Source organism: Salinivibrio sp. MA351 (assembly GCF_001996065.1).
Taxonomy (GTDB): Bacteria; Pseudomonadota; Gammaproteobacteria; order Enterobacterales; family Vibrionaceae; genus Salinivibrio; species Salinivibrio costicola.
The window spans coordinates 1-57,671 of the sequence record NZ_MUFG01000015.1; the positions used below are offsets into that span (position 1 = coordinate 1).

Below are 57,671 nucleotides of genomic sequence, written 5' to 3' on the forward strand. Positions count from 1 at the left end.
GCTAATCCTAACTGGGCCCATCCCAACGCGATAGCTTACATGTAGAGGCCACCTTTGGTCCYRRCTCTAAYGAAYYAAGACATTATGCGGTATTAGCCGTCGTTTCCAACGGTTATCCCCCTCGTCAGGGCAGGTTCCCAGCCGTTACTCACCCGTCCGCCGCTCGACGTCCAGTAAATCCACCGAAGCTTCAATACYGCCGTTTCCGCTCGACTTGCATGTGTTAGGCCTGCCGCCAGCGTTCAATCTGAGCCATGATCAAACTCTTCAATTAAAGTTTTGGTGTTTGCTTTTCCWAAGAAAAGACAAACGGCTCGATAAATACTGTTTTGTTCRTCTCTTGCGAGACAAACGAATTGACTGTGCCGAACAACGTAAACGTTGTTTCGTATTGGTCACTCAGTTCATCGAATAAATCTTTTTGTCTATTCTCAACGAGTGCCCACACAGATTGCATAGGTCAAATTGTTAAAGAGCGCCGCTCATCGTTGAGCGGGAGTGGCATAATACGCCACTTTGGCACTGAGTCAAGCATTTTGTTTTGCTTGTCTGTGTTGCCGTTGCTAGCTCGGCTTGCCGTGCCAACGAGAAGCGAATTATAGAGAGTTGTTTTTTTGATGCAAGTGTTTTTGTTCAAAAAAATCTAATCGCACAACTTTTCGCCGTATCGTTAAATATATGTTTACGCTTGGGTATCTTTCAATGCATCCGGCACATCGGCAATCGATACGAGGACCTCAGTCGCTAACGCCATCCCTTCTTCGGTAACGGGCTTCCCTGAACGAACCAGAAAACGCGTTTCGATGCCTGCTGCTTGAGCGGCTTTCATGTCATCTGCTTTATCACCCACCATCACAGAGCGAGATAAATCAATATCAAGCTCTTTCGCTGCCTCTAAGAGCATACCTGGTTTAGGTTTTCGGCAGTCACAATCAAGTTGATATTCACCGATGCCGTCTAGTGCATGATGCGGGCAATAGTAGATGCCATCGAAATCGACACCTTTATCGGCAAAGTTCCAATCCATCCACTCTGTCAATTGTAAGAAATCTTCTTCGCTGTAGTAACCACGAGCAATGCCCGCTTGATTAGTGACTAACACTAAAAGATACCCTTTTTCTTTTAACGCGCGGCACGCCTCAAACACACCGTCAATGTATTCAAAGTTATCGATACTGGCCACATAACCGTGGTCAACATTCACCACGCCATCACGATCGATAAAAATTGCTGGTAGCCTCACGCATTTTTCCTCTTCATCAATAGTCACCAGATTATGTCACGCTCAAGACTGACTTGCATCCATACTCCCCGTCTCTTTCGCATGCTAGTATAGCGGCTTTATTGTCGGGTTTATTCGTTTATGCGCTCCCCATTTTCTATCACGCCGATCGGCACGCTCCAATCACCGTTTAAAGAAAAGTTTGCTGTTCCTCGCCAACCGGGGCTGGCACCGAGTGCGCTTGCCCACCTTAAATTACACGATGACGCGAATCAGATTGAGGCTGTCCGAGGCATCGAACAATATTCCCATCTATGGTTGCTCTTTCTCTTTGACCAAAACTTAGAGAAAGGATGGCGACCGACAGTGCGCCCCCCTCGTTTAGGTGGGAATGAACGTATTGGCGTCTTTGCTAGCCGAGCGACGTTTCGCCCTAACGGTATTGGCATGTCAGCCGTCGAGCTGGTTGATGTGTCACAGGATAACGGGCAGGTCACCTTAACACTGCGCGGATGTGATCTCGTCGACCAGACACCTATCATCGATATAAAACCATACATTCCCTATTCAGATAGCATAGCCGACGCTCAAGGCGGATTTGCTCAAACCAAACCAACACCAATGGACGTCCGTTTTTCTGACAACGCATTACAGGCTTTATCTCAATCTCCTTATCAAGCCTACCATCAACGCGTGATTAGCGAAGTATTAGCCCAGGATCCTCGTCCTGCTTATAAACAGGGTAAAAAGGATGATAAATGTTACGCCGTACACCTTTTTGATTTTAACGTGCGGTTTTATGTACAACCTACGCAAATCCTGGTCGTGGCGGTAGAAGCTTTTGTCGAAACTCCCCCACACTGTTAATATGTTTGGACTTATTGAACGCCAATTTCAACGGATAACTTTAAATGCGTACCAGTCAATATCTGCTTTCTACCTTGAAAGAAACCCCTAGCGACGCAGAGATTGTCAGCCACCAGCTGATGCTGCGCGCGGGCATGATTCGAAAACTTGCCTCTGGCCTTTATACTTGGTTGCCTTCGGGTGTCCGCGTACTTCACCATGTTGAACGCATTGTGCGCGAAGAAATGAATCGAGCCGGTGCCGTTGAGACCATGATGCCCGTTGTCCAACCTGCTGATCTTTGGTTAGAGACGGGGCGCTGGGAGAAGTTTGGTCCTGAGCTACTTCGTATTGCTGACCGCCATCAGCGTGATTTTGTCTTAGGCCCTACGCATGAAGAAGTGATTACGCACTTGGCACGTAATGAAATTAATTCATACAAGCAACTGCCGCTCAATCTTTATCAAATCCAAACCAAGTTCCGTGATGAAGTACGTCCAAGATTTGGTGTTATGCGCTCACGTGAATTCACAATGAAAGACGCGTACAGTTTTGATATTGATAAAGCAGGCATGGAACAAAGCTACGAGAAAATGCGTGCGGCCTACTGTGCCATTTTTGATCGTATGGGGCTGGATTATCGTGCTGTGTTAGCAGATACCGGTGCGATTGGTGGGTCAGCATCACACGAGTTCCATGTCCTGGCCGACAGTGGTGAAGATCTGATTGCATTTTCAACCGAGTCCGACTACGCGGCAAATATTGAAAAAGCCGAAGCTTTGGCACCTAAAACGCAGGCTGATGCACCGACCCAAGAAATGACGCTCGTCGATACTCCCGATGCGAAAACCATCGCTGAGTTGGTTACGCAGTTTGAGCTTCCGATTGAAAAGACGGTAAAAACTTTATTTGTCAAAGCCTCTGACGAGGTAGAGTCTGATCTTATCGCCCTAATCATCCGTGGTGACCACGAGTTGAATGAAGTGAAAGCAGAGAACCTACCACAGGTTGCTGCACCACTTACCTTTGCGACTGAAGAAGAAATCCGCGCACTGGTTGGAGCGGGTCCTGGCTCTTTAGGGCCTGTCAACTTACCGTCTCCTTTCATCGTTGACCGCAGTGTGGCAGTCATGAACGATTTTGGCGCAGGTGCCAATATCGACGATAAGCACTACTTCGGGATCAACTGGGGACGCGATGCGACGCTTGACCAAGTTGAGGACCTACGTAACGTTGTCGAAGGCGACCCTAGCCCGTGTGGCAAAGGAACGCTGATGTTTAAACGCGGTATTGAAGTCGGTCATATTTTCCAGCTTGGTAATAACTACTCGCAAAAAATGAATGCCGGCGTGCTTGGACAGGATGGCAAGAACGCGATGCTAGAAATGGGCTGTTACGGTATCGGCATTACGCGTGTGATTGCTGCCGCCATCGAACAGAACCATGACCAAAATGGCATTATCTGGCCCGATGCCCTTGCGCCATTTAAAGTTGCCATTGTACCGATGAATATGCATAAGTCTGAGCGCGTACGCGAAGCAGCAGAAGCACTCTATGCTGATCTGACTCACGCTGGTATCGATGTATTATTCGATGATCGTAAAGAGCGCCCAGGCGTAATGTTCTCCGACATTGAACTTGTCGGTGTTCCTCACACGATTGTTATCGGAGAGCGCAGCATGGATAACGGAGTGTTCGAGTACAAACACCGTCGTGATGGCGAGAAAGTGCCTTTTGCGATTGACGATGCACTGACTTTCATTCAATCAAAACTCGCTTAAATAGCGCGTGATGGTTGCATTCAATACCCCGTTTTAGCGGGGTATTTTTTTGCTGATTTGTTGCCAACCGGCCTCACTGATTACAAAGCCCTCTATTTAACGCAGTCACCATCCGCAATGTTTAAAAGATTGAATGTTGGAAAGAGTGTGACAATGACCATGCATCGGCGCACACAGGCTGTCTATAATCAAACTGTTAGCGCGAGGATGAGATATGTATGGCCAAAAGCAAACCTAAGACAGCTTTGGTGCTGACTGGCGGTGGGGCCCGAGCCGCTTACCAAGTTGGTGTGTTATCGGCGATCGCGCAGTGGTATCCGCGCGTGCATGCTAGCCCGTTTACTATTTATTGTGGCACATCAGCCGGTGCGATTAATGCCGTCTCCCTTGCGAGCCATGCGTCATGTTTTCGACTAGGCGTCAAAAAACTGTCGTGGCTATGGCGCCGATTGAGTACGTCTCGTGTCATTGCGAGTCACCCCAGCGCATTGATTGGCCATCTGTTGTCACAAACCGGGCAACGTTTTCAGTCTCACTATCAACCTCCCATTCCCTTTGGCTTACTAAATAACCGACCTTTACGCTATCTGCTTAATCAAACCATTAACTTTAATAAACTTAATTATCAGCTCTTAGCTGGGCACTTACACGGGCTATCCGTCACCGCCTCTAACTATCAAACCGGCCAGTCAGTCAGCTTTTTCCAAGGAGATCCGGAGATTCCGCCTTGGGTACGTGCCCGTGCGGTGGGCCGCCGCAGTCAAATATCAACAGAACACTTACTCGCTTCTTCCGCTATTCCGTTCATGTTTCCAGCATCTAGAATTGGCCATGAGTTTTACGGTGACGGTGCCATCCACCAGATCGCACCTTTGCGGCCAGCGGTAAAAATGGATGCAGAGCGTATCCTCATTTTAGATTTGACCACTGGGATCCGGCAATCTGCTCAAATAAATCATGCAGCTCCTGGGCTAGCAATGCTCGGCGGCCACCTGATGAATGCCATTTTCGCCGATACACTGTCTGCAGATTTGGAGCACCTTCAACGACTTAATCAAGTAGCTAGTGCGCTGACGCCATCACAGCAGCAACAGTTGGGATTACGCCATATTGATGTCTTACATCTGCGTCCTTCTGAGCCTTTTGAGCCCCTAGCCAAGCGTTTTTACCCACATATGCCGATAGCCTTGCGGAGTTTACTCAAATTATTAGGCATCAATGCCGGTCAAGATGCGACCCTAGCGAGTTATTTGTTATTTGAGCCGGCATACCTTCGCCAGTTGATTGACATTGGTTATCGCGATGCACACAATCATCAGTCTGATATTCTTTCTCTACTGACCGATTAATTATCTAAAAAACAACATGCTTATTAGCCTCTCCTCACCATGATTAGGATGAATATTAAAGGCTGGCATGATTTCTGCTTTACCATTACAAACACACACGATTGTAGAGTTGTTATCCTTTAATGAATGCCTCGCACATAAAGCAGTATACAAAGGCTGATTCCCCCCCGCGGATTATTCCGTTGGGCGCCGATCAGCGCTTGTTGTTGCTGCAAAAACTGCAAGGCCACCTTGATATAAAGGTCCTGTTCGAGGTCTATGCGCGCCAATTAGAAAAACATATCGATATCGGTCGGATTATTTGGGAGCACGATGACATCTCCAATATCATTCGCCGTGGTGAGCAACATACCTTTCGTCAAACGTTTTCAATCAAGTTCAATAAACAGCCGCTTGGTGTCCTTCAATATTCGACACCTTATAAGCTCGACCGAGACGAAATTAGCTTGTTACACACCTATCACAAGTTATTAGCCGGGCCACTTAATAATGCCGTTGAGTATACGCGTGTGAAAAATATGGCGTTACTTGATGGTTTAACAGGCTTACACAACCGTACGAGCTTTGAGCAGGATCTTCAGCATGCGGTTGCTGTATGCGAGCGAGAAAATATCGGCCTTGTGATGGTGATGTTCGATATGGACAACTTTAAACAAGTCAATGACACCTATGGTCATTTGGACGGCGATAAAGTGTTACGCCGCTTTTCATTGCTGGTTAGGGAAGCGGTAAGAGGAAGTGATCGCTGCTATCGACTGGGCGGCGATGAGTTTGCCGTCATCTTACAGCCCGCCAGCCAAACGTCAGTCAAGCGAGTCACAACACGCGTTAAACAACTCGTTGGCCAAGACCACCTGCTATCCAGCTATCAGATCAGCGCCTCGGTCGGATTTTCTGAGTATCGACAAGGCGACAATAATCTCTCTCTTTACGAGCGTGCTGACCAGAGCATGTACCGCCAAAAGCGCGCACGTTAATACTTTCCTCCTGCCGGTGAGATTGGGTATAGTGCTCCTTATCATCACTTGAGGAGACAATCATGAAAGTTGCAGACTGCTGTGATCTTATTCGCCAACGCTATGCCGAAATAGGTAGTGGTGAGCAAGGCTATATTCCTGCGGCGATCCACTGCGCGATCAACACCCTAAACGACGTTGCACAAGATCCGTCGATTCCTCAGTCACGTCGCGACCAAGCTGCATTTGCAGCCGCCAATTTATTGATTAGCGATCACGAGGATTAAGATGGATTTAAACAATTACGCGACCATGGATCCTGTGATGCTGATGAGCATCATCAACATGAAGCTGCGTGATGAATTCGATGGCTTGGACGATTTGGTTCGCTATTACGAGATAGATAAAGTCGCTCTCTGTGCTCGACTTAAAGACGCGGGCTTTGACTACCTGGAAGCAACGAAGCAATTTCGGTAATCAGGATTAAAACGAGAAAAGCGGACATGGTGTCCGCTTTTTATCTCAATTCACCCTGTGAGCGTGTTCGCTTAACCCAGTGACACCCATAACACGGTTGCCACCAAAATAGGACACACGAACTTCACATAGGCGGGCCAAATTTTCCAAAAAAGGCTCTGTTCAATCTCTTCATAGCCCTCACGTAAGGCAGACAACTTACGGTCACGCGCCCAGATCCAGCCACCAAATAAGCAAAACAGTAAAGCAGCAAAAGGCTGGAAGTATTGCGTCGCCACTTTTGCCACTAACCCGAACAAAGTACCAAAGTGGAAAACAATCACCGCACTCAACGCCGCAATCAAGCCGCCAAGCACCCAGCTTGTCAATTTACGATTTGATCCTAACCGCTCGCTAGCCAGTGCAACCGGACACTCGAGCATAGAAATAGAAGACGTCAGTGCGGCAATCGTCATTAATAAAAAGAAGACCAAAGACACATAAGGGCCAGCAGCACCTAAGCTTTCAAACAGCAAGGGTAACACGGTGAATACTAAGGTATCGGCGCTAAGTAAGCTGCCATCCTGAGCATAGATTTCGACGCCCTGATGCATCGCCACAAACATCGCTGGCAATACCACTAACCCCGCAACCACCGCCACAGCAGTATCCACCAAGGTCACACTCAAGGCCATCTTCGGCAAATTCTCTTTCTGGCTAAGGTAAGAGCCATAAATCAACATCGAGCACCCACCAATCGTCAGCGAAAAGAACCCTTGCCCCATCGCGGCTAGCAACAAGTCTTTGTCCATGATCTTGCTAAAGTCTGGGATGAGATAGTGCTTTAGTCCTTCTGTCGCGCCTGGCAATGTCATGATGTAGATGAACATGGCGGCAAATAAGACAAATAGCGCAGGCATCAAACGCGTTGACCAGCGTTCGATCCCTTGCTTGACCCCGGCTTGGACGATAAAAATAGTCAAAACATAAAAAAGGATAGCACCAAACAGGTTACGCGACGCCGAAAAGCCTTTTAACCAAGCCGCTGTATCGGTAAATTGCAGGATCTCTGCGACCGCGGCGAGCAAAAATGACACTAACCAACCACCAACGATGCTATAAAACGCTAACACCATACAAGGCACCGCCAGGCCAATAAGACCCACACCACTGCCTAAGCGCTTCATTAGTGGATTGTCACTTAATGCACGCATACTATCTAGCGGGTTAGCTCGACCATGACGGCCTATCGCCATCTCGACCACCAGCATCGGAAACGCGACCAGCAGAATCATCAGAAGATAGACGAGCAAAAAAGCGCCCCCGCCATTACTGGCCGCTTGTGTCGGAAACCCCCAAATATTACCGAGCCCAACCGCAGCCCCTGCTGCAGCGAGAACGAAGCCAATTCTAGTACCGAATAACTCGCGACTTGATGCCATTACCACTCACCTCATGTATCATTAGACTAGTACATTAAGTAATTCGGGAAAATTAAGCAAGCCCGGGGCGCTTAACTGCTCAATTAATCATCACTAGACGGGCATGCTATTATGCCGCCATGATGCGCGATGTTTCTTTTATCCTCGGTTTAACGGAGTAAAAATAGGTAAACATCCGTTTGCAAAGACTAACGCTAACGTTGCCAAACGAGTCGCCATTGCTGACCACTCGCCCCTAGACGAACAAAATGGTCAGCCACCGCTACCACGCCCTGATCGTCACAGATAATAGGTTGCCGACGACGTAACCAACTTGGGATCGCCGCCTCTTGATAGAGCTTCTTTAATTTTCGCCGCCCTTGCCGCCCAACAGGATGCATTGCTAAGCCACTCGGATTAAAGTGGACCTTGAGCGTTGAGGTTAATGGTCCGAGCGCTAAACCTGGCGCTGTCGCCTCAAAGGGCAACAAGTGCAACTGTCCAAGCCCATCGGGTAACGTCAGGGGCTGCTCCAGTGTTAACTCTCCTTGCCACTGCGATAAGTCGGCACAAGGTGTGACGACATAAAGCTGTTGCTGATAGCGACGAATACTGACATCTGCGATCGTCAAACACGGGTTAGCATCTTGTTTGGCGTGGATCACGTCACGGATAAGCACCTGTAACTGCGCATAAGTGAGCACCAACTTATATCGCTTTAGCCAATGACGGAGCAGCGCATGCGCCATGGCAGGATCCGCTTGGGGGAGTACCGCGATCGGTAACGCGCCTGAATCACTAAGTGCATTTTCCACTATCGGCGCGATAAAACGCGTCAGCAGCGAGGATTGCTCTGCACATAGGCGCTGTGTGCGTTGAACGGCTTGTCGAAAGCCAGGCCAGCGCGCATCGGCTTCCGGTAACCAGTGCTGACGTAAGAAGTTGCGATCAAAGCGAGTTTGCTGATTGCTAGGGTCATCAATCCAACTCAGCCCATGGCTGCTGGCATAGCTTGCAAGGGCAGCACGTGATTGGGCTAAGAGGGGCCGCACGAGCCAGCCCTGCCCTAATGGACGCACCTCGGGCATCCCTGCTAATCCGTCGAGGCCACTACCACGCTTTAGCGCGAGGAAAAATGTTTCAACCTGATCGTCACCATGCTGCGCCGTCAACACTAAACCTTCCGGCTCTAGATGTTGTTGCAAGGCCTGATACCTTGCTTCACGCGCGGCGTGTTCAAGACTGAGCGCACTGTCGAGTTCAACATGCTCAACTCGACAGTCAAAGCCCGCTTGTTCAGCCCAGTGTTGGCATTGTCTCGCCCATTGTTCAGCCTGCAGTTGCAAACCATGATTAACGTGGACCACCCGATAACAATGCTGGGGGTGCTGATCACGATACTGAGCCAACAGTGCAAGCAGCACCCGAGAGTCCAGACCACCGCTTAATGCGAGAATGATCTGCCGTGGCGTCGTGGTTAACGGTGCCAAACAATCACAAAGTTGTTGGTAAAGCATAGGCATTCACTGTCGATATAATCCGCCATTGTTGCTGGCCGCTGGTAAAAAGAAAAGGGCCCGAAGGCCCTTTTATCCCTATAAATACCATAACGGCTTAGCAATAACCGTAGTTCAATAAACGCTGGTAACGACGATCGCGCAGGCTTTCCGTATCCAAGCCTTCCAAATCAGCCAGCTGGGCCAACAAGGTGTCTTTAATACACTCTGCCATCGCGGTTAAATCGCGATGGGCGCCCCCAAGTGGTTCGCTAATCACAGTATCAATTAAACCCAGCTCTTTAAGCCGTGGCGCTGTGATCCCCATTGCATCCGCCGCTTGAGGGGCTTTTGCTGAATCACGCCAAAGAATCGACGCACATCCCTCAGGCGAAATCACCGAATAGGTTGAGTATTGCAGCATGTTGACGTAATCGCCTACGCCTATCGCTAACGCTCCTCCAGAGCCTCCTTCACCGACCACATTACAAATAATGGGGACAGTTAACCCAGCCATTTCTTTAAGGTTTCGAGCAATCGCTTCCGACTGGCCGCGCTCTTCCGCGCCCACACCAGGATACGCGCCGGCGGTATCAATAAAGGTGATCACAGGAATATTAAACCGTTCCGCCATCTTCATCAGGCGTAATGCTTTACGGTACCCTTCTGGTTTTGGCATTCCAAAGTTACGTTTTACCTTTTCGTTAGTATCACGCCCTTTTTGGTGACCGATCACCATCACTGGACGTCCCTCAAGACGCGCCAATCCACCGACTAATGCTTTGTCGTCGGCATACGCACGATCGCCGGCCAGCTCATCAAATTCGTGAAAAATCCGGTTCAGATAATCGTAGGTGTAAGGGCGTTGTGGATGACGCGCCAACTGCGCGACTTGCCAAGCACCTAAATCAGCAAAAATCTTTCGAGTAAGCTCAACGCTTTTGGTTTCCAGCTGCTCGATTTCTTTATCTAAGTTAACCGCGTCTTCTCCGCCACGCTTGGACACCGCACGAAGGGCCTCAATTTTGGCTTCTAATTCTGCGATCGGTTTTTCGAACTCTAAAAAATTAAGACTCATACCAAGAGAATCCTATTGGTCACCGCCAGTGTACGCGATACGTCACCAGCCTGGCTTAGTTAAACTCTAATTCGACTTGATCATTACCGAGCAAGCCTTTCAAGGTGTCGATTAATTCATCGGTTGGCGTCACACGCCATTCCGCGCCTAAACGCAACCGAGCACGCGCATCATCACGCTGATAATAGATATTCACCGGCACCGTACCCGAACGATACGGCGCCAGTGCATCATGAAATCGTTCAAAAAAGGGGGCCTCTATTTGCTTAGATGACATCGATATGCCCAAACAACGCGCGTATTTTTCCCGCGCTTGGCTAATGTCCATCAATTCACGGGCGGTCATTTTAAGCCCCCCGTTGAAGTCATCAAAGCTGACCTGTCCTGAGACCACCAGAATGCGATCTTTCTCCACTAGATCAAGATATTTGTCGAGCACGTCAGAAAAAAGCATCACTTCCATCCGGCCCGAACGATCATCCAGGGTCAGTATCCCCAGCCGAGAGCCGCGTTTGGTGGTCATGACTCGCGCAGCAATCACCAACCCTGAAACGGTCGAGATCACATCGCGTTTAGTTGCGTGCGCATCTTCCAGCCGCCAGGTCACATAATTTTTCAGCTCTTTGCGGTAACTATTAATGGGATGACCGGTTAAATACAACCCTAGCGTTTCTCTCTCTCCCTCTAGCCATACTTTATCTGGCCAAGGGGCCGCATGCGCGTAGGCGTGCTCAACTTCTTCAGGGGCATCCGTTAATACCCCGAACATATCGGTTTGCCCATATGCTTCAGCTTGATGGTGTTGGCTCGCGGCGCGAATTGCTTCATCGACAGACGCCATCATCGCAGCACGATGTGGCCCCAGTTTGTCCATAGCACCGGCGCGGATCAGCCGTTCAATCACACGTTTGTTGACTTTTTTAGTATCAATTCGAGCACAAAAATCAAACAAGTCTCGGAAATAACCGTCTTGCTCGCGAGCGGCGACAATTGTATCAATAGGGCCTTCGCCAACCCCTTTAATCGCCCCAATACCGTAGACAATCTCACCTTGGTCATTCACGGTAAAATGATGCAGACCCGCATTCACATCGGGCGGTAACACCGTCAGCTTTATGCGGCGACACTCTTCAACCAGCCCCACGACTTTATCGGTGTTATCCATATCAGCAGTCATCACCGCCGCCATAAACTCAGCGGGATAGTGCGCTTTTAGCCACAGCGTTTGATAAGAAACTAGCGCATATGCCGCTGAATGCGATTTGTTAAAGCCGTAACCGGCGAACTTTTCTACTAAGTCGAAGATGCGCATCGCCAGCTCGCCATCAATGCCGTTGGCGATCGCCCCTTTCTCAAAGATTGCACGCTGCTTGGCCATTTCTTCGGGCTTTTTCTTACCCATGGCACGACGCAGCAAGTCTGCACCGCCCAGAGTATACCCCGCTAGCGTTTGCGCAATCTGCATCACCTGCTCTTGATAGAGAATGATGCCATAAGTCGGCTCAAGCGTTTCTTGCAGTGACGGATGTTGCCACTTCTCATCGGGATAAGAAACCTGCTCTCGGCCATGCTTACGGTCAATAAAGTTATCGACCATCCCTGATTGCAACGGGCCCGGCCGGAACAAGGCTACCAAAGCGATCATGTCCTCAAAACTATCGGGCTGAAGACGCTTGATCAGCTCTTTCATGCCACGCGATTCCAGCTGGAAAACCGCGGTCGTCTCGGCTTTACGCAACATCGCAAAGGATGCCTGATCGGTCATCGGGATCGCGGTAATATCAATCGGATCCAGCCCTTTGGCTTTCAAGCGAGGATTGATCATGCCCAACGCCCAGTCGATGATCGTCAGGGTTCGCAGGCCCAGGAAATCAAACTTCACCAAGCCTGCGGTTTCAACATCATTTTTATCGAACTGGGTAACAGGGTGGTGTCCCTCGCTATCACAATAGAGTGGCGAGAAATCGGTAATCGTCGTGGGCGAAATCACTACCCCGCCCGCATGCTTACCCGCGTTACGTGTGACCCCTTCCAGCTTCCGCGCCATGTCGATCAGCGCTTTGACTTCTTCATCATTGTTATAGACTTCGACCAGCTGGGGCTCTGCGTCAAAGGCTTTCTCAAGAGTCATCCCTGGATCAGGAGGCACAAGTTTAGAAATGCGATCAACAAAGCCGTAAGGGTGTCCCAACACCCGACCTACATCGCGAATAACCGCCTTGGCCGCCATGGTACCAAAGGTAATGATCTGAGATACCGCATCACGTCCGTACATTTCGGCGACATGGTCGATCACCAGATCGCGTTTATCCATACAGAAATCGACATCGAAATCCGGCATCGAGACACGCTCGGGATTCAAAAAGCGCTCGAAAAGCAGATCAAATTGCAGCGGATCCAGGTCGGTGATTTTGAGGGCATACGCAACCAATGAGCCAGCGCCCGAACCGCGCCCTGGACCAACGGGGATATCGTTATCTTTTGACCATTGGATAAACTCCATGACGATCAAAAAGTACCCGGGAAATCCCATTTGGTTAATCACGCCAAGCTCACGCTCTAAGCGTGCGTCATAGTCGGGTCGTCGACGTGCTCTTTCTGCTTCATCAGGAAACAAAAAGGCGAGACGTTCTTCCAACCCCTCTTGCGAGCGTTTAACCAGGTACTGATCAATGTCCATTCCCTCGGTCGGGAAGTTCGGTAAGAAGTATTCGTTTAGCCGAACAGGCACATTACAGCGTTTGGCTATTTCAACACTGTTGGTGAGTGCTTCGGGAATATCCGCAAACAGCTCACACATTTCTTGCTCAGTGCGTAAATACTGCTCTGCACTGTAGTGTTTAGGCCGACGCGGGTCATCGAGCGTAAAGCCATCATGAATCGCGACGCGAATTTCGTGAGCATCAAATTCATCGGGCGAGAGAAAACAGACTTCATTGGTCGCCACGACAGGTAAATCATGCTCGGCAGCAAAGTCGACCGCAAAATGGAGGTAGCTCTCTTCATCTTGGCGTCCGGTCCGCACCAACTCCATATAGTAAGCGTTAGGAAAGTACCGCTGGTAGAAGTGTGCGCACTGTTCGGCGAGCGCTTGGTTGCCTTTCAGTAAAGCACGACCCAAATCACCACGACAGCCGCCAGATAGCACAATTAGGCCTTCGGCATGGTCAACGAGCCATTGTTGATCAATCACAGGACGATGCTGCACATGGCCGCGCAAATACGCTTTGGAGATCAGTAATGTCAGGTTTTTGTACCCAACTTTATTGGTTGCAAGCAGGGTTAGCTGACATAACTCATCGCCAAACGCATCAGACTGAACATTAAAATCTGCCCCGATAATGGGCTTAACACCCACATTGTTCGCAGTGTTATAGAACTTAACCAACCCACATAAATTACTGAAATCGGTGAGTGCCATCGCAGGCATGCCCATTTCCGCCACTTTTTTTACCAATGGCGGCACTTTGGACACTCCATCAACCATGGAGTAATCACTATGAATGCGTAAGTGGACGAAACGTGGCTCAGACATAAAACTCGCTACTTCACTATGATTGGCTGAGATAAATAGCGCGCACTAGTCGATACCGAGTGCGCGTTTAACCGGCTTAAAGCTCTTACGATGCATCGGTAAGGCACCGTGCTCAGCTAAAGCGGCTATATGAACTTTGGTCGGATACCCTTTATGTTGGGCAAATCCGTAGCCTGGATACGCGGCATCCAGTAACGCCATTTCATGATCGCGATCGACCTTGGCTAAAATTGAGGCGGCACTGATTTCCGCCACGCGTAAGTCACCTTTCACAACGGCTTGCGCCGGCATCGGTAAGTCAGGCACGCGATTACCGTCAATCAGCGCATAATCTGGAGTAACCGACAGCCCATTCACCGCACGCTGCATCGCTAGCATCGTGGCGTGTAATATATTGAGTGCATCAATTTCATCAGGCTCAGCACGTCCAACAGACCATGAAAGCGCTTTTTGCTTGATCTGATCATACAGCGCAAGCCGCTTTTTCTCGCTCAATTTCTTTGAATCGGTTAATCCAACAATCAGCTGATTGGGATCTAAAATCACCGCCGCTGTCACCACCGCGCCGACAAGCGGGCCTCGCCCGACCTCATCAACACCAGCAATCACGTTGGCGTCCGGGTATACAAAAGGTTGTTCAGTCATGGTGACCCAATAGTGTTAATACTGCCTTGGCGGCGGAGGCATCCGCATTTTGACGAATGGTTTGATGCAACGCAGTAAAGGTGGACAACAGTGCTTGATTATCGCTATCAAGCTGATCACTAACGGCCTTCGCTAACGCCTCTGGCTGACAGTCTTCCTGTAGCAGTTCAGGCACCAGTGGCGCGTCTGCTAAAATATTCGGCAACGAGACATACTGGGTCTTAAGCAAACGCTTTGCCAGCCATGCTGTCAGTGGTTTCACGCGGTAGCCCACCACCATAGGACGCTTGAGTAACATGCATTCAAGCGCGACGGTTCCCGACGCCAGCAACACAGAATCGGCCGCACTAATAACCTGGCGCGCTGTATCGTCAACCAAGGTAAACGAAAGCTCTGGGGCAATGGCCTGCCAAGCTTGCTCAAACTGTTCGCGACGTGCCGAGTTAACCAAAGCAACCACAAAGCCAAGTTCCGGATAACGTGCCGCAAGCTGTTGGCAGGCTTGTATGAACGGCGGGGCTAACATCGCCATCTCACTGCCGCGACTTCCCGGAAGGACCGCTAACCAACGTTTATTGGGGTCAAGCCCCAGGGTTTGCTGTGCCGCCGTTTTATCCACTTGCATCGGAATGCTATCCGCCATGGTGTGACCGACAAAGGCACACGGCACGTCGAACTTGTCGTAAAACGCTTTTTCAAAGGGCAGAAACGCTAAGACAAGATCCGTGGCGGCCGCAATTTTAAAGATCCGCTTTTGCCGCCACGCCCACACTGACGGGCTGACGTAATGGACGGTTTTTATTCCGGTTTTTTTTAATGATGCTTCAAGACGTAAGTTAAAGTCCGGCGCATCAATACCAATAAAGACATCAGGCGGATGAGCAGTAAAGTGCTTCACCAGCGCGGCCTTCACATTCAATAAACGCGGCAGTCGACCCAAGACCTCAACCAGCCCCATCACGGACAGCTCTTCCATATCAAACAGGCTCTGGCAGCCTTGCGCTATCATTCGTGGGCCGCCAATGCCGACAAATTCAATATTCGGGTGCTGGGCGCGCAGTGCCTTGATGAGGCCTTCACCTAAAACATCGCCGGAGATTTCTCCGGCGACGATTCCAACCCGTAATGGACGCTCACTCGGTAACATTAACGAATAACGCCTCGCGTTGAGCGTGCAAAAAAGTCAACAAACAACGCCAATGCAGGTTCGTCTTCTGCTTGCGCCGCGAGCTCTTTTTTCACTTCTTCTAACGTTTTACCGGCGCGATACATGTTTTTATACACCGCACGAATGGCCCGAATGGCGGACTTGTCGAAGCCACGGCGTTTGAGACCCTCCACATTGATCCCAAACGGTGCGCAGTGATTGCCTTGAGCCATCACATACGGTGGCACGTCTTGAACCACAATGGATCCGCCACCGAGCATGGCATGACTACCAATGACGCAGAACTGGTGAATAGCTGACATCCCGCCCACTATCGCATAGTCATCGACATGGACGTGTCCTGCCAAGGTCGCATTGTTGGCAAAAATACAATGATTCCCCACCACACAATCATGGGCGACGTGGGCATTAATCATAAACAGGTTGTCGCTGCCAACTTTGGTTTCGCCTTTATCTTGCACCGTGCCGCGGTGCATGGTCACGCTTTCCCGAATGGTATTGCGATCACCAATTTCCAATGTTGTTGGCTCACCAGCATATTTAAGATCTTGGCATGCTTCACCAATGGAGGCGAACTGATAGATTCTATTATCACAACCAATACGCGTAGGCCCTTTGATCACCACATGGGTCATCACTTCGGTCCCTGCACCGATCTCTACACCCTTCCCCACATAAGAAAAGGCGCCAATTTTTACGTTTTCCCCCAAGACTGCACCGTCTTCGACAACGGCAGCGGGATGGATATAGGCAGTTTCGTGGATCACAATTAGATCTCTCTTCTTGCGCACTTTAATTGAGCCGAGCAGACAACATCACCATCGACTTTTGCGACGCCAGTAAAGGCCGCAATACCTCGGCGCTCTTTAATAAATTCTACCTCGAGAACCAGTTGGTCGCCTGGCGAGACTGGGCGGCGGAATTTAGCATTATCAATGCTTGCAAAATAGTATAGCTCGTTGTCTTTCGGCTTACCGAAGGTCTTAAACGCGAGCAAGCCTGTCGCTTGTGCCATCGCCTCTAGGATCAGTACGCCTGGGAACACCGGCAACTGCGGAAAATGCCCAGTGAACTGCGGCTCATTAACCGTAATATTTTTAATCGCGTGAAGGTACTGCCCTTCTTCAAAATCGGTAACACGATCAATCAACAAAAAAGGATAGCGGTGTGGTAGCAGCTCTTTGATTTCATTGATATATAGAACTTTTTTTTCGCGAGTCAAGGTAGTATTCCCGTTCAAATCCAATACTGACTTCATTAACGCAAAACGGCCCGCGTTACTAAGGCGGGCCTGCTATTCTCGGCGTTAATCTTGTTTGTCGAGCTGATGTTCCAGCTCTTTAAGTCGCTTGTGCATCTCGTCAATTTTGAGCACACGCGCGGCTGTTTTCCGCCACTCGCGGTTGGGCTGTAACGGAATACCGGACGAATACATGCCCGGCTCAGTGATTGGCCGCATTACCATCGCCATTCCTGTGATGGTCACGTTATCTGTGATTTCCATATGGCCATTAAACACGCTGGCGCCACCGATAATGCAGTGTTTACCTACTTTGAGGCTGCCTGCCATTACCGTTGCACCCGCGATTGCCGTGTTCTCACCAATCGAGACATTATGCGCAATCTGGCACTGATTGTCGATAATCACGCCATCAGCAATCTCGGTATCATCCAACGCCCCACGGTCGATAGTGGTACAGGCACCTATTTCGACTCGGTTACCAATCACAACCCGGCCAAGCTGAGGGATTTTAATCCATTTGCCTTTGTCATTGGCGTAGCCAAACCCATCTGCGCCGATCACTGTTCCTGCTTGAACCAAACAATCTTGACCGATAACGACATGATGATAGACGCTAACATTGGCCCACAGTTTTGTCCGCGCGCCGAGTTTTGCGCCCTTACCAATAAAGCAACCTGCGCCAATTTGAACGTTGTCACCAATTAACGCCCCAGATTCAATCACCGCATTAGGACCAATGGCGACGCCTTCACCTAGGATGGCATCATTTGCAACGACCGCTGACGACGCGATATCGGTGGCGCAGGCAGGGGTCGTATCTAAAATTTGTGCGACCTTCGCGTAGGCTAAATAGGGGTCTGCCACCACCAAGGCATTGCCATGGCAATAGGCAAGATCGCCTTCTTTAAGCATCACCGCGCTAGCACGACACAGTGCAAGACCCTTCCGATATTTCGGACTCGATAAGAAGGTGATTTGCCCTTCTCCCGCTGAATTCATCCCTGCAAGCGAGGTTATCGTTACAGCGCCGTCTCCGTGGAGCTGTGCATCCAGTTTTTCCGCTAATTCAGCGAGAGTAATTGAAACCATGGGCTCCTCGACGGTTAGTTAACTGCGTTAATCACTTTTTCAGACAAATCATCACTTGGGTTCGCATACAAAACGGCATTGGCATCAATCACGATGTCATAGCCCTCTTGCTCTGCCACTTTATCGACGGCTTTTTTCAGCTTTTGCACCAGCTTAGACTCTTCTTGGCCGCCGCGCTTGCGCTGATCTTCCTGCAAGGCTTTTACTTTGAGTTTATAGTCAGACTCCATCGACTGAAGCTCGCGTTGTAGCTTCACGCGCTCGTCTTCGCTCATCAACTCACCATTACGTTTAAGTTTTTCTACGCCTTTTGAGAGCTTTTCTTTCAAACGTTCAATCTCTGCGACGCGATCTTTAAATTCACCACGCAATTTTTCATTGAGGTTATTTTTTTGCGCCAGCTGCGACATCACAGCGCCGGTTGATACGTAGCCCACTTTCTGTGCAGCATCAGCCGCTGATGCGTACATGGACGTGGTCAATACCGCGACACTCAGTCCCGCTGCTTTCAAAAATGATTTCACAATAGTCTCCTTTCTGATCATCAGAATGTGCGCCCGATCGTGAAGGTAAAGAACTCTTCATCGTCGCCAGGCTGGCTAGTTATAGGTTTTGCGATGGAAAACACCAAAGGTGCCATCGGTGACATCCACTGCAGTGCCACACCGTAAGCGGCACTGACATTGGATGGATCTGAGTAGTCTTTTGTACCTGGGGGATAGCCCATATCGACCAGTTCTTGGCGATCAAACTCAGTGTCCCACACAGAGGCGGCATCAATAAAGACGCTGGTACGGATTTGCTCGCGTGCTTCATCTGAAGCAAATGGCGTCGGTACAATCAGCTCAACACTGGCAAGCGCCATGGCGTTACCACCAACCGCATCACTTGAACCGTAAGACCCTTCGGATTGTTCAATGTCCCCGTCCGGCTGCTCAGAGCCATCTGCCTCATAAATAGCTTTAGGGCCTACCGAGTTCGAGCGGAAGCCACGCAGAGATGAGAAGCCACCGGCATAATAGTTTTCATAAAACGGCAGCATATGGTCTTGGCCGTTGGTTTGACCATAGCCGTTACCATACGCGAGACGACCACGCGTTAAGAGCGTAAATTCATGCTCTTGTGTCAGCGGCATATACTGGCGAATATCGTACTGCATTTTAAAATACTGAACGTCGGACCCCGGCACTGTCATGCGATAAGAGGCTCGCTGATAATTACCGGCGGTTGGAAAGTAGCCACGGTTGAGATTATTGCGCGTCCATGAGACGGACATATCAAAATCATCAACTTCGAGTCCACCATTGCTCGTTAAGTGATCATTATGGCGTTCAAGAAACTTATCGATTTGGTAGTATTTACCAATATTTTCAATTTTGTTGTGGGTATACCCTAGCGAGAAATCGACTGAATTCAACTCATCGGTCCAAAAACCCCACGTCAGGCTTGTCCCGTAACTCTCGTTGGTATACTCCACAATATTGGCATCACGCGCTTCAAACTCGTTGTAAAATACCTTACCACCCAGACTGACACCATCGAGGGTAAAGTAAGGGTCTCGGTACTCCAACGTTAGGTTTTTACGGTAATCATTGACCATGGCATTAATGCCAAAGCGATTACCGGTACCGGCAAAGTTATCTTGCTGCAAACCGAGCTGTAAACTGGCGCCAGACTCGGTACCGTAACCGACACCAAAGTTAATGCTACCGGAGTTGGCTTCTTTGACTTTATAGTTAACATCGACTTGATCGTCCGTTCCCGGCACGCGTTGTGTATCCACTTCCACGTTTTGGAAAAAGCCGGTACGACTCAACCGCTCTTTCCCCCGAGTGACCGCTTTGGAGTTTAGCCAGGTTCCTTCCAGCTGTCGCATTTCGCGGCGTAACACTTCATCTTTAGACGTGGTATTCCCGGAAAAGCGGATATTGCGCACGTAGATACGCTTACCCGGCTCGACATTCACGGTCAGTGAGACTTGTTGATTGTCATCGTCAAAAGTCGGCATGGTATTGACTTTGGGGTAAGCAAAGCCGGTTTCACCAAGATGGCGCTTAATGGCCTCTTCGAGTGCGGTCACCTTATCGCCATTGTAGGTATCACCACGGGTAAAGCTAACCAATGAACGGTAAGTGTCTTCGTTTTGCGGATCGCCACGAAAGTTGACATCAGCAATCTCATACGGCTTGCCTTCATTCACATTCAGAGTGATGTAAACACCCTTTTTATCTGGCGAAATAGCCACCTGGGTCGATTCAACGCGAAACTTTAAATACCCACGATTGAGATAAAAATTACGCAGTTTTTCCAAATCGCCAGCAAGCACCTGCTTTTGATACTTTTCGTTGGCTAAGAAATTCCACCACGGCACATCGGCACGTAAATCGAAGCTATCGCGTAATGCGTCATCACTGAAGACATCGTTCCCCACGAAATTGATCTGCTCAATCTTGGCCGAGACGCCCTCAGTAAATACAAACTTCAAATCCGCGCGATTTCGCGGCAAAGGCGTAACAACGGCTTTTACCGACGCACTGTATTTACCCACACTGTAATAAAAGTCTTCTAAGCCTTTCTCAATATTACTAAGCTTTGTCCGATCAAGCGCCTCACCGACACGCAGCCCAGAAGACGTGAGGTTTTCTTGTAGCTGCTCTTTTTTAATTGCTTTGTTGCCTGAGAACGAAATGCTCGCAATAGTAGGACGCTCCACGACTTTAACCAGCAAGGTTTCATCATCGCGATAAACGCGCACATCCTCGAAATTACCCGAGGCAAACAGTGCATTTATCACATCTGCCACATCCTCGTCGTCGACGTTGTCACCCACACGGACCGGCATCGATAGCAATGCAGCCCCTAAGCTGACGCGCTGTAGGCCTTCAAAGCGGATATCGCTTACCTCGAATGTGTCAGCATGCGCCATACTGCTGCTTACTAAAAGAGACGCTATTAATAGTTTTTTCATCGCCATGTGCTATCTGACTTATCCTTGAATACTAACCGTTTAAAGTCGGGCGAAGTCGTTAAACAATGCCACTGCCATCACCATCATCAACACGGCAGCGCCGATACGATACCCAAAGTCCTGTACACGCTCGGAAACCGGTTTTCGTGTCACAGCCTCAATCCCAAAGAACAGCAAATGGCCGCCATCTAATACGGGCAGAGGAAGTAAATTGATAATGCCTAGGTTCACACTGATCAGTGCCATGAACCCTAAAAATGAGATCAACCCGATCTCTGCTGTCATGCCCGCGCCTTTCGCGATCGATATAGGACCACTTAAGTTGTTCACACCCACATCACCGGTGATCAATTTTTTTATCATATTGACGGTCATGCTGATCACTTGGCCCGTTTTATTGACCGCTTCTGGTATCGCCGCTAACGGCCCATATTGTTGCGTGAAACGGTATGATTCAGGCCATGCTGCCATTTGAGGAGCAATCCCCGCATACCCTGTCATTTGACCTTCAACGTCACGCGCATCCGGGGTGAGTGTCAAATTTTGCGTTTCCCCATCGCGGACGATTGTCAGCGACAAGCTTTGATTGGGACTTCGTTTGATCACCGCAACGAGCGCTTGCCATGATGCCAACTCAGTGTCATCCACGGCAACGATCTTATCACCTTGCTCGAGTCCAGCTTGCGCTGCCGCGCTCTGTTCAACCACTTGTGCGACCGACAATGTGATCGCGGGTCGATAAGGCGTGATGCCAAGCGTCGTCAAAGGCGATTGTTTTTCTGGATCAAACTGCCATTGCGTGAGATCTAGGGTGTAATCGCGTTGATAAGTTTGCGCCGGACTCTGTTTCGCAGTGAGGGTCATGCTCTCATCACCAATATACCCGATCAACGCAAAATTAACCGCTTGCCAATCAGCGGTTTCGACGCCGGAAACTTGGGTTAGTTCCATTCCTGATTCGATTCCGGCTTCAGCAGCAATCGAGTTGGGGGATATTTCGCCGATCACAGGTTTGACAGCAGGAACACCGATCATCATCACCAGCCAATACGCAAAGGCGGCAAAGATAAAGTTAGCGATAGGGCCGGCGGCGACAATGGCGCTACGTTGCCATAGGGGTTGGTTGTTAAATGCGCGGTGCTTGTCTGCGTCAGGAACAGCCTCAATACGCTCATCCAACATTTTGACGTAGCCACCGAGCGGGATCGCAGCAATCACGTATTCGGTATTGTCTTTGCCGTACCAGCGCCATAATGCGCGACCAAAACCAATTGAAAAACGCTCAACCTTTACACCACAGCGACGAGCGACCCAAAAGTGACCGTATTCGTGAATTGCAACCAGTATGCCAAGCGCGACAATAAACGCCGCCGCGTTCCAAAGAAAATCGCTCATTTTGTCACCTTAGTAATCTGCTCATTGGCAGCCATGCGAGCTATTCTATCCAGCTCAAATAAGCAATCCAAGCTTGTTGGCGTGGGAAGCGATGATTGGGTCAATACCTGCTCATTGATGCGAGCAATATCCATAAAGCTGATTTTTCCGGCAAGAAACGCGGCGACAGCTTGCTCATTGGCGGCATTGAGCGTGGTGGTTGCTGCTTGCCCCTGCTCACAGGCTGCGATCGCGAGCGAAAGACAAGGATAACGACACGCATCCGGTGCCATAAAAGTAAATTCGCCAATTTGAGTGAAATCAAGAGGCGCTACCGACGCTTGAACGCGCTCAGGATATCCCATTGCATGAGCAATCGGCGTACACATATCGGGCGTACCCAATTGCGCGAGCACCGAGCCATCACACATCTGTACCATGGAGTGGATCACTGACTGCGGGTGGATCACTACTTCCAGTTGATGAGGCTGGGCGTTGAATAACCATCGCGCCTCAATGTATTCCAAACCTTTATTCATCATGGTTGCTGAATCGACCGAGATTTTTGGCCCCATCGACCAATTAGGATGTGCGATGGCTTCTTCAACACTGACGGTCGCTAAGCTTTGTGGGTCACGATAGCGAAATGGTCCACCCGAGCCTGTTAGCAAAATTTTATTGACGCCGGCCGATTGCAAATCACAGCGTCCAGGCTGTTGCTGCACGGATTGCGGCAAGCATTGAAAGATCGCATTGTGTTCACTGTCGATGGGCAGCAGCTCAGCGCCGTATTGATAAACAGCATCAATAAAAAACTGCCCAGACATTACCAAGGCTTCTTTATTGGCAAGCAGCACCCGTTTGCCCGCTTTAACCGCCGCCATTGTTGAAGACAGCCCGGCCGCGCCAACAACTGCCGCCATCACCATATCCACTTCAGGTAATGCCGCAAGGTGACATAAACTGTCCTCGCCAGCGAGTACTTCGGTGCCGATCCCTCTTTCAAGCAACGCATGACGCAACTGTTGCGCTGACGCGCGATTGGCCATCGCGGCGTAAGCAGGTTGCCAATCGACACATAACGCAATCATTTTCTCGACATTGGTATGTGCAGCCAATGCCGTGACTTCAAACTTTTCAGGGTTGGCTGCAACCACTTTTAGGGTACTGGAGCCAATAGAACCTGTGGCGCCTAATACGGTGATTCTTTGCATGTCGAAGACTCGTTTCACTTAATTCGCAAATGCGAAGTACAACACGGTAAACACTGGGAACGCTGCCGTTAAGCTATCAATGCGATCAAGAATGCCCCCATGACCTGGAAGCAAATTACCACTGTCTTTCACCCCAGCGACGCGTTTAAACATACTCTCCGCTAAGTCACCCAACACGGACGCCAAGGCGGTCACCACAGTGACAGCCAAGAACACGCCAACATTGGCGAAATGGATGTTTAACAGATGCGTCCCTAACCAGGTCACTGCCACTGCCGCAGTGAGCCCACCCAGTAATCCTTCGAGGGTTTTATTCGGGCTGACCGCAGGGGCCATTTTATGTTTACCGAATTTTTTCCCGGCAAAATAGGCACCACTATCTGCGCACCATACAAGGACAAAAACCAGCAGCACTAACTTGGCGCCATAAAAAGAGGAGAACTGGTAGTCTGTTGCACGCAACAGCAAGACACTCCACATAAACGGTAACAGGGTAACGAGACCAAAGAGTAGGCGTAGTAACTTGCTGTGGGTCCAATATGCCCCTGAGCGAGGGTATGAGAGCACTAACACGGTTGCGAATAGCCACCAAGCCGCGCCGGTTGCCGCCAGTGCGAAAGGTGGCAGTGTGACATGCCCAAGCGCCATGGCACTAAAAGGAATACTAAAGAGCGAAAGCGCCAGCGCTGCAGCAGGGATAATAAAGGTAAAAAGACGCGAAGACGCCGAGACAAACTGCGTCCATTCCCAAAGTCCAATTAAAGTGACAGCCGCTATCGCTGCAACAAATGCAGGAAACGGTAAGTAAAAGACTCCAGCGACCACTAACGGGACTAACAAGGCCGCGGTTAAAACACGTTGTTTGAGCAAACTGATTCCTCGTGGTTACTTATCCGTTGTTATCATGGCTTTAATTTGCTCGCCGGTGCAGCCAAAACGTCGTTCACGATTGACATACCAAGCCACGGCATCATACAAACTTTGTTCGTTGAAATCAGGCCAATATTGCTCGGTAAAACATAACTCTGCATAGGCAGCTTGCCATAAAATAAAGTTACTGATGCGGCATTCGCCGCTGGTGCGGATCATTAAATCGACATCCGGTAAATCTGCCAACATTAAATGACGCGCAATATCCTGTTCCCCAATATCATTGGGTTGTAAGTGACCGGCGACAACCTGTTCAGCGACACGACGTGTTGCCTGGGTAATATCCCATTGCCCACCGTAATTCGCCGCAATATTGAGTACCAAACGGTCATTATTTGCCGTTAACGCTTGAGCTTCGGCAATTTTCGTTTGCAAAGAAGGGCTGAATCGAGAGGTGTCACCAATAATGCGTAATTGCACACCATGGCTGTCGAGCCGTTTAGCTTCACGCGATAGCACATTGATAAATAGCTCCATCAATACGCTGACTTCGTCTTCTGGACGACGCCAGTTTTCACTACTAAACGCAAATAAAGTTAGCGCTTTCACACCAAGCTCAGACGCCGCCTTGACGGTCTTACGTACCGCTTTGACGCCCGCTTTATGCCCGAACACACGGGCTTTTCCGCGAGCCTTGGCCCAGCGTCCATTGCCATCCATGATAATGGCGATGTGTTGCGGTAAAGCGGCAGATTCGAGCTGCGCATCAAGAGACTGGGAACTCATGTTTCTCCTTGGCAAATAAAAAGCGCTGTACTGCACGCACAGCGCTTTAGCATTGGCGGTAAAGTCTAATGAGATTTAGACTTCCATCAACTCTTTTTCTTTTGCATCAAGAAGTGCATCAACATTCTTAACCGCTTCATCAGTCAACTTTTGAATGTCATCTTGCGCACGGTGCTCGTCGTCTTCTGAAATTTCTTTGTCTTTTAATAGTGCTTTGAGATCACTATTGGCATCACGACGGATATTACGTACTGCAACACGCGCATTTTCACCTTCAGAACGAACAACTTTCACCATGTCTTTACGGCGATCTTCGGTCAGTGGTGGCAAAGGCACACGGATCACGGTACCTGCTGAGGCTGGGTTCAAGCCTAGGTCAGAGGTCATGATCGCCTTTTCAACCGCTTGGGTTACTTGCTTGTCATACACGCTAATCGCCAAGGTACGCGAATCTTCAGCAACAATAGACGCAAGTTGGTTTAAAGGCGTTTGCGCGCCGTAATACTCAACGGTAAGGCCTTCTAGTAAGCTTGGATGTGCACGCCCAGTGCGCAGTTTACCTAATGTGTGCTTAAGCGCTTCTACACTTTTTTCCATACGCGCTTTGGCGTCGTCTTTTATGTCATTAATCACGGGAATATCCTTGCGATTGAATTAATTTGTAAGATTATGCCACCAATATTGGCTTAGCTGTTAGTGATCAAGGTGCCTTCTGCTTCACCCATCACGACACGGCGTAACGCACCTGGCTTATTCATGTTAAATACACGAAGAGGCAGTTTATGGTCGCGTGCAAGTGTAAATGCGGCCAAATCCATCACTTTCAACTCTTTTTCTAACACATCTTGATATGTCAGCGAGTCATAAAGTGTTGCATCTGGGTTTTTGGTTGGATCATCACTGTATACACCGTCGACTTTGGTCGCTTTAATCACCACATCGGATTCAATTTCAATACCGCGTAAACAGGCAGCCGAGTCGGTAGTAAAGAAAGGGTTACCGGTCCCAGCAGAGAAAATCACCACCCGACCATTACGAAGTTGGCTGATGGCTTCAGCCCAGTTATAGCTGTCACATACACCGTTTAGAGGAATCGCTGACATCACTCGTGCGTTCACATAGGCACGATGAAGTGCGTCACGCATCGCCAACCCGTTCATCACGGTGGCTAACATACCCATGTGATCGCCCACAACACGGTTCATTCCCGCCTCAGCAAGACCCGCACCACGGAATAAATTCCCGCCACCGATGACCAATCCTACCTGAACACCCAGCTCGACCAGTTCTTTTATTTCTTGCGCCATACGATCAAGCACGGTGGGATCGATACCGAATCCATCTTTGCCCTGCAGGGCTTCACCGCTCAGTTTAAGTAAAATTCGTTGATATGCAGGCTTAGGATTTGTAGTCATTTCACTACCTTTCTATTAGGCACTAATTAGGGAAGAAGGTTATGGAAGACCGCGGCGAGCACCGCGGTCTGAGTCAGCAAGAATTAGCTTTGTTGTACAGCAGCAACTTCTGCAGCAAAGTCTACTTCTTCTTTCTCGATGCCTTCACCGACTTCAAAACGGATGAAGTTAGTCACTTCGGCACCTTTTTCTTTCAGCATTTGACCCACAGTTTGTGCTGGATCCATCACGAATGCTTGACCTGTCAGAGAAATTTCACCGGTGAATTTCTTCATACGGCCAACAACCATTTTCTCTGCGATATCAGCTGGCTTGCCTGATTCCATTGCGATATCAACTTGAATTTTCTTCTCTTTTTCAACAACGTCAGCAGGCACATCTTCAGGGTTCACGTAGTCAGGCTTAGACGCGGCAATGTGCATAGCAACGTGCTTGATGGTTTCTTCGTCAGCTTTCGCAGCAACAACCACACCGATACGATCGCCGTGACGGTAAGAACCGACTTTCTCGCCTTCGATGAATGAAACACGGCGGATATCCATGTTTTCACCGATTTTTGCAACAAGCTCAGCACGCTGCTGTTCGAATTTTTCTTTCAGCGCGTCGATTGCTAGGCCTTCAGCCAGTGCTGTTTCTRCCACTTGGTTAGCAAATGCAGCGAAATTCGCGTCTTTAGCAACAAAGTCAGTTTCACAGTTAATTTCAACGATCGCAGCTTTGCCGTCGTTTTCTTTAACTAGGATGACACCTTCAGCAGCAACACGGCCAGCTTTCTTCGCTGCTTTTGCCGCGCCGCTCTTACGCATGTTTTCGATTGCAACTTCGATGTCAGCGTTCGCTTCAACCAGTGCTTTTTTACATTCCATCATGCCAGCGCCAGTGCGCTCGCGCAGTTCTTTAACCAGGGCAGCGGTAACAGTTGCCATTGTTCAATCCTCGATTCGAAACTATTTTGGGTAAAAAACAGGGGCCCGATATCGGCCCCTGCTAACCATACTTAGCTTACAGCATGAAAGATGACACGCTGATGGCTAAGAACGCTCACAAGGAGCTGTCGTCTTACTCAGCGACTTCAACCAGCTCGTCTTCTGCTTGCGTGACGATATCTTGGCTACGGCCTTCTTTGTAAGCGTCAGACGCTGCGTTCAGGTACAGTTGGATAGCGCGAATTGCGTCATCATTACCTGGGATTACGTGATCAACGCCGTCAGGGTTAGAGTTAGTATCTACCACTGCAAAGACTGGGATGCCCAGATTATTCGCTTCTTTGATGGCAATGTGCTCGTGATCTGCATCGATAACGAACATTGCATCAGGTAGGCCGTTCATGTTCTTGATACCACCCAGTGATTTGTCGAGTTTTTCCATCTCACGGGTGTACATCAGCGCTTCTTTTTTGGTCAGCTTTTCAAACGTACCGTCACTCGCTTGAGTTTCCAGATCTTTTAGACGTTTGATAGATGTGCGAACGGTTTTCCAGTTGGTCAGCATGCCGCCCAACCAACGGTTACTTACATAAAACTGCTCGCAGTTTTCTGCTGCCGTTTTTACCGCTTCGCTTGCTGCGCGCTTAGTACCAACAAACAGAACTTTACCTTTACGCTCACCGATTTTTGACAGTTCAGCCAGTGACTCGTTGAACATTGGTACGGTTTTTTCAAGGTTGATGATGTGCACTTTGTTACGTGAACCAAAAATGAATGGCTTCATTTTTGGGTTCCAGAAACGAGTTTGGTGACCGAAGTGTACACCCGCCTTGAGCATGTCGCGCATTGAAACAGTAGCCATGATAAATTCCTCTCGGGGTTAGGCCTCCACATATCCCATTTACCGACCCGTTAGTGGGCACCCCGGTCAATGTGTCGATATGTGTGTGATTTAAGAATAAAAATGATAATTGAACCCCATCAAACTGAAACCTAGCTCGGCTAGACCTAGCATGGCTAGATTGATCATAATGACGGTTTTCGGCGCGCTTTATATCACAAACACATGGGTAAAATCCAGTTAAATTGCGCGCGCAATCCGCCTAAACCTATACGATGACCGCGCGGAATGCTTCTCTTTCTGTTTCTTCCATGGACATGGCTTGGTACCATATAGTCACTATTAGACAGTTGCTAATCCTGCACCGCTGAGACAAGCGTAGCAGGGCGTCAGTGGCTGTGCTTAATGATACAAAACGTGACTTGAATCATGCTCTCGTTTTAACGTTATCATTGAGCATCCCGAATAAAGAGAGAAAGCAAAATGACAATCCCGATTAAAACAGAAGAAGAAATTGAAAAAATGCGCGTAGCCGGTCGGCTCGCTGCTGACGTGCTCGTGATGCTTGGCGAGCATGTTAAGCCTGGGGTCACCACCCGTGAGCTAGACGACATCGCTCACCAGTATATGACTGACGTACAAGGCACCATTCCTGCCACATTGGACTATCACGGTTTTCCTAAATCCATGTGCACATCAATCAATCATGTCGTTTGTCATGGTATACCTTGTGATGAAGACGTGCTCCAAGAAGGCGACATCGTCAATATTGATGTCACCGTGATCAAAGATGGCTACCATGGCGATACCTCAAAGATGTTTTTAGTCGGGGAAGTGTCTCTCGAAGACAAACGTCTTTGCCGTGTCACGCAAGAAAGCCTGTATCACGCGATCAAAAAGGTAAAACCAGGTGCGACTGTTGGTGATTTAGGAACAGCGATCCAAAAGTTCATCAAGAGCAGCAACACACGCTACTCAATCGTCAAAGAGTACTGTGGGCATGGTATTGGCGCGAGCTTCCATGAAGATCCACAAGTGGTGCACTACAAAAACAACGACCGTACCATTCTTAAACCTGGCATGTGTTTTACTATTGAGCCTATGATTAACGCAGGGAAGTATGGGACCGTACTGGATGAGGACGATGATTGGACGGTCTATACCATCGATGGTAAAAAGTCGGCGCAATGGGAGCACACGCTGCTGGTGACCGACACAGGGGTTGAGGTGTTAACGTTACGAGAGGAAGAAAGTCTCCCACGTTACATCAACCACTAATCTAGAAATAAGAGCCGGTTTCGTTCCGGCTTTTTTTTGCGCAAAGGATCGCCATGACAGACACGGTAATTACGCCACAACATTTGGGGGATGATCAACTCGACCCCATCACGCTAAAGGCACAGTTCCAACAGCTACTTGAACAGCAAAAGCAAGATTTCCTTGCCAATGTTCCCGTTGCCGAGTTGGTTTATCAGCGTACCGATTATATGGATGCCCTTCTGGCTAGGTTATGGCATCACTTTGGTTTTGATCAAAGCCCTCTTGCACTGGTCGCGGTGGGCGGCTATGGCCGGCGTGAATTACACCCTCTGTCTGATATTGATTTACTCCTACTTTGCCAAGCACCGCTAAATGCTTATCAGCAGCAAAGCCTCAGTGATCTACTCACTTTGTTGTGGGACTTGAAATTGGAAGTCGGCCACAGTGTCCGGACTGTCGAAGAGTGTATTGACGTTGGGCTGGATGATCTTACCGTCGCGACTAATTTACAAGAGTCGCGCCTTTTATGTGGCGATTCACAGTTGTTCGAGGCGCTCGAGGCCCGTGTGCACCATGATAGCTTTTGGCCCAGTGAACGCTTTTATCAAGCGAAAGTCGACGAGCAAAAAGCCCGACATCGCCGCTATCATGATACCGCTTATAAACTCGAGCCAGATTTAAAACTCAGCCCTGGCAGCTTACGCGATATTCATACCCTATCTTGGATTGCGCGCCGTCATTTTGGTGCCACCAGCTTAAGAGAAATGAGCGATTTTGGCTTTTTGACTGATGCTGAGTATCGTGAACTTAACGAATGCCAAAACGTGCTGTGGCGGATCCGTTTTGCCCTTCACCTTGAGCTGCGCCGCTACGACAACCGACTGACCTTCGCTCATCAAACCTCAGTGGCTGAACTCCTCGGCTACCGGGGCGACGGTAATCGTGCGGTCGAGACCATGATGAAAGATTTCTTTCGCACCCTCGGACGCGTGGGGGAGCTCAACAAGATGCTGCTGCAAATCTTTGATCAGGTGATCATCGATAATGGTCGGTCTGGAGAAGTCGACGTATTAAGTGATGACTTCCAACGCTGCGGACGGACTATTGAGGCACGCAAACCTGCTTTATTTCAAGCACGCCCTGAGACTATCTTAGATATGATGCTGCATATCGCCGACGACACCTCGATCGAGGCCATCGCCGCCCCCACTTTACGCCAACTGCGTACCGCTCGACGTCGACTTAACCACTTTTTGTGTCAGCAAGACGATGCAAGAGAAAAATTCATGGCACTCATACGCCACCCAAACGCTCTGCATAAAGCGTTTGGACTAATGCACCGCCACGGTGTCATGTCTGCGTACCTCCCACAGTGGAGTCAAATTGTCGGACAAATGCAGTTTGATTTGTTTCATGTCTATACGGTTGATGAACACACGATTCGTTTGCTCAAACATATGCGTTTGTTTGACGATGAAGCTAATCGTGAGCGCCACCCCATTTGTTGCGATGTATTTCCGCGTCTTGCACGAAGAGAGCTGTTGCTGGTTGCGGCTATTTTTCATGATATAGGCAAAGGCCGTGGAGGCGATCACAGTGAAATTGGCGCGATTGAATCCCATGATTTTTGTCTTGACCACGGTTTATCAAAGCCAGAAGCCAACATTGTCAGTTGGCTGGTACGTAACCACTTACTGATGTCTGTCACCGCCCAGCGTCGCGATATTTACGATCCCGATGTCATCACCGACTTTGCCAAAGAGGTCCGCGACGAGGAGCGGCTCGATTTGCTTCTCTGCCTGACCGTGGCAGACATTAATGCCACTAACCCAGACTTGTGGAATAGTTGGAAGCGTACCTTAATTGCTGAGCTTTATTATTCCACTCAAAAAGCCTTACGACGTGGGCTAGAAAACCCACCAGATGTCCGAGAACGGATCCGGCACAACAAACATCTCGCTGCTGCCATGTTACGCAAGCAGGGGCACAGTCCACGAGAAATTGAAGTATTATGGCAACGTTTTAAAGCGGATTATTTTCTTCGCCATACCCACAAGCAAATAGCTTGGCATAGTGAACATCTGCTCCACCACGCCGATGATAAGCCGCTGGTGCTCGTCAGTAAAAAAGCGACCCGTGGCGGCACAGAAATATTCGTTTACTGCCAAGACAGGCCGAGCTTGTTCGCACGCGTCGTTGCCGCCCTAGATAAGAAAAACCTCAGTGTCCATGATGCCCAAGTCATGACCAGCAAAGATGGCCACGCACTCGATACCTTTATGGTGCTCGATCAAAACGACGATGCGATTTCTATCGATCGTCATCCTAGAATTATCGACGGGGTTGGGAAAGCACTCAACGAGACCGGCAAGATCACTATTCCCAAGCGTCGCTCACCGCAAAAGTTACAACATTTTTCGGTGAAAACGCAGGTATTGTTTCTCCCCACCAAAAACGGGCGACGTACACTCATGGAATTAGTCGCGCTCGATACGCCAGGGCTATTGGCACGCGTCGGTGCGGTTTTTGCTCGGCAAAATGTGAGTGTTCACGCGGCTAAAATCACCACCATCGGTGAGCGCGCAGAGGACTTTTTTATCGTCACAGATCTCGACAATCAAGCGCTCACTTCTGAACACCAAGCACAATTGAAAGCGGCGCTCGAGAAAGCCCTCTCGCAAGCCAAATAATACCAGGGAATCGCGCGGGTAAGACGCGCAACCATAACGATGTCTAACCATGAGGTGGCTATGTATCAACAGTTAAAGAATATCGGTGTTGAACACCCTGAAAAAATAGAGCGCTACTCGCTCCGTCAAGAAGCAAGCTACGATACGCTCAAAATCTATTTTAGTAAGCCAAAAGGCGATCTGTTTGCGCGGAGTATGAAATTTAAATATCCGCGGCAGCGTAAAAATGTGGTCGTCGACAGCGGTACAGGTCGCTCAAAAGAAGTAACAGAGATAAACCGGAGCCTCTCTTTGGTCATTGATGAGCTCGACCAGATCGTACAACACGAGCATACCGAGCAAGACGTGAAGCAAAAAGTGCTTACCGACCTACGTCACCTAGAAAAAGTGGTCGCCAGTAAGATTGCAGAAATCGAGGCCGAACTCGAAAAGCTGTAAGGGCGGCATGCGAGTACACCGCCCATAGCAAGGTCTAGTTATCGTATGATGACGCCGGCGCTTCCCAGCCCAACTGTTCAATAACATGCTGCCAGACTGTATCCAAAGGCGCATGAATAAAAACAGTCTTGCCACTGGCTGGGTGCGTTAGCGTCATCTCACTGGCGTGCAATAGCAGCTGATGACAATTAAATTGCTCTCTAAACACACGATTGTGGCGACCGTCTCCATGAGTAGTGTCACCAATGATCGGATGGCTTAAGTGGTGCATATGCCGCCGCAATTGATGCTTACGTCCAGTATGAGGTTGCATCGCTACCAAACTATAACGACTGGTCGCATAGCGTCCGGTTGCGATCGGCAGCTCAACTGTCGCCAATGGCTGATAGTCTGTCACCGCCGCTTTTGCTGTCGCCGGTTGGCTGGCGTGTTTATCCGCTATTTTGTCTTGTTCTTCCACCAGCGGGTAATCCAACTGGCCAGCATGGGAAATCCAGCCTCGAACAATGCCATGGTAAGCTTTTTTGACCTGCCCTTCAGCAAACTGCGGCATCATCTTAGAGGCCACTTCACTGGATAACGCAAACACCAAAACGCCCGACGTCGGCTTGTCCAGTCGGTGCAATGGATAGACATGCTGGCCAATTTGATCTCTCAAGGTTTGCATCACAAATCGGGTTTCCCCTTTGTCTAACCAAGAGCGGTGGACCAGCATCCCTGACGGTTTATTCACCACCACTAAATGCTCGTCACGGTATAAAATGTTCAGCAAAGTATCGGTCATTGTTCAGAAAACAAGTTATCAATTCGAACAACGACAGCAACCACGTCACTATGGCCTGCCTGCTCTTTCATTGCTTCTTCCACGTACGGTGAGATTTCAAAGTTACGTGGCAAAGCTTGCTCTGTCTTGATAAGCGCTCGCATCTTAGGCACAAAAACCCATTGCAACCATTCGTGGCACGCCAGTGTATCGACAGCAAACGGTTCAGTGCTGGCTAGCCGCTCAGTTGACGGTGGCGTCGTCTGCCATAGCGCGTGATCGTTTAGCACTTGCTCTAATTCATCAAGGAGTTGTTCACATTGTTGGCGAAGAGTCATTGACAACCTCATCATTACTCGACCGATAAAGCGCGAAGCATAGCACGAACCGATTCAAGACGACATTAACAAGGCGAGCATTGCAGGGATAAAAACTGATATACTCGCGGCTAATTAAGCGATAACGAAGAGCGGATATCATGCAAACGGTTCACGCCCTCAGCGCCCTATTTGATCAAGCTGGTTGCCAATTCAGTGTCTATGATTTAGGCCGTCGAGTGTGCCGCCTGGAAGAGGCATCTTTTCGTGCCGTCGAGGCCAACCAACAACCTTACCCTCACCCATTACGTCAGCAAGCGCATATGGCCGTGGCTTTTTGGCCACAAGGTGGCACGCCTTGGGTATGGTTTTTAAAAATGCCTTTAGATGAGCGAGGGTTATTAAATCACACTGCAATGGGGGATTTCCTTCAGTATGTCAGCGCGGCGATGGGTGAGAGCCTGACCGCGACGCCAAACAAGGCACAGCGCGAGAAACTGGCCAACAATCCTTATACCTTTACCCCAACTGACGACAAGATGGCGATGTTTCACGCCTTACTGACCTATCAACTGGGTCATCCTGCCAGCCAGTACTATGACCATGCCCAGCATTACCTCAATGGCGAGCTCGGCTGGGATAATTGGCAAGGCGTTGGACTTCAGGGGCTAGCGGATACCTGCGTGCGTATGCAGGAGCAAAATAATGCAACTCGAGTTCGTAAAGCACTGAATAACATACCTAGCACACCACTATATGCGCTGTTAGGTTGTTTGGAGCATTGTGAAATTAACGCGAAATTAGCGGAAAGTTTACGCGAGATGTTTACTCAAATGTGCCAAAACCAAGATGTCGACTTGTTTTTGGTCAGTGCATTACTTCGTGCTCATGCTGGGGCGCCTTCAGACACCGAGCACCAACTGATAGAAGCGGTGCTTGCAAGGCCAGAGCTCCACCACCGAGAAATTTTTGTCGCTATTGCCGGTCGCTGCTGGCGTAGCTTAGCCAATGAATCCGTGCTTGACTACTTTTTGATTGCCTTGGCAGACCACCAAGATGCAGCATTATTTCAGCAAATCTATACGGATTTGGTCATGTTACCACCGTTACGCGGTGCACTACTGACGCGGCTCCACGGTCATACATCACCCGCCCTGGCTCAGGCCATGGCTCGGATGCAACAGGCCGTGACACAAACATCACATGATCACTGATCTATTGACCATCTTGCTGGTTGTCGTCATTGCCTTGCTATTTTGGCAACAGCGGCGGCAATCTGAGCAAGCTCACCAGCATATTCGTCAATACTGTCAACGAATGGAGTTACAATTACTCTCAATCGCGCGCGGTCGCCACACCATGGTCAAAACGAAGGCTGGTTGGCGATGGGTAACGTACTATTGGTTTGAGTTTTCAGCGACGGGTAATGATCACTACACCGGTCAAGCACAGCTTTATGGACTAAGGCTGAAAGCGATTGATACGCCTGTTCATACGATGCCGGGGCAATCCGATTGATCGATGAGAAGATCGTCAATGCAAAGGCCCTCCCTAGTATAAAGACCTTAGGGCAAAGACCTGAGTACAGAGACCTGGGTGCACAAACATAGTCGCGCATCGTGATAAGCTGTACTAGATTATAAATATGATGCGCACGCTGAGGGGGTTTTTGCGAATGCGTGACAGGGAGTCACCGAGTGTCGGCCACCGAGTGTCGGCCAAAGCACTCAAAAAGGAAAGGGCGCAGCTTGCGCCGCGCCCTAAAGTTTTACTTGCAGCTATCCTGCTACGAAAAGGTGCTCCCTGCATCATTCCTTGATCAGTCGCCGATTCCTTCAGCGTCGTTCCATGTCTCTCCGTCTTGGAGGTGTCCTTTCGTCATCCTGACAAACCGAAATTCCGATTTTCGATAAGCTCTCCATCCTGGAGGTGTCCATGACTTCGTCCTGAAGTGATCCTTAAGCCCCCATCCTGGGTTGTCCTAAGTCTTCCTGACGTACAAGCTTCCTGCTTGCAGCGAACGGTTCCGTCCGTTGTCCTTTTTGCAATCCTTGCCAGCGCTTCTTCCTGAAGTACTGCCTCATCCTGAGGTACCAAGTCCTTGGTGATTCCTGTTCCCTGTGTCAGTTCCCTTCCGACACCCATAAGATTACGCGAATAGACGCTTGGTACAAGTCACTGTCACGTGCTTAATCTCTCATTTTTTAGTCCGAACTAGTTACAATCCAGTAAGTCACTGTTTTAAATTAAAAATAAACTATCGTCAGGTCGTTTGTCTTGATACGATTCTGCTTTTATCCCACGCGCGTGTAAGAGATATCGCACACAGAAAAGGGATAATTGTCTCGACAAGGTAGGATTGAGTCATCAACGGTGGGGAGAGGTCTACGCTTTTTATTCTTGCTATAGTCAATATAGACCCATACCAACAGGATAGGAGAGACAATGGAAACGTTCCAGCATGATTTGCAACATCTGTTTGAGCAACTCGGGTTAGACAGCGATCACACAGCGATTGAGCACTTCTTATCCAGCCACTGTCTGGTGGACGGACAAACGCTGGTGGAGGCTCCTTTTTGGAACGCGGCGCAGCGGGCATTGATTGAGCAAGCCGTAAAAGAGGATGCCGACTGGGCTGAGCAAGTTGATATGCTTGATGCATTACTGAGAAAGCCCTAATCTTGCCGCTGACTTTAAACCAAGGAGATGAAATGAGCTATCAAGCAGCATTAGAGCGAGCGTTAAAAGCGCTCGCCGCAAAAGGACAAAGCGCGACAGTGGCAAAGATAAAAGCTCAACTTGATACACAAGTCCCATTGCCGCTGATCATTCAGGCCGTCAAAAGTGCCAAAAAAAATCAGTCCCTGCCTGCCATGTCAGCCCCCGAGATCACCCTGTCTGATGCTGAGCGGATCGATCAACTTGAGCAACACATTACACAGCTAAGTGAGCGTTTGGCCCGGTTAGAAGCAACGTTGGACAATCAGTAATACAACAATCAAGCAATCAAGCAATCAAGCAATCAAGTTAGTTTAAAGTCCCAAGACAGGTTTGAGACCAAACGGCAAGCCTCACACTTAAATAAGAAAATATCGTGCAGTGGCGTATCTAATCGCCACGCTGCGCCGCATTTCGGACAAGGGCGTGTTAACTCACTGTCCTTGTCTTTGCCACCGACGCGATATTGATAGTAATAAGTCGGGATCCCCGTTAGGTATTCAATCCGACCGCGCAAATCCCATCCCCGTTGAAATAGCCGAGTATGGGGGCTTTGTATCTCGTTAAGCCCAGCAAATTCGGCATCACTGGCGCCCGCCATTTGTAGTTCATCACAGGCCTGCCATTCCGTTTGCCATTTGACGACTGACTTATGATCACCATTAAAGGTGGCTGGTAAACGGTATAAAGGGATAGGTAGCAACGTATCCCCGCAGCGCAGCGGTGAGCACGTGTGCACAAAGGTTGTGTACAACACTTGCCAACTTGGTGACGCATTAGGCGCCGCTTGCTCCGAATTGAGATCGCGCCCCAAAAGGCGTACTTTTGGCTGGGTCAAACACGCATCAGCCAATTGTTGCAACGCGCGTTTGACTTGAGGACTATGATACTTAGGTTGTAACGCATCTTCATCTGGACACACCACACGGAGCTGAAATTGCCCGTCTTGCATGAGAATAGGAAATTCGCGTCCAAGCACCTGACCGTTATATCGCAGCGCGTCCATTAAACCATTAAGCTTACGATCGACGGCATCTACTGTGGTGTTATCGAAACACTCAAACGTCAGCTCTGTCAGGATCATATAGCATCAACCTCCAACGCCGTCACAAACGCTTCGGCATCTTTGGCTATCACGTCGCGAGTGCCAGTATTCAATCCTTCTTTCACCACTTCGCCGCTCATATTATCAATTGAAATGATCGTCATTTCGTCATCCGTGGTGGCAATGAAAACAGTCGGGGTCAATTTACGCTGACGTTGCATCATTAAATGCCCCAAAATATTTTCTTGTAAGCGTGCGAGATCGTCATCGCTCCAAACTTGCACCAAACAGATCGACTCCCCCGCAAACCGAACCGGTAAATCGGCGCAATAGAAGCCATTATAAAAATCTTTTATATCACTGTGTAAACGCAGCGATATTCCCTTCTCAACATTGGTAAAGTCCGCGGCGGTTTCACGCTTAACTGGCTGCCACTGTACTTGATGCGCATTGTCACTGACCATACAAGGCGATGAGAGCCCGATATACTCATCCGAGCACGGTAAACTCTGATATTGATGCTGCCATGCGGTAACATAATTCTGTGCTAGCGCCCAAAGGGCGCGATGTAATGTGTTCTCCATTCGCAACCTATAGCAAGATTCAGTAAACTTTACCCATTCTACTTGAATCAATAGCAGATCCGTATGAGCAATTATCAAGATGCCGATGCCCTAGCCAAACTATCGCTAGGTCAACACACTGATTACCCAACTGAATATGATCCGTCACAGCTGCGTGCGGTCCCGCGCGAATTAAACCGCCAAGCTATCGGCCTCGATCAGGCGTCGCTTCCTTTCACTGGCTATGATACCTGGACGCTCTATGAGCTATCCTGGTTAAACAAGAACGGTTTACCTCAAGTCGCGATCGGCGAGGTACGATTACCCGCATCCAGCCCAAACCTAGTGGAATCGAAATCGTTCAAGTTATACCTCAATAGTTTTAACCAAACCCGATTCGATAGCTGGCAGCAAGTGGCGAATGCACTGCAAACCGACCTTTCCGCTTGTGCCGGCGAAGCTGTGGATGTCACCTTATCGCCCCTCAGTGAACTAGAAGGGGAAGTGATTGCGGGACTATCAGGCGAGTGCTTGGATCATCAAGATATCAGTATTGATGACTATCGTTTCCAACCTGAATGGCTAGAAGACGCCGCGCAAGGTGCCATTGTGTCCGAAACCCTTCATAGTCATTTGCTCAAATCGAATTGCTTAATCACTCACCAGCCCGATTGGGGCTCAGTGAGAATTGCTTATAAGGGCAAGAAAATAAACCGTGAGAAATTGCTTCGTTACCTGGTTTCATTCCGCGAGCATAACGAATTTCACGAGCAGTGCGTTGAGCGCATTTTTATGGATATTATGCGCTTTTGTCAGCCTGAAAAATTGACCGTCTATGCCCGCTATACTCGCCGCGGCGGTTTAGACATAAACCCCTATCGTACCAATATGGGCAAAACCCCGAGTGAAAATAACCGGTTAGCACGACAATAACAAAACGGGGCTGCTTATCGGCAGCCTTTCTTTCATTTTTATACATAGAGGATGGCGCATGCGCATCAGCCCACTACTTGTAGGCCTGCTTTTTTGGTTGACGTCGATGGCGGCGTTCGCTTCTATCCACTCCTCGCCCGTTTTGACCGATGCCGAAAAATTATTGGATACATCCCCCATCCAATCCTTAGAAATCAGCAACCGATTCCTGGCCCAACGACGATTAACGACAGGGGCTAATCGTTCACACGTCAACAATGACACCGATCGATCGATTCGGACGCCGTTGCACACGGTTTATGCGTATTTAATTAGCGCCCGTGCTTATGCTCATTTGGAGCAGCCACTTGATTCCAAAGCCGCGCTCCAAAAAGCGTATCAGGTCGTTGAAGAGTACGATTTAAAACATACTCACGTGCAAGTCGTTCTGACTGAAGCGACGCTTATTTGGCACTTAGACCATGATGAACAAGGCGCACTGGCAAAGTTAGATGCAGTACAAACGGCGATGAGTACCTTGCCGGAAAATAGTCTCAATGGGCCAGAGCTTCGCTTTCGTAGTGCCTTACTACGCGCCAACATACTGGCTGAAACATCAGATAACGAATCGGCATTAGTGGCGTATGAAAATGCACGCAGCCAGCTGAGTAATGATCCACAAGATCTTCGCGACAAAGTCGAGTTTCAACTGTCATTTGGACGTTTTTTGCTGGCACAAGAACAGCATGAAAGTGCCTTAACTGAACTGCTAAGCGCTTTTTGGATCGCCAGTGAAAATGAATATACCGCATTGATCGCGAACGCCAATATGGAACTTGCTCGACTTTATTTTCAACAAGGTGTACTCGAGCAAGCACTCGAGCATGCGAATCAAGCCGCGGCATTTTTCGAACACTTCTCACTCAGCCGACGACTCTCAGCGTCTCAGCGCTTATTAGCTACCTTATACGAGCAGCAATCTCGGTATAATTTTGCACTCGTGCATTATTTTAATGCGCTCGAAGTTGAGCAGTCTCTTGGCCGAACTCAACCGCTCGCCGATATACACTTAGCCATCGCCCGCACCTACTTTGAGCTAAAACACTTTCCTCTCAGTGATCGCTATATTCAGGATGCATTGCGACTCGTGGGGAGTTTGCCAAACTCGCCACTGACAACTCAGGCCATGCTGTTACAAGGCCGAATACATTTAGCGCTTGAGCAACCCAAACAAGCAGAAAAGGAAATCAAGACCGCGCTTGAGCGCGCCGAGGCTGAAAACGATATCACCACCATGACCCACGCCTATCAGGCATTATCAAACGCTTTCGAAGCGCAGGAACGATATCAAGTTGCGCTCGCTATGCAGCGAGAATATGAGCAATTACGAGCAACACAGGCTCAATCAAAGCAACAGCAACAAGCAGATACCTTTAAGCAACAGCAGCGTGTGGTTGAACGCCAGTTACAAATGGATGAATTACAGCGTCAGCTCGATACGGCGCATCAAGAGCAGTTGCACCTACAAAAAGTCAATTACTTTCTGTTGGGCAGCCTGGGTGTCCTAATTGCCATTGTCTATCTACGCCACCGCGCCGCAGTGTTACGCCAAACCGAGCTCGAGCAGTTACGTGATGACTTCTACACTCACCCTCGCACTGGGCTGAGAAACTTACGTATGCTTAATGCCAAATTGCCGCGTTCGCTTGAAAAAAGTAATGCCAATTTTGAGCAATGGTACCTCAACGACATGATTCACCAACCGCTCAGTGATCGGCTACGCTTCGCCATGTTCGACGTGGTTTTTCTCAAAGAATTGTTTTTGTTGCATGGTTACCAACGTGCTCAAGACATAGAACGCCAGCTCGGTGAGTATCTGTCTGAACGTGTGACACAATCTGGGCGTCTGTACCATTTTGCTGACACCCTGTTTATCTATATAGAGACAAACTGGGACGAAAACACCAAACCTGAAGCACTCGCACAATTTGTACAAACATTGATAGAGGATTTTGTCACCCAATACCAAAATACCGTCCACGAAGCGCCCGCTAAGGACGCTACTGTCGACACATCAGACCAATTACTTGATGACCACACATCCATTGATGCTGCTCCTCAACATCTGGCGCGTTTAACGCCACACGTCGCCATTGGCTTAGCAGAGTATCCCTTTTTGCCACGCGCATATACCTCGATCAACGATCAGGAGCTGATAGAGATCTTGCTCACCGCCACACATCAAGCAAGCGCACTGGTTCAACAAAGTGAAGAAAGTCATTGGGTCCACTTTAGTGCGATTAATACGGCGCCGGCGGCGAGTTTCGTCAATACCAACCTTCGCCAAGCCTGTTTAAAAGGGATTGAGTCTGGGCTAGTAAAGGTTAAAACATCATCAAATGGCCTCATGGACTGGCAGAAGGATCACGAATCTGATAAAAAGCGAACATCTTTTATTGATGACGATAGCAATAAGTCGGTATAGCTAACGTCCATGGGTGGTTCATTCTCACTACCTGTGATGCTGAATCGCGAATGTAATTAGGTGTTTTTTCGACCAAATGACTAAGTCAACTCCATCACCGTTGTCGGCACAGACCGCTCAGGCGGATCATCATCATGCGCCTTCAGCGTATCGAGAGCTGGCTTTGAAGTCGCGTCGAGAGATCCATACGCTCAAACGCTTAGCCTCGCGATTGATTGCGACATGCACAGGCAAAAACACCGCGGTAGATCAAAAACTAACCGACTTCCGTGACATATTATACTCAGCGCAGGATGTTAGCGCGTTGCTTCCGCGTTTAGCTGTTATTGAACGCATGGTGAGTCATCAAGACATGACACAAAAAAAAGCACAGTCCCATCTCGAAGAGCAGTTTCATACCAGTGGTGAAACGCTACAACGTGTTATCGGCCTGCCTGCTCAACTCAGGCGAGATTTACGCGAGTTGCTAGCAAAATCGGCGAACAGTGATACTGAAAGAACGCAGCATTTGATCCGACTACTTCAGCTCTACGAGCGGGCTGTGACCTTGCAAGTCACACGCCCTCGCGCTCAACACGCGCAAATAGAGCTCGATAAAGACCAAATTCGTCGCGTCGCAGATGAGCTACAAAACCTGATTACCGAGCTCGATATTGATGGTCAAGCTGGCAGTCAGTTGCTTGATATTCGTCGCCAATTATTGACCGATGTCGCGCCAGCGACTGTCGTCTCACTCACTCTGTCCGCCCTTCGGCTTATTTTAGATGCCACGCAAGCCGAGCGTCAGGCATCACAACAATTTCTCGCCCAAGTGAATGATGATCTGGTTGCAATCAGTCAGCAAAATACGCGCGCTTTTGATCACGCCACACAATTGCGGGTGGCACATCAAAGCGTTGATCAGCGCCTAGATCACACCATTACTGACATTGAAAAAGAACTTGGCCTAAAAGGCACGCCAGAGTCCAATCCTGAGGCCGCACTAACACGTGCACTCGACGCGCTGAACGCCATAGCAAAAGAGAACGAGGCCCTCAAAACGCGAGAGCGCGCACTCGAAGAGCAACTGAGCCACAATCAAACCCAGCTGAGTACACTGGCTGAACACACGATGGATCAACGCCGTCATGTTGGCGACCAAGAACGCAAGCGTTTACTGGATCCACTGACCCGTGTTTACAATCGCGCCGCGCTCAATGATCGCCTCGAACATGAATTCCGCTTGTGGAAGAAGTACCAACGGCCGTTTTGCCTCGCGGTGATTGACATTGATCACTTCAAGCAAGTTAACCAACAGTTTGGGTATGAAGTCGGTGATAAAGCCTTGAAAATCGTCGCGCGTACAATTTATCAATGCTTGCGTGATACCGATTTTATAGCTCGGTTTGGTGGTGAAGAGTTTGTAATCTTATTGCCCGATGCCAACGATGATACTCGCACAGAAATCCTAGCCACTATCAGCCATACCATCCGCAAGCTGCCGTTAAAATTCAAGAACGAACGCGTCGCGATCACCGTATCGATTGGTGCTACCCTCTTTAGCGATCAAGATACGCCAACCCCCGTTCTAGAACGAGCAGACCAAGCGTTGTATCAAGCCAAAAACAGTGGCCGCAACCGAATTATTTGGTGTTAATTATTACTGGTCAATTGTGGCTGGCGTGTGTATTTTTAATTAACACACTGATTTTTATAGCACCGTGCTATCTTCCCTACTTGGCTTTTCAAGAGGGGCGGTCCGTAAGAGGTTGTCGTTATGATCACACACATTAGCCCCATAGGAACGATGGATCTGCTTTCTCAAATTGAGGTTGATCGTTTAAAAACCAGCGCCAGCAGTGATTTATACCGTTTATACCGAAACTGCTCATTGGCTGTTTTAAATTCTGGTAGTCATACAGATAGCTCCAAAGCGCTGCTAGAAAAGCATGAAAACTTCGAAATCCGAGTGCTTCGTCGAGAGCGTGGGATCAAACTCGAGTTGGTTAACCCACCTGAGCATGCCTTCGTCGATGGTAAAATCATTCGTGGCATTCAAGAGCACATGTTTTCTGTGCTAAGAGATATCATTCATGTCAATGTGCAGCTCGAGCACAGCCCGGCGCTAAACCTAGACAGCTCGCCACATATTACCAATTTAATATTCGGTATCTTACGCAACGCCAAAGCACTGCGTCCCCATGTCGATCCTAACCTGGTTGTATGCTGGGGCGGTCACTCCATCAATGATATCGAATACCAATACACCCGCGAAGTGGGCCATGAGTTAGGGCTGAGAGAGCTGGATATTTGCACCGGTTGCGGGCCAGGTGCGATGGAAGGGCCTATGAAAGGGGCGGCCATCGGTCATGCGAAACAACGTACTTATGATAGCCGCTTTATCGGCCTGACGGAGCCATCTATTATTGCCGCCGAGCCGCCCAATCCAATGGTGAATGAATTAGTGATCATGCCCGATATCGAGAAGCGTTTAGAAGCGTTTGTTCGTATCGCCCACGGTATCATTATTTTTCCTGGTGGCGCCGGTACCGCCGAGGAGTTACTTTATATTCTCGGGATCATGATGCACCCCGATAATCACGCGCAGCCACTGCCGATCGTACTCACTGGGCCCAAAGAGAGCGAGGCCTATTTTCGTGATATTGATAATTTTATTCGTGATGTACTTGGTGAAGAAGCCACACAATACTACGAAATTGTGATTGATGATCCGGCCAAAGCCGCGCGTTTGATGAAAAATGCCATGCCCGCCGTCAAAGAGCATCGCAAAGCAACGGGTGACGCCTACTCGTATAACTGGTCATTAAAAATTGAGCCCGGCTTTCAGCATCCCTTCGCGCCCACGCATGAAAATATGGCAAACCTCAACTTACACATGAATCAACGCCCAGAGCTTCTCGCGTCTTCGCTGCGCCAGGCTTTTTCAGGCATCGTTGCAGGTAACGTCAAAGATGAGGGGATGCGTAATATTGAACGCCATGGCCCATTTAAAATTGATGGCGACAAGTATTTGATGGCCAAAATGGATAAACTTTTGCAAAGTTTCGTTGAACAACAACGCATGAAGCTACCTGGCACTGCGTACGTGCCTTGCTATGAAATTGTTTCCGAGACTTAGGCACGACTTTTAACGCCCTGCGTCCTAAACAAAAACCGGGTATAATGCGGTATTTATAAAACGCACACCCGGTTTTTATTATGTCTAGGCTCCATGTTGTTATTATTGATGCGATGAATCTTATCCGCCGAGTCCACGCTGCCCAGCCGGATCAAGAATCGATCGATGCGACGGCTCAATCCTGCATCAAAACCTTGGATAAAATCATCAATCATAGCCAGCCTAGCCATATTGTTGCCGTGTTTGATCATATTGGCCCTGATCGAGGTTGGCGGGCCGAGATACTTCCCACCTATAAACAAAACCGTAAGCCCATGCCTGTGGCACTAGAACAAGGCTTAGACACGATCCAAGAAGCATTTTGGCAAAGAGGGGTCGATGCGTTACTGTCACAAGGCGATGAAGCCGACGACATGATTGCTACCTTGGCATTAAAAGTGGCAGCGCGTCATGAGCACGTCACGATTGTTTCTACCGATAAAGGCTACTGCCAGCTATTACAACCCACGTTAAGCATTCGTGATTACTTCCAACACCGGTGGCTCGATTTAGCGTTTGTTGACGCTCAGTTCGGAGTGCGCCCTGAGCAGCTGTGCGATTTTTGGGGGCTGGCCGGGATCAGCAGTAGCGAAGTGAGCGGCGTCCCCGGTATTGGTGCAAAAACGGCAGCAACGCTGCTTGAGCGGTACGAGACGCTTGAGGCTATTTTCGCCGCAAGCGATGTCGAACAAAAATGGCAAAAAAAGCTCGCTGGGCACCAGGGTTTAGCCCAACGTTGTAAAAAGGTAGCCCAATTAAAAACGGATATCCCACTCGGTTTTAACCTGCAAGATATCCGCTTTGAACGTTAGCCGCCACGTTGCTGGCGTTTCACACGGCGCAAGTGCACGGTGATTTCTTCACGATCGTGATAAAGGTGTTTCGCACGCATTTCATACGGCACATTGTAGTCAGCCAAAAATGCACCTAGGGTTTGCAAGTTTTCTGACACCTGCTCATAACGTCGGCTCATCGGCAGTTTCAAGTTAAAAATAGCCTCTTGGGCCCAACCTTCAATTAACCACTCTCCCATCAACCGCGCCACTCGCGATGGTTTTTCAATCATGTCGCACACTAACCAGGTCACATTCTTGCGCGTCGGCTCAAATTTAAACCCATCTTCGGCATGATGAAACACTTGTCCTGTCTCCATCAGGCTTTCAGCCATAGCCCCATTATCCACCGCATGGACAAACATCGAGCGTTTAACCAATTGATAGGTCCAGCCCCCGGGGCATGCACCTAAATCGACCGCCCACATGCCAGGCGCTAAACGCGTATCCCACTCATCCTTGGGTATAAAATGATGGAAGGCCTCTTCCAGTTTTAATGTCGAACGGCTTGGCGCATCAGACGGAAATTTCATCCGTGGTAGGCCCATATAATGAGGTGAGTTATTGGTCGTCAACGAGTAGCCCACCAGGCAAGTACCCGGTGCGATAAAGCATAAGTGAATCACCGGTTTTTTGGGGTTATCTTTGGCTAACATGACGCCTTGTTTGCGCAAGGCTTGGCGTAGTGGCACGGTAAACTTACGGCAAAACTTCAATAAGGCTTTAGCCTCATCGTTATCCGGTGTCTCCACCCGTAGATCGCCACCTTTAGGCAGATCGCTCGCTACCGCCAGAATCGGGGAGATACGATCATCAGGGTCAAGATCCGACAAGGCGGCAGTCACAGCAATCATTTGGCGCGCAAAGATCAGCGAGTCCAACGATAAATCACGCACAACGCGCTCAGCGTCATCTTCTTGGTAGCACTCAAACACAACATACGCGCTGTTATTTATCACGCGCGGAAACCCATACACGCCCATTTCGGTGGTTTTTTGTTGGATTTCTGCGGCGCAGTCTTTTTCAAATCCTGCACGGCAGTAAAGCAAAACCTGGTTCATAACACCCTCTGGTTCGACGATAGGATCACGCTATGTGATGATAAAAATAAGCTGCGCATTATATCTGTCATCTCGACAAGAAAGAAATGCAGATAGCCGCTTTTAACGCGATGGATGAGAGAGAGAAACGTTTGTACGCCATGTGCCCACAGCGAGCCCTCCCCAGCCGATTAAAAAGCTCACGCCGCCAACTGGTGTTACCGGTCCTAGCCAATGCATATCCGTGAGAGCAAGCAGGTATAAGCTACCGCTAAAGCCGATCATACCAACTAACCAAGCCCAAGCGACCCAGCTGAATAACCGCGTGGAGATCCGTGAAGAAAGTGCACACAGTCCAAGCAAGGCTAAACTATGCCACATCTGATAGTTAACGCCGGTTTTAAAAATAGCTAATTGATAATCGGACAAAACCATTTTCAAACCATGTGCGGCAAAGGCACCTAGCCCGACAGCCAGTCCTGCCCCTAAAGCAGCTAGGCTGATCCAGTGGTTTAATTTCATGCTTTCGCTCCTTGGCGCTCAATAAAACGCAGTAGACAGTCGACCGCAAACTGCCGATTGTCCGACTCAGTGTAACCTGACGCTTTGCGCGGCTTGAAACTATGATCGCCATCAGGAACGAACTCAAGATCAATACTTGATGAGTACGAATATCCCATCACTTCTTCTTTCCGACCAAAGGTATCACGCTCCCCTTGCACAATGAGCAACGGTTTGGTCACGGTCGCTAAATGCTCGCCTTTATATTTTTCAGGCTTGCCTGGAGGGTGAAAAGGAAAGCCAAAGCACACCACCCCGCTGACTGATGAATGGCCGGTAAGGTGGCTGGCCATACGTCCTCCCATCGATTTACCGGCAAGCCATAAACGACTTTCTTTTGGGCGTAAACTATCGATGGCATCAATCACGGCTTCAAAGTGTGCAAGTAGCTTAGGTGCACAGTCTGGCGGACGCTTTTTGCCATCTTCCTGACGCTTTTCCATATAGGGAAAATTAAACCGCACCACACGGCAACCGACCCCGATGCGTGTCGCGATATCTGTCATAAACTCATGCTCTTTGCCGGCACCTGCACCATGAGCAATAATCACCCAATCGGTGGCACTGTCAGGCCCATCAAATTCTAGATTTATCATAAATTCATACTCGCTTGCTCTTTTGCTGCAGTGGCTAGCATCCATTCTCGAAACGCAGTAATGCGCCCGGTGTCAGCGTCTCTTTGTTGACTCACCAGATAAAAACCATTGTCACTTTTTAACACCTGCTCAAAAGGTTGCACCAAACGTCCAGAGGCCAGTTCAGGTTGGGAAAGCACATTATTCCCTAATGCAACGCCCTGTCCATGAGCTGCTGCCTGAAGCACCATCGACGAATGACTAAAAATAGGACCGTGCTCAACGTTCACTTCACTCAATTGATGGGCTTTTGCGAACGCCTTCCATTCTTTGCGTGAGCGATCATGCAACAAAACATGATGGACGAGATCGTCTGGCGCTTGGAGCGGATAACCGGACTCTAGCAACATGGGAGAACAAACAGGCAACAAGCACTCTTGGTACAATAGGTCACAGCGTAAACCCGTCCAATGGCCTCGGCCATAATAAATGGCTACGTCGACATCATCGGTTAATGACCCATCCTCCAAATCAACCGCTTTTATCCGAACATCGATATCTGGATGCGCTTTATTAAAATCAGCGAGCCTCGGCACCAACCATTGAATCGCGAAACTGGGTGGCAAACTAATGGTCAGCGCCCCTTTGGCACTTCGCTCTAACACTTTATCAGTGGCATAAGAAAGTTCCGAGAATATATCTTTAATATCAAGAAAGTAGCTTTGACCTTCTTCCGTTAACAACAGAGAACGGTTACGACGACGAAATAGCTTTAATCCCAAAAACTCTTCTAACGCTTTGATTTGATGACTCACCGCCGCCTGAGTCACAAAGAGCTCTTCAGCTGCACGGGTAAAACTCAAATGTCGTGCAGCTGCTTCAAAAACGCGCAGCGCGTTAAGTGGAGGAAGACGCCTTGCCATAAACGGACACCCTATTCATTAATTTTTCTAATCGTTGACATTATAAATTGTCGATTGCTGATATACCAGCAACACCCTATAGTGCATCCCGCATCCACATGTGACGTCTCTCTATTTAGACTGTTTCCGTGGTTGCGATGTTGTGTTTGCATTTGTCTAACACTGGTTAGACAGGTAGTCGTATCTACCACTTTTAACTTCCTGTATTTTGACATTGTCTGTCATTACATATTTGTTGGCACTGAGCTTGGCTCAGTGCTTTTTTTTGTCCGTTTTTTATCTTAAACACGTATCACGCTTGAGTTACACCAGTGAGATGGCGATCATAGGCAAGATTTTACTTTGGACGATGACTATGACAGACGGTTTTGATCCCTACGCATTGCGTGCCCAGTTTCCCGCTTTTAATGCCTCAGACTGGGTGTATTTGGACAGTGCGGCTACGGCACAAAAACCACAGTGTGTGATTGATGCCATTTGCCAAAGCTACATGGCACCGGTTGCGAATGTTCATCGCGGCCAACACCAAGCCTCGTTATCCACCACTGCGCAGTTTGAACAAGCGCGACGTGAAGTTGCGGCGTTTATTGATGCAAACCCTAGTGAGATAATTTGGACGCGAGGGGCAACGGAAGCTATCAACTTACTTGCCTATAGCTTCAGCCACACTTTGACCGCCAACGACTGTATCCTCGTCAGCGAAATGGAGCATCATGCTAATTTGCTTCCCTGGCAACTGATCGCGCAGCGTACAGGCGCGCAACTGGTAAAGATCCCCTGTTGTGTCAGCACGGGCCAGTTAGATATGGAGGCTTATCAACAAGCACTCACGACCCGCCCCCGTATCGTGGCGATAAGTCATGTCAGTAACGTGACCGGAACACGCCACCCGATAGAAGCAATGACCGCACTCGCGCATCGTCATGGTGCAACGGTGATCATTGATGGTGCACAAGGGATCGTTCACGAGCCCCTCAGTATGCAAACCTTGAATGCTGACTTCTATGTGTTTTCCGGACATAAGTTGTATGGACCAACCGGTATTGGCGTGCTCTATGGAAAACCAGAAGCATTGGCTACTCTCGCGCCATTTCACGGTGGTGGCAAAATGATTACTGACGTCACATTTGATGATCACACATTAGCACCGATTCCCGCTCGTTTTGAAGCAGGCACGCCCAATACAGCGGGTGCGATTGGCCTTGCTGCCGCCATTCAATGGCTAAAACAATATGACGCTCAAGCCATCGATACCCATATTAGTGACTGTTACCAAGCGCTACTCGGCGGCTTGAAACAACGCCCAGCCATCAAGCTAATCTGCCCCCAACCACACAGCACCATAGTGTCATTCGTGGTAGAAGGAGAACACCACGCAGATATTGCTGAGCTGCTCAGCCAACAAAACGTGGCAGTACGGTCTGGGCACCACTGCGCGCACCCGCTGATCAAAGCGCTGGGCGTGGAGGGAACCGTACGTGTATCACTCGGTGCCTATAATCATCAGGAAGACATTCAACGCTTCCTCACAGCGTTAGATAAAACATTATATTTACTCGGTGTTTAATCGTTTCATAACAGGATCTACCATGGATTTACCTACTCACCCCTTTGGCAGTGAACTCGACCAAAAAATGGTTACCGAGATGCTTGCACAACACATCAGTTGGGAGGACAAATACCGCCAGCTTATCGTGTGGGGTAAACGCTTGCCTACGTTTACCGATGAACAGAAGCATGCTGCGCGCCTTGTCAGTGGATGCGAAAGTGATGTTTGGTTTTTACATCACTCGGATGACGAAAGGCATTACTTTGCTGCAGATTCAAATGCAAGAATCGTTAAAGGTCTATTAGCCGTTGTGCTCGCTTGTGTTCATGGTCAACACAGTGATGCCATTTACGCTCTCGATTTAGATCAAGTCTTCCAACAAGCCGGATTATCGCACCATTTAAGTGAGTCACGCACCAATGGTTTGCATGCGATTGTGCAATATGTTCATCACCTTACCGCTTAATTTGTGTTGGACGCCGTGGTTCATCGTCACGGCATTCTAACCTTATCCCCCCTAAAACATCGCGCCACCACTGCCCACATATACCGACAACCCGACTATTCACCATCGAAATGCACAGAAGAGTGCAATCGATTTCTTCCAGATCATTCAGTCTCGCCAACGGAAAACAAAGACAAACATAAAAATACATAAAAATAACAACTTGTTAACAAAGTATTGCATTATTACCTATCAAAATTGACCGAGATCGCGAATGTGTAATCCGAGGCTTTTATACTTTGCGTATTTGGCTAGATTCGTTAGCTTAGAAGCAGGCAGTCATAAAAGGGTCACACCAACAAGTTAGACTGCCTAATAATATCGGCAGCATGATTATTAACTATTGGCATCACTCTTGCTGCCGTTATAAGACAAGAAAGGATGACTGTAATTCTGGTTTAAAGTGGTTCCAGATGCGGCTTCAGGCATCTCGTTATATTTGCTTGTTGTAGTGAATGGAGTCATAGATGAAGAAACTGGCATTAGTAACTGGCGCAAAAGGCGGCATTGGATCAGCGATCACCGAAAAATTAGTTGATGATAATTATCGCGTCATTGCAACACACTTCACGGGCGGTGGTCAGTGCGCACAAGACTGGTTTGAAGAAAAAGGGTTCAAACAAGATCAAGTGCGCCTATTCGAACTTGATGTTACCGATACAGAACAATGCGCTACACGTATTGCTAAACTGCTTGAAGAAGAAGGCACAATCGATGTCCTAGTGAATAACGCCGGGATCACGCGTGACAGTGTATTCAAAAAGATGGATGCCGATAAATGGCACGACGTCATCAACACCAACCTCAATAGCCTCTTTAACGTCACTCAACCTTTGTTCGCTGCCATGTGCGAAAAGGGAGGTGGACGTGTCATTAATATCTCGTCTGTAAATGGTCAAAAAGGCCAGTTTGGCCAAGCAAATTATGCCGCAGCGAAAGCAGGGATGATGGGCTTTAGCAAATCGTTAGCTGCCGAAGGAGCCCGTGCAGGCGTCACCGTGAATGTGGTTGCGCCAGGGTATACCGCGACGCCTATGGTAACGGCCATGCGCGAAGACGTACTTGAGTCGATTACCAATCAAATCCCGATGAAACGCTTGGCAAAGCCAGAAGAAATTGCGGCTTCCGTGGCTTACCTCGCGAGCGAGGCAGGCGCATACATTACGGGTGAAACGCTGTCGGTCAACGGCGGCCTGTACATGCAATAAATCAAGGATAGATTGATGGAACGCATTTTTATTGTGGCGGCAAAACGCACCGCCATCGGTGCTTTTTCAGGCACGCTCAAAGATATCCCTACCGGCCAATTGGCTGCCTATGCTATCAAAGGCGCATTAGCTGAAAGTCGATTAACTGGTGAGGCTATCGACGAAGTGATTGTAGGCAATGTAGTCAGCGCCGGACAAGGAATGGGAATAGGTCGTCAAGCAGCTATCTATGCCGATATCCCTACTCATGTTCCCGCATACTCTGTCAATATGGTCTGCGGCAGTGGGATGAAAAGCATTATGGATGCTGTTACTCATATTCGCGCTGGTGATGCACAACTTGTGGTCGCTGCTGGCGTAGAAAACATGTCACAGATTCCGTTTGCAGCGGCCGGGAACTTACGAACAGGGCAAAAGATGGGCAACTTTGCGATGAAAGACTTGCTCATCAATGACGGTCTCACCGATGTGTATAACCAATATCATATGGGCGTCACCGCAGAAAACGTTGCTAAAAAAATGGATATCACTCGCGAGCAACAAGATCAGTTTGCCCTACACAGCCAGCAAAAAGCGGTTGCAGCGATAGAAGCCGGTCGCTTTAAAAGCGAGATCACTCCCATTGAGATTAAGCAGCGTAAGCAGACCATTACCTTTGACACCGATGAGTATCCTAAAGAAGACGTAACCCTTGAGGGGCTGGGAAAATTACGTCCCGCCTTTGATAAAGAAGGCTCGGTGACCGCGGGTAATGCATCAGGCATCAACGATGGTGCGAGTGCGGTGATCTTAGCCTCCGAATCGGCAGTCAATAAACATGGGCTCACCCCATTAGCAGAAGTAAGTGCCTATTCACAGCACGGAGTTGATCCTAGCGTCATGGGGTTAGGCCCCGTGGGTGCGGTGAACACCGCACTCGATAAAGCCAACCTCACTCTCGATAATATTGATTTGTTTGAACTCAACGAGGCATTTGCTGCGCAAGCACTCGGGGTGGTTCACCAACTAGCTGAGCACCACAAGACGACGCCCGATGCCATCTTGGCACGTGCTAACGTCAATGGCGGAGCAATTGCACTTGGCCACCCGCTTGGTGCATCCGGCAACCGAATTGTTGTGACCTTGCTACACGAGCTTGCGCGAAGAGGCGAAACCTATGGCGTTGCTTCTTTGTGTATTGGCGGCGGTATGGGTACGGCTTTAGTAATTAAGCGTACACAAGTATAAACGGACACTTGCGACCTTGGGGAAAATCCCCAGAACAACACTATCAGGAGATACACCATGTACACAGATATGTTTAAAGCGTTTTCTGAGCAATCTGAAAAAGCCCTGGCTCCCTACGTTAATTTTAACAAGCTGGTAGCCAAAAACGTCGAAACACTCACCGAACTGCAAATGAACGCGATGCGCACATACAGCTCGCTCGGTCTTGAGCAGATGAAAGCTGCCAGCGAAGTCAAAGATGTCACCAGCATGACATCATTTAGTAGCCAGCAACTGGCAGCATTGACCAAACTGTCTCAGCAAATGATGGATGACAGCACCAAACTGCAAAACATCGCTAAAGAGTTCAAAGAAGATATCGACAAAATCACGGCTGAAAACATGAAAGCCGGCACCCCAGCATAAAGGCAGGGTTACTGCACTATCGCCTGCTACTCACCGTAGCAGGCCTTTATAGTGCTTTTCCGATCAAGAGGGCAACATTATGTTTCATCACTTCTTTTCGGACTACCTTGCCAGGCTGCAAGAACAAAACCAGCAATGGTGGCAGGATCTTGAGCAGGGCAAGGCAGCCGTAGACACACCGTTTAATCAAGCCATGCAGGAAGTCAGCCTGCAAGACACTGCTCAATTGCTGGAAGGCGCGGCTCAACAACCCGCTGCACTTCTACAAGTACAGATGCAGTGGTGGGAACAACAAATGCAAATCTGGCAGAACGCCATGCTCGCCCGTGATAACACGGACGAAGTGATCAGCGAAGGTAGCGACGATAAACGTTTCAAGGACAAGGCGTGGCAAGAAGATGTCCTCTATAACTTTATCAAGCAATCGTATCTGTTATTTGGACGTACCTACATGGAAACCATTGAGGCCATTGAAGGACTCGATGATAAAACCCGTGAGCGCCTTTCTTTTTTCTCTCGCCAAGCCATTAATGCCATGGCCCCCAGCAACTACATCGCGACCAACCCAGAGTTGTTAAAAATGACGCTGGAATCAAAAGGTGAGAACTTGCTGCGTGGCATGGAGCAGTTAAAGCAAGACATGGAGTCAAGCGCCGACATCCTAAAAGTACGCATGACCAATAATAACGCTTTCCGCGTTGGCGATGACGTTGCTAACACCCCAGGAGACGTGGTGTATAAAAATGACCTGTTTGAGCTTATTCAATACCGCCCGGTCACCGAAAACGTCCATGCCACACCTGTGTTAGTGGTGCCGCCTTTTATCAATAAATATTACATTCTCGATTTGCGCGAGAAAAACTCACTGGTTCGTTGGTTAGTAGAACAGGGACACACCGTCTTCTTGATGTCATGGCGCAATCCATCTGCTGAGCAAGCTGATATTGGCTTTGAAGACTATGTCACGCAAGGGACAGTAAAAGCCGTCAGTGCGATTGAAGATATCACCGGCCAATCACAGATTAATGGTGTCGGCTATTGTATTGGTGGAACCGTATTAGCGTGCACCATTGCCTACTACTCTGCCAAACGCATGAAAGCGCGTATTAAGTCGGCAAGTTTCTTTACTACCTTACTCGATTTCTCACAGCCTGGTGAAATTGGCGCTTACATCAATGATAGTCTCATCCGAGCCATAGAAGCGCAGAATACTGCTCGCGGTTATATGGATGGGCGATCGCTGAGTGTGACCTTTAGCTTGTTGCGGGAAAATAGCCTTTATTGGAACTACTACATCGAGAACTATCTGAAAGGGAATAGCCCAGTCGACTTTGATTTGCTGTATTGGAACAGTGACAGTACCAACGTGGCAGCTAAAACCCATAATTTTATCCTGCGCGATTTATACCTCGAAAATAAGCTGGTGCAAGATAAGGGCGTTAAAGTCGGTGGTGTATGGATTGATCTCAATAAAATCAAAGTTCCCAGTTATTTTATTTCCACTAAAGAAGACCATATTGCTCTGTGGCAAGGCACGTACCGTGGTGCGCTCAATGTCGGCGGCAATAAAACCTTCGTATTAGGTGAGTCCGGCCATATTGCAGGGATTGTTAATCATCCAGTGAAGAAAAAATACGGCTTTTGGACCAATGACCACCTCGCAGATACGGCAGAGGAGTGGCTGGAAGGCGCGTCTCACCAGACTGGATCATGGTGGACACATTGGGAAAAATGGTTACGAAGTTATAGTCCCGACGAACAAGTTGAGCCCTACCCAACGGGATCAGACAGCTACCCTGTACTTTATGCTGCACCAGGTGAATATGTACGCCAGGTACTGCCGGTTAAATCGGACGTTGAGCCGAAATCAGCCGAATCTGAACCGGTAAAAGAAGAGGCTTAATCAACCGTCCCACAAAAATGGCGCCCCGACAGATCAGGCTGGGGCGTCACTTTCTAATCTTCGCGCCGCTGATCAGTGGCGATTAACTTTTGTAAAATACGTGAGACCGCGACAAATCCAAAGCTTGCTGTCACCATGGTTGCGGCGCCAAACCCACTGGCACAATCCATCCGTTTCGGGCCTTCTGCCGATGATTTACTCTCACACACACTACCATCCGGTTGCGGATATTTGAGCTGCTCGGTGGAGTAAACACAGTCAATCCCGAACTTGCGTCCTTTCGTCTTGGTAAAACCATAAAAGCGACGCAAATTATTGCGTAGCTTGGCCGCCAAGGGGTCTTGAATGGTTTTGGTGAGATCCGCCACCTGGATTTGCGTCGGGTCAATCTGCCCACCCGCGCCCCCGACGGTAATAACTTTGATTTTGTGCCGCTTGCAGTGTGCCAATAATGCGGTTTTGGGCTTAATGCTATCGATCGCATCAAGCACATAATCAAAGCGCTTATCGATATACTCAGCAATATTATCCGGTGAGATAAAATCATCAATCACAGTGACTTGGCATTCCGGGTTAATCGCTGCCACGCGTTCAGCCATTACCTCACTTTTGCTTTGACCGATGGTATCTTTCAGCGCGTGAATTTGTCGGTTGGTGTTGGTGACACACACGTCATCCATATCAATAAGGGTGATCGCCCCAATCCCTGTGCGAGCCAGCGATTCCACTGCCCACGATCCCACGCCACCAATACCGATGACACAAATATGGCTTTGGTGAAACACCTCTAGCGCACGGCGTCCATACAAACGAGCCGTACCGCCAAAACGTTGCAGATAGGATTCTGATAGGGGATGTGTCATAACTATTGTCTTCGTTGATCGCGCTGACAGGCGTTATACCGACTTGCTGATAGGATGTCTAGCCACATCCACCTTGAGGGCGTCACACAGCCAGTTGATCACATGCATGACAGCGGGTGAACGCTGCTTATACCGCGCACTATAAAGGTAGTAGCCATAGCCGCTGTCTATGCTTAACCCCAAGGGATTTACAATCTGATCGTTTGACAGGGCGGCTGAGGCCATAAAGGTGGGGATCAACGCCATGCCCATACCCTGTTTCACGCCTTCAAGCGCCATAAAAAAGTGCTCAAAGCCTGCGCCATATTGCGGATTACTGTCAGCCAGCCCAAATTGTTGCCAAAACTGCTCCCACAGTGAAGGGCGCGTCAAATGAGATAAAACCGGCACCTCCGATAACAACGCTGTTCGCTCGAGTGGCTCTGGAAGTAGTGTCGCTGATGCCAATAACGACAAATGCTCGTTGACCAAGCATCTGCCTTGCGCGCCTGCCTGCTGATGAGGCTGACAGCGGATTAAAATATCCAGTTCACTTTCTTTCCCTTGGGGCACATAGTCACTGGCACTGACCACCACAGAAATATCAGGATGCTGCGATTTAAATTCAGGCAGCTGAGGAATTAACCAAAGGCTAGCAAACGAAGGCGGCACCAATAAGCTGACAGACTCTTGCCTTGCACTTTGCTGGCGCGCTTGCGCCGTGGCATTGGCGATATCATTGACGCTGGCCGATATCACATTTAAATAAGAGTCACCGACTCGGTTGAGTCTTACTCCCCCTGCGTGTCGCTCAAAGAGTGGTTGACCAATCCCTTCTTCAAGCTGCTGTATTTGCTTGCTCACCGTACTTTGGCTGACATGCAACACCTTGGCAGCTTCGGAAAAGCTCCCCGCCTGAGCCACCGCAATCAATGTTTGAAGCGAACGCATCGACGGCAAACGCACATTCATCATCTCATTCCTTTTTTGCATACCTGGTGAAAATATATCCTTTGCGGTTTAAAACACAAGTTCACCATACTGAGTTATCACGCTTGCATTGAGGCCCTCGT

General features: G+C 49.0%; 54 protein-coding genes and 1 rRNA gene. 24 read left to right on the forward strand and 31 right to left on the reverse strand.

All coding sequences use genetic code 11. From position 1 onward, the window contains the following. Both BZG78_RS09285 and gmhB read right to left on the reverse strand, forming a co-directional pair. A 16S ribosomal RNA gene (locus tag BZG78_RS09285) occupies positions 1-274 on the reverse strand; the annotation flags it as partial. 408 nt (positions 275-682) lie between these two features. Continuing rightward, positions 683-1,243 carry a D-glycero-beta-D-manno-heptose 1,7-bisphosphate 7-phosphatase gene (gene gmhB / locus BZG78_RS09295; protein ID WP_108743378.1) on the reverse strand — a complete coding sequence of 187 codons (561 nt, stop codon included), beginning with the start codon at positions 1,241-1,243 and terminating at the stop codon, positions 683-685. A 120-nt stretch (positions 1,244-1,363) separates the two neighbouring features. Here gmhB and tsaA point away from each other — a divergent pair, with 120 nt between their 5' ends. The 6 genes from tsaA to BZG78_RS09325 all read left to right on the forward strand — a co-directional run bounded on the left by tsaA (position 1,364) and on the right by BZG78_RS09325 (position 6,631). Next, a complete protein-coding gene (gene tsaA, locus BZG78_RS09300) occupies positions 1,364-2,089 on the forward strand; it encodes a tRNA (N6-threonylcarbamoyladenosine(37)-N6)-methyltransferase TrmO (RefSeq protein WP_077661042.1) in 726 nt (241 codons plus the stop codon). A gap of 44 nt (positions 2,090-2,133) precedes the next feature. Further along, on the forward strand, positions 2,134-3,849 hold the full coding sequence (locus BZG78_RS09305; RefSeq protein WP_077661043.1) for a proline--tRNA ligase: 1,716 nt from the start codon (positions 2,134-2,136) through the stop codon (positions 3,847-3,849). A 218-nt stretch (positions 3,850-4,067) separates the two neighbouring features. Further along, complete coding sequence (locus BZG78_RS09310; RefSeq protein ID WP_077661044.1) at positions 4,068-5,198, forward strand: patatin-like phospholipase family protein; 1,131 nt, start codon at positions 4,068-4,070, stop codon at positions 5,196-5,198. 122 nt (positions 5,199-5,320) lie between these two features. Continuing rightward, the gene (locus BZG78_RS09315; RefSeq protein ID WP_077661045.1) at positions 5,321-6,175 is read left to right on the forward strand and encodes a GGDEF domain-containing protein; all 855 of its coding nucleotides are present in this window, start codon (positions 5,321-5,323) and stop codon (positions 6,173-6,175) included. Between the two features lie 62 nt (positions 6,176-6,237). Continuing rightward, positions 6,238-6,441 (forward strand): YaeP family protein, encoded by a 204-nt coding sequence (locus tag BZG78_RS09320; protein ID WP_021021984.1) that lies wholly within the window; start codon positions 6,238-6,240, stop codon positions 6,439-6,441. 1 nt (position 6,442) lies between these two features. Continuing rightward, complete coding sequence (locus BZG78_RS09325) at positions 6,443-6,631, forward strand: DUF4250 domain-containing protein (protein WP_021021985.1); 189 nt, start codon at positions 6,443-6,445, stop codon at positions 6,629-6,631. Positions 6,632-6,702: 71 nt separating this feature from the next. Here BZG78_RS09325 and BZG78_RS09330 read toward each other — a convergent pair whose 3' ends face one another. The 19 genes from BZG78_RS09330 to rpsB form a co-directional block, all read right to left on the reverse strand. Then, on the reverse strand, positions 6,703-8,052 hold the full coding sequence (locus BZG78_RS09330; RefSeq protein ID WP_021021986.1) for a sodium-dependent transporter: 1,350 nt from the start codon (positions 8,050-8,052) through the stop codon (positions 6,703-6,705). Positions 8,053-8,246: 194 nt separating this feature from the next. Then, the gene (gene tilS, locus BZG78_RS09335; RefSeq protein ID WP_199877181.1) at positions 8,247-9,548 is read right to left on the reverse strand and encodes a tRNA lysidine(34) synthetase TilS; all 1,302 of its coding nucleotides are present in this window, start codon (positions 9,546-9,548) and stop codon (positions 8,247-8,249) included. 97 nt (positions 9,549-9,645) lie between these two features. Then, positions 9,646-10,605, reverse strand: coding sequence for an acetyl-CoA carboxylase carboxyl transferase subunit alpha (gene accA, locus BZG78_RS09340; RefSeq protein WP_077661047.1), 960 nt, complete (start codon positions 10,603-10,605; stop codon positions 9,646-9,648). Between the two features lie 55 nt (positions 10,606-10,660). Further along, complete coding sequence (dnaE, locus tag BZG78_RS09345) at positions 10,661-14,140, reverse strand: DNA polymerase III subunit alpha (protein ID WP_077661048.1); 3,480 nt, start codon at positions 14,138-14,140, stop codon at positions 10,661-10,663. A gap of 45 nt (positions 14,141-14,185) precedes the next feature. Next, the gene (gene rnhB / locus BZG78_RS09350) at positions 14,186-14,785 is read right to left on the reverse strand and encodes a ribonuclease HII (protein WP_077661049.1); all 600 of its coding nucleotides are present in this window, start codon (positions 14,783-14,785) and stop codon (positions 14,186-14,188) included. Continuing rightward, positions 14,778-15,932 carry a lipid-A-disaccharide synthase gene (lpxB, locus tag BZG78_RS09355; RefSeq protein WP_077661050.1) on the reverse strand — a complete coding sequence of 385 codons (1,155 nt, stop codon included), beginning with the start codon at positions 15,930-15,932 and terminating at the stop codon, positions 14,778-14,780. Before lpxB ends, rnhB begins: the two co-directional genes overlap by 8 nt. After that, the gene (gene lpxA, locus BZG78_RS09360) at positions 15,932-16,720 is read right to left on the reverse strand and encodes an acyl-ACP--UDP-N-acetylglucosamine O-acyltransferase (RefSeq protein WP_077661051.1); all 789 of its coding nucleotides are present in this window, start codon (positions 16,718-16,720) and stop codon (positions 15,932-15,934) included. Before lpxA ends, lpxB begins: the two co-directional genes overlap by 1 nt. 2 nt (positions 16,721-16,722) lie before the next feature. Further along, positions 16,723-17,175 (reverse strand): 3-hydroxyacyl-ACP dehydratase FabZ, encoded by a 453-nt coding sequence (gene fabZ, locus BZG78_RS09365; protein WP_025744337.1) that lies wholly within the window; start codon positions 17,173-17,175, stop codon positions 16,723-16,725. An 84-nt stretch (positions 17,176-17,259) separates the two neighbouring features. Beyond that, a complete protein-coding gene (gene lpxD, locus BZG78_RS09370; RefSeq protein ID WP_077459730.1) occupies positions 17,260-18,285 on the reverse strand; it encodes a UDP-3-O-(3-hydroxymyristoyl)glucosamine N-acyltransferase in 1,026 nt (341 codons plus the stop codon). Positions 18,286-18,299: 14 nt separating this feature from the next. Further along, positions 18,300-18,809 carry an OmpH family outer membrane protein gene (locus BZG78_RS09375; protein ID WP_021021995.1) on the reverse strand — a complete coding sequence of 170 codons (510 nt, stop codon included), beginning with the start codon at positions 18,807-18,809 and terminating at the stop codon, positions 18,300-18,302. Between the two features lie 20 nt (positions 18,810-18,829). Then, positions 18,830-21,259 (reverse strand): outer membrane protein assembly factor BamA, encoded by a 2,430-nt coding sequence (gene bamA / locus BZG78_RS09380; protein ID WP_077459731.1) that lies wholly within the window; start codon positions 21,257-21,259, stop codon positions 18,830-18,832. Positions 21,260-21,292: 33 nt separating this feature from the next. After that, a complete protein-coding gene (rseP, locus tag BZG78_RS09385) occupies positions 21,293-22,648 on the reverse strand; it encodes a sigma E protease regulator RseP (protein ID WP_077661052.1) in 1,356 nt (451 codons plus the stop codon). Next, a complete protein-coding gene (gene ispC, locus BZG78_RS09390; protein ID WP_077661053.1) occupies positions 22,645-23,841 on the reverse strand; it encodes a 1-deoxy-D-xylulose-5-phosphate reductoisomerase in 1,197 nt (398 codons plus the stop codon). Before ispC ends, rseP begins: the two co-directional genes overlap by 4 nt. 18 nt (positions 23,842-23,859) lie before the next feature. Further along, positions 23,860-24,711, reverse strand: a complete 852-nt coding sequence (locus tag BZG78_RS09395; protein WP_021021999.1) for a phosphatidate cytidylyltransferase — start codon at positions 24,709-24,711, stop codon at positions 23,860-23,862. A gap of 15 nt (positions 24,712-24,726) precedes the next feature. After that, positions 24,727-25,497, reverse strand: a complete 771-nt coding sequence (locus tag BZG78_RS09400; protein ID WP_021022000.1) for an isoprenyl transferase — start codon at positions 25,495-25,497, stop codon at positions 24,727-24,729. A gap of 75 nt (positions 25,498-25,572) precedes the next feature. Next, complete coding sequence (gene frr / locus BZG78_RS09405) at positions 25,573-26,130, reverse strand: ribosome recycling factor (RefSeq protein WP_021022001.1); 558 nt, start codon at positions 26,128-26,130, stop codon at positions 25,573-25,575. Positions 26,131-26,183: 53 nt separating this feature from the next. After that, the gene (gene pyrH, locus BZG78_RS09410) at positions 26,184-26,912 is read right to left on the reverse strand and encodes a UMP kinase (RefSeq protein WP_021022002.1); all 729 of its coding nucleotides are present in this window, start codon (positions 26,910-26,912) and stop codon (positions 26,184-26,186) included. A gap of 83 nt (positions 26,913-26,995) precedes the next feature. Then, positions 26,996-27,838: a translation elongation factor Ts gene (gene tsf / locus BZG78_RS09415; protein ID WP_077661054.1), complete on the reverse strand. Its 843-nt coding sequence runs from the start codon at positions 27,836-27,838 to the stop codon at positions 26,996-26,998. Between the two features lie 133 nt (positions 27,839-27,971). Continuing rightward, the gene (rpsB, locus tag BZG78_RS09420) at positions 27,972-28,700 is read right to left on the reverse strand and encodes a 30S ribosomal protein S2 (protein ID WP_021022004.1); all 729 of its coding nucleotides are present in this window, start codon (positions 28,698-28,700) and stop codon (positions 27,972-27,974) included. 462 nt (positions 28,701-29,162) lie between these two features. On the opposite strand from rpsB, the gene map reads away from it, so the two are divergent. The 3 genes from map to BZG78_RS09435 are packed head-to-tail and all read left to right on the forward strand — an operon-like array spanning position 29,163 to position 33,067. Beyond that, positions 29,163-29,957 carry a type I methionyl aminopeptidase gene (gene map, locus BZG78_RS09425; protein WP_021022005.1) on the forward strand — a complete coding sequence of 265 codons (795 nt, stop codon included), beginning with the start codon at positions 29,163-29,165 and terminating at the stop codon, positions 29,955-29,957. A 53-nt stretch (positions 29,958-30,010) separates the two neighbouring features. Then, positions 30,011-32,629 carry a bifunctional uridylyltransferase/uridylyl-removing protein GlnD gene (glnD, locus tag BZG78_RS09430; RefSeq protein WP_077576823.1) on the forward strand — a complete coding sequence of 873 codons (2,619 nt, stop codon included), beginning with the start codon at positions 30,011-30,013 and terminating at the stop codon, positions 32,627-32,629. Positions 32,630-32,689: 60 nt separating this feature from the next. Further along, a complete protein-coding gene (locus tag BZG78_RS09435; protein WP_021022007.1) occupies positions 32,690-33,067 on the forward strand; it encodes a DUF3461 family protein in 378 nt (125 codons plus the stop codon). A gap of 34 nt (positions 33,068-33,101) precedes the next feature. Here BZG78_RS09435 and truC read toward each other — a convergent pair whose 3' ends face one another. Further along, positions 33,102-33,839, reverse strand: coding sequence for a tRNA pseudouridine(65) synthase TruC (gene truC, locus BZG78_RS09440; RefSeq protein ID WP_175993541.1), 738 nt, complete (start codon positions 33,837-33,839; stop codon positions 33,102-33,104). A gap of 8 nt (positions 33,840-33,847) precedes the next feature. Then, positions 33,848-34,168, reverse strand: a complete 321-nt coding sequence (locus BZG78_RS09445; protein ID WP_077661055.1) for a YqcC family protein — start codon at positions 34,166-34,168, stop codon at positions 33,848-33,850. Positions 34,169-34,308: 140 nt separating this feature from the next. Between BZG78_RS09445 and BZG78_RS09450 the strand changes: the two genes are divergently transcribed. From BZG78_RS09450 to BZG78_RS09470, 4 genes are all read left to right on the forward strand, one after another. Next, entirely contained in the window at positions 34,309-35,361 is a 1,053-nt protein-coding gene (locus tag BZG78_RS09450; protein ID WP_077661056.1) for a DUF3549 family protein, read from the forward strand. After that, positions 35,351-35,665, forward strand: coding sequence for a DUF3301 domain-containing protein (locus BZG78_RS09455; RefSeq protein ID WP_021022011.1), 315 nt, complete (start codon positions 35,351-35,353; stop codon positions 35,663-35,665). Before BZG78_RS09450 ends, BZG78_RS09455 begins: the two co-directional genes overlap by 11 nt. 927 nt (positions 35,666-36,592) lie before the next feature. Next, positions 36,593-36,826 carry a DUF2789 family protein gene (locus tag BZG78_RS09465; protein WP_077459738.1) on the forward strand — a complete coding sequence of 78 codons (234 nt, stop codon included), beginning with the start codon at positions 36,593-36,595 and terminating at the stop codon, positions 36,824-36,826. Positions 36,827-36,858: 32 nt separating this feature from the next. Beyond that, positions 36,859-37,137 carry a hypothetical protein gene (locus BZG78_RS09470; RefSeq protein ID WP_021022014.1) on the forward strand — a complete coding sequence of 93 codons (279 nt, stop codon included), beginning with the start codon at positions 36,859-36,861 and terminating at the stop codon, positions 37,135-37,137. A gap of 32 nt (positions 37,138-37,169) precedes the next feature. Here BZG78_RS09470 and BZG78_RS09475 read toward each other — a convergent pair whose 3' ends face one another. Next, entirely contained in the window at positions 37,170-37,949 is a 780-nt protein-coding gene (locus tag BZG78_RS09475; protein ID WP_077459739.1) for a Zn-ribbon-containing protein, read from the reverse strand. Further along, complete coding sequence (syd, locus tag BZG78_RS09480; protein WP_021022016.1) at positions 37,946-38,494, reverse strand: SecY-interacting protein; 549 nt, start codon at positions 38,492-38,494, stop codon at positions 37,946-37,948. Before syd ends, BZG78_RS09475 begins: the two co-directional genes overlap by 4 nt. Before the next feature lie 63 nt (positions 38,495-38,557). Between syd and queF the strand changes: the two genes are divergently transcribed. From queF to xni, 5 genes are all read left to right on the forward strand, one after another. Next, positions 38,558-39,406, forward strand: a complete 849-nt coding sequence (queF, locus tag BZG78_RS09485; protein ID WP_021022017.1) for an NADPH-dependent 7-cyano-7-deazaguanine reductase QueF — start codon at positions 38,558-38,560, stop codon at positions 39,404-39,406. A 58-nt stretch (positions 39,407-39,464) separates the two neighbouring features. Beyond that, a complete protein-coding gene (locus BZG78_RS09490; protein ID WP_077661058.1) occupies positions 39,465-41,870 on the forward strand; it encodes a hypothetical protein in 2,406 nt (801 codons plus the stop codon). 76 nt (positions 41,871-41,946) lie between these two features. Then, a complete protein-coding gene (locus tag BZG78_RS09495; RefSeq protein ID WP_077661059.1) occupies positions 41,947-43,506 on the forward strand; it encodes a GGDEF domain-containing protein in 1,560 nt (519 codons plus the stop codon). A 120-nt stretch (positions 43,507-43,626) separates the two neighbouring features. After that, positions 43,627-44,988, forward strand: a complete 1,362-nt coding sequence (ppnN, locus tag BZG78_RS09500; protein WP_077459741.1) for a nucleotide 5'-monophosphate nucleosidase PpnN — start codon at positions 43,627-43,629, stop codon at positions 44,986-44,988. 80 nt (positions 44,989-45,068) lie between these two features. Beyond that, positions 45,069-45,839 (forward strand): flap endonuclease Xni, encoded by a 771-nt coding sequence (gene xni, locus BZG78_RS09505; protein WP_077661060.1) that lies wholly within the window; start codon positions 45,069-45,071, stop codon positions 45,837-45,839. Here the strand turns inward: xni and rlmM are convergent. From rlmM to BZG78_RS09525, 4 genes are all read right to left on the reverse strand, one after another. Beyond that, positions 45,836-46,921 (reverse strand): 23S rRNA (cytidine(2498)-2'-O)-methyltransferase RlmM, encoded by a 1,086-nt coding sequence (gene rlmM / locus BZG78_RS09510; protein ID WP_077661061.1) that lies wholly within the window; start codon positions 46,919-46,921, stop codon positions 45,836-45,838. The two genes, xni and rlmM, sit on opposite strands and share 4 nt — an antisense overlap. A gap of 102 nt (positions 46,922-47,023) precedes the next feature. Next, positions 47,024-47,422: a DUF423 domain-containing protein gene (locus tag BZG78_RS09515; RefSeq protein ID WP_077646108.1), complete on the reverse strand. Its 399-nt coding sequence runs from the start codon at positions 47,420-47,422 to the stop codon at positions 47,024-47,026. Beyond that, a complete protein-coding gene (locus BZG78_RS09520; RefSeq protein ID WP_077661062.1) occupies positions 47,419-48,057 on the reverse strand; it encodes an alpha/beta family hydrolase in 639 nt (212 codons plus the stop codon). The genes BZG78_RS09515 and BZG78_RS09520 overlap by 4 nt, the downstream gene beginning before the upstream one ends. Further along, positions 48,054-48,959: a transcriptional regulator GcvA gene (locus BZG78_RS09525; protein ID WP_021022025.1), complete on the reverse strand. Its 906-nt coding sequence runs from the start codon at positions 48,957-48,959 to the stop codon at positions 48,054-48,056. Before BZG78_RS09525 ends, BZG78_RS09520 begins: the two co-directional genes overlap by 4 nt. A 355-nt stretch (positions 48,960-49,314) precedes the next feature. Between BZG78_RS09525 and BZG78_RS09530 the strand changes: the two genes are divergently transcribed. From BZG78_RS09530 to phaC, 6 genes are all read left to right on the forward strand, one after another. Beyond that, complete coding sequence (locus tag BZG78_RS09530; protein ID WP_077661076.1) at positions 49,315-50,526, forward strand: cysteine desulfurase; 1,212 nt, start codon at positions 49,315-49,317, stop codon at positions 50,524-50,526. Positions 50,527-50,548: 22 nt separating this feature from the next. Next, complete coding sequence (locus tag BZG78_RS09535; protein ID WP_077661063.1) at positions 50,549-50,974, forward strand: SufE family protein; 426 nt, start codon at positions 50,549-50,551, stop codon at positions 50,972-50,974. A 506-nt stretch (positions 50,975-51,480) separates the two neighbouring features. After that, a complete protein-coding gene (locus tag BZG78_RS09540; RefSeq protein WP_077661064.1) occupies positions 51,481-52,221 on the forward strand; it encodes an SDR family oxidoreductase in 741 nt (246 codons plus the stop codon). 15 nt (positions 52,222-52,236) lie between these two features. Continuing rightward, positions 52,237-53,448, forward strand: coding sequence for an acetyl-CoA C-acetyltransferase (locus tag BZG78_RS09545; protein ID WP_021022029.1), 1,212 nt, complete (start codon positions 52,237-52,239; stop codon positions 53,446-53,448). Positions 53,449-53,505: 57 nt separating this feature from the next. Beyond that, complete coding sequence (locus BZG78_RS09550) at positions 53,506-53,853, forward strand: phasin family protein (protein WP_021022030.1); 348 nt, start codon at positions 53,506-53,508, stop codon at positions 53,851-53,853. 79 nt (positions 53,854-53,932) lie between these two features. Continuing rightward, the gene (phaC, locus tag BZG78_RS09555) at positions 53,933-55,756 is read left to right on the forward strand and encodes a class I poly(R)-hydroxyalkanoic acid synthase (RefSeq protein ID WP_077661065.1); all 1,824 of its coding nucleotides are present in this window, start codon (positions 53,933-53,935) and stop codon (positions 55,754-55,756) included. A gap of 53 nt (positions 55,757-55,809) precedes the next feature. On the opposite strand, the gene tcdA is transcribed toward phaC, so the two are convergent. Together tcdA and BZG78_RS09565 are read right to left on the reverse strand one after the other, a co-directional pair. Beyond that, entirely contained in the window at positions 55,810-56,619 is an 810-nt protein-coding gene (tcdA, locus tag BZG78_RS09560; protein WP_077661066.1) for a tRNA cyclic N6-threonylcarbamoyladenosine(37) synthase TcdA, read from the reverse strand. Between the two features lie 33 nt (positions 56,620-56,652). Beyond that, positions 56,653-57,573: a LysR family transcriptional regulator gene (locus BZG78_RS09565; protein WP_199877182.1), complete on the reverse strand. Its 921-nt coding sequence runs from the start codon at positions 57,571-57,573 to the stop codon at positions 56,653-56,655. Between the last annotated feature and the right edge of the window lie 98 nt (positions 57,574-57,671).

Coding starts and splice junctions, on each gene's coding strand:
- tsaA (WP_077661042.1), top strand. CDS start 1,364: ATGCGCTCCCCATTTTCTATCACGCCGATCGGCACGCTCCAATCACCG.
- BZG78_RS09305 (WP_077661043.1), top strand. CDS start 2,134: ATGCGTACCAGTCAATATCTGCTTTCTACCTTGAAAGAAACCCCTAGC.
- BZG78_RS09310 (WP_077661044.1), top strand. CDS start 4,068: ATGGCCAAAAGCAAACCTAAGACAGCTTTGGTGCTGACTGGCGGTGGG.
- BZG78_RS09315 (WP_077661045.1), top strand. CDS start 5,321: ATGAATGCCTCGCACATAAAGCAGTATACAAAGGCTGATTCCCCCCCG.
- BZG78_RS09320 (WP_021021984.1), top strand. CDS start 6,238: ATGAAAGTTGCAGACTGCTGTGATCTTATTCGCCAACGCTATGCCGAA.
- BZG78_RS09325 (WP_021021985.1), top strand. CDS start 6,443: ATGGATTTAAACAATTACGCGACCATGGATCCTGTGATGCTGATGAGC.
- BZG78_RS09330 (WP_021021986.1), bottom strand. CDS start 8,052: ATGGCATCAAGTCGCGAGTTATTCGGTACTAGAATTGGCTTCGTTCTC.
- tilS (WP_199877181.1), bottom strand. CDS start 9,548: ATGCTTTACCAACAACTTTGTGATTGTTTGGCACCGTTAACCACGACG.
- accA (WP_077661047.1), bottom strand. CDS start 10,605: ATGAGTCTTAATTTTTTAGAGTTCGAAAAACCGATCGCAGAATTAGAA.
- dnaE (WP_077661048.1), bottom strand. CDS start 14,140: ATGTCTGAGCCACGTTTCGTCCACTTACGCATTCATAGTGATTACTCC.
- rnhB (WP_077661049.1), bottom strand. CDS start 14,785: ATGACTGAACAACCTTTTGTATACCCGGACGCCAACGTGATTGCTGGT.
- lpxB (WP_077661050.1), bottom strand. CDS start 15,932: ATGTTACCGAGTGAGCGTCCATTACGGGTTGGAATCGTCGCCGGAGAA.
- lpxD (WP_077459730.1), bottom strand. CDS start 18,285: ATGGTTTCAATTACTCTCGCTGAATTAGCGGAAAAACTGGATGCACAG.
- bamA (WP_077459731.1), bottom strand. CDS start 21,259: ATGGCGATGAAAAAACTATTAATAGCGTCTCTTTTAGTAAGCAGCAGT.
- rseP (WP_077661052.1), bottom strand. CDS start 22,648: ATGAGCGATTTTCTTTGGAACGCGGCGGCGTTTATTGTCGCGCTTGGC.
- ispC (WP_077661053.1), bottom strand. CDS start 23,841: ATGCAAAGAATCACCGTATTAGGCGCCACAGGTTCTATTGGCTCCAGT.
- BZG78_RS09400 (WP_021022000.1), bottom strand. CDS start 25,497: ATGAGTTCCCAGTCTCTTGATGCGCAGCTCGAATCTGCCGCTTTACCG.
- pyrH (WP_021022002.1), bottom strand. CDS start 26,912: ATGACTACAAATCCTAAGCCTGCATATCAACGAATTTTACTTAAACTG.
- rpsB (WP_021022004.1), bottom strand. CDS start 28,700: ATGGCTACTGTTTCAATGCGCGACATGCTCAAGGCGGGTGTACACTTC.
- map (WP_021022005.1), top strand. CDS start 29,163: ATGACAATCCCGATTAAAACAGAAGAAGAAATTGAAAAAATGCGCGTA.
- glnD (WP_077576823.1), top strand. CDS start 30,011: ATGACAGACACGGTAATTACGCCACAACATTTGGGGGATGATCAACTC.
- BZG78_RS09435 (WP_021022007.1), top strand. CDS start 32,690: ATGTATCAACAGTTAAAGAATATCGGTGTTGAACACCCTGAAAAAATA.
- BZG78_RS09445 (WP_077661055.1), bottom strand. CDS start 34,168: ATGACTCTTCGCCAACAATGTGAACAACTCCTTGATGAATTAGAGCAA.
- BZG78_RS09450 (WP_077661056.1), top strand. CDS start 34,309: ATGCAAACGGTTCACGCCCTCAGCGCCCTATTTGATCAAGCTGGTTGC.
- BZG78_RS09455 (WP_021022011.1), top strand. CDS start 35,351: ATGATCACTGATCTATTGACCATCTTGCTGGTTGTCGTCATTGCCTTG.
- BZG78_RS09465 (WP_077459738.1), top strand. CDS start 36,593: ATGGAAACGTTCCAGCATGATTTGCAACATCTGTTTGAGCAACTCGGG.
- BZG78_RS09470 (WP_021022014.1), top strand. CDS start 36,859: ATGAGCTATCAAGCAGCATTAGAGCGAGCGTTAAAAGCGCTCGCCGCA.
- BZG78_RS09475 (WP_077459739.1), bottom strand. CDS start 37,949: ATGATCCTGACAGAGCTGACGTTTGAGTGTTTCGATAACACCACAGTA.
- syd (WP_021022016.1), bottom strand. CDS start 38,494: ATGGAGAACACATTACATCGCGCCCTTTGGGCGCTAGCACAGAATTAT.
- queF (WP_021022017.1), top strand. CDS start 38,558: ATGAGCAATTATCAAGATGCCGATGCCCTAGCCAAACTATCGCTAGGT.
- BZG78_RS09490 (WP_077661058.1), top strand. CDS start 39,465: ATGCGCATCAGCCCACTACTTGTAGGCCTGCTTTTTTGGTTGACGTCG.
- BZG78_RS09495 (WP_077661059.1), top strand. CDS start 41,947: ATGACTAAGTCAACTCCATCACCGTTGTCGGCACAGACCGCTCAGGCG.
- ppnN (WP_077459741.1), top strand. CDS start 43,627: ATGATCACACACATTAGCCCCATAGGAACGATGGATCTGCTTTCTCAA.
- xni (WP_077661060.1), top strand. CDS start 45,069: ATGTCTAGGCTCCATGTTGTTATTATTGATGCGATGAATCTTATCCGC.
- rlmM (WP_077661061.1), bottom strand. CDS start 46,921: ATGAACCAGGTTTTGCTTTACTGCCGTGCAGGATTTGAAAAAGACTGC.
- BZG78_RS09515 (WP_077646108.1), bottom strand. CDS start 47,422: ATGAAATTAAACCACTGGATCAGCCTAGCTGCTTTAGGGGCAGGACTG.
- BZG78_RS09520 (WP_077661062.1), bottom strand. CDS start 48,057: ATGATAAATCTAGAATTTGATGGGCCTGACAGTGCCACCGATTGGGTG.
- BZG78_RS09525 (WP_021022025.1), bottom strand. CDS start 48,959: ATGGCAAGGCGTCTTCCTCCACTTAACGCGCTGCGCGTTTTTGAAGCA.
- BZG78_RS09530 (WP_077661076.1), top strand. CDS start 49,315: ATGACAGACGGTTTTGATCCCTACGCATTGCGTGCCCAGTTTCCCGCT.
- BZG78_RS09535 (WP_077661063.1), top strand. CDS start 50,549: ATGGATTTACCTACTCACCCCTTTGGCAGTGAACTCGACCAAAAAATG.
- BZG78_RS09540 (WP_077661064.1), top strand. CDS start 51,481: ATGAAGAAACTGGCATTAGTAACTGGCGCAAAAGGCGGCATTGGATCA.
- BZG78_RS09545 (WP_021022029.1), top strand. CDS start 52,237: ATGGAACGCATTTTTATTGTGGCGGCAAAACGCACCGCCATCGGTGCT.
- BZG78_RS09550 (WP_021022030.1), top strand. CDS start 53,506: ATGTACACAGATATGTTTAAAGCGTTTTCTGAGCAATCTGAAAAAGCC.
- phaC (WP_077661065.1), top strand. CDS start 53,933: ATGTTTCATCACTTCTTTTCGGACTACCTTGCCAGGCTGCAAGAACAA.
- tcdA (WP_077661066.1), bottom strand. CDS start 56,619: ATGACACATCCCCTATCAGAATCCTATCTGCAACGTTTTGGCGGTACG.
- BZG78_RS09565 (WP_199877182.1), bottom strand. CDS start 57,573: ATGATGAATGTGCGTTTGCCGTCGATGCGTTCGCTTCAAACATTGATT.